Source organism: Azospirillum sp. TSH20 (genome assembly GCF_003115935.1).
GTDB lineage: Bacteria > Pseudomonadota > Alphaproteobacteria > Azospirillales > Azospirillaceae > Azospirillum.
This window is the reverse complement of sequence record NZ_LGQU01000115.1, coordinates 1-57,216: the sequence shown is the minus strand read 5'-3', so window position 1 is coordinate 57,216 and position 57,216 is coordinate 1. Positions and strand designations below refer to the sequence as shown.

47 protein-coding genes (1 of these 47 only partly in view) are annotated in these 57,216 nt (G+C 68.4%); 20 read left to right on the top strand and 27 right to left on the bottom strand.

Annotated features, from left to right (window positions below):
* Positions 1–104: the final stretch of an FAD-binding oxidoreductase gene (locus TSH20_RS27995; RefSeq protein ID WP_109155988.1), read on the top strand. It extends 1,177 nt beyond the left edge of the window; the window shows 104 of its 1,281 coding nt (coding positions 1,178–1,281); its start codon lies beyond the left edge, outside the window; it ends in the stop codon at positions 102–104.
* Between the two features lie 54 nt (positions 105–158).
* Entirely contained in the window at positions 159–1,193 is a 1,035-nt protein-coding gene (locus tag TSH20_RS27990; protein WP_109155987.1) for a hypothetical protein, read from the top strand.
* Between the two features lie 69 nt (positions 1,194–1,262).
* On the opposite strand, the gene TSH20_RS27985 is transcribed toward TSH20_RS27990, so the two are convergent.
* From TSH20_RS27985 to mtgA, 3 genes are all read right to left on the bottom strand, one after another.
* Positions 1,263–2,633, bottom strand: coding sequence for a DEAD/DEAH box helicase (locus TSH20_RS27985; RefSeq protein ID WP_109155986.1), 1,371 nt, complete (start codon positions 2,631–2,633; stop codon positions 1,263–1,265).
* Between the two features lie 293 nt (positions 2,634–2,926).
* Positions 2,927–3,451, bottom strand: a complete 525-nt coding sequence (locus TSH20_RS27980; protein WP_109155985.1) for a flagellar basal body-associated FliL family protein — start codon at positions 3,449–3,451, stop codon at positions 2,927–2,929.
* A gap of 224 nt (positions 3,452–3,675) precedes the next feature.
* Entirely contained in the window at positions 3,676–4,350 is a 675-nt protein-coding gene (gene mtgA / locus TSH20_RS27975; RefSeq protein WP_109155984.1) for a monofunctional biosynthetic peptidoglycan transglycosylase, read from the bottom strand.
* A gap of 111 nt (positions 4,351–4,461) precedes the next feature.
* On the opposite strand from mtgA, the gene TSH20_RS27970 reads away from it, so the two are divergent.
* Positions 4,462–7,227, top strand: coding sequence for an ATP-dependent DNA helicase (locus TSH20_RS27970; RefSeq protein ID WP_109155983.1), 2,766 nt, complete (start codon positions 4,462–4,464; stop codon positions 7,225–7,227).
* A gap of 10 nt (positions 7,228–7,237) precedes the next feature.
* Here TSH20_RS27970 and TSH20_RS27965 read toward each other — a convergent pair whose 3' ends face one another.
* Positions 7,238–7,534, bottom strand: coding sequence for a hypothetical protein (locus TSH20_RS27965; RefSeq protein ID WP_109151863.1), 297 nt, complete (start codon positions 7,532–7,534; stop codon positions 7,238–7,240).
* 81 nt (positions 7,535–7,615) lie between these two features.
* Positions 7,616–8,563, bottom strand: coding sequence for an AEC family transporter (locus TSH20_RS27960; protein ID WP_109155999.1), 948 nt, complete (start codon positions 8,561–8,563; stop codon positions 7,616–7,618).
* A gap of 174 nt (positions 8,564–8,737) precedes the next feature.
* Here TSH20_RS27960 and TSH20_RS27955 point away from each other — a divergent pair, with 174 nt between their 5' ends.
* From TSH20_RS27955 to TSH20_RS27940, 4 genes are all read left to right on the top strand, one after another.
* Entirely contained in the window at positions 8,738–9,163 is a 426-nt protein-coding gene (locus TSH20_RS27955; RefSeq protein WP_109151862.1) for a tellurite resistance TerB family protein, read from the top strand.
* A gap of 31 nt (positions 9,164–9,194) precedes the next feature.
* On the top strand, positions 9,195–10,082 hold the full coding sequence (locus TSH20_RS27950; protein ID WP_109155982.1) for an NAD(P)-dependent oxidoreductase: 888 nt from the start codon (positions 9,195–9,197) through the stop codon (positions 10,080–10,082).
* A gap of 174 nt (positions 10,083–10,256) precedes the next feature.
* Entirely contained in the window at positions 10,257–11,858 is a 1,602-nt protein-coding gene (cimA, locus tag TSH20_RS27945; RefSeq protein WP_109155981.1) for a citramalate synthase, read from the top strand.
* 164 nt (positions 11,859–12,022) lie between these two features.
* A complete protein-coding gene (locus TSH20_RS27940) occupies positions 12,023–12,490 on the top strand; it encodes a preQ0 transporter (RefSeq protein WP_109151859.1) in 468 nt (155 codons plus the stop codon).
* Positions 12,491–12,539: 49 nt separating this feature from the next.
* Here TSH20_RS27940 and smc read toward each other — a convergent pair whose 3' ends face one another.
* From smc to TSH20_RS27920, 3 genes are all read right to left on the bottom strand, one after another.
* Positions 12,540–16,001, bottom strand: a complete 3,462-nt coding sequence (smc, locus tag TSH20_RS27935) for a chromosome segregation protein SMC (protein WP_109155980.1) — start codon at positions 15,999–16,001, stop codon at positions 12,540–12,542.
* 191 nt (positions 16,002–16,192) lie between these two features.
* Positions 16,193–16,852 (bottom strand): DsbA family protein, encoded by a 660-nt coding sequence (locus TSH20_RS27925; RefSeq protein ID WP_109155979.1) that lies wholly within the window; start codon positions 16,850–16,852, stop codon positions 16,193–16,195.
* A gap of 66 nt (positions 16,853–16,918) precedes the next feature.
* Positions 16,919–17,392, bottom strand: a complete 474-nt coding sequence (locus TSH20_RS27920) for a DciA family protein (RefSeq protein ID WP_109155978.1) — start codon at positions 17,390–17,392, stop codon at positions 16,919–16,921.
* Between the two features lie 160 nt (positions 17,393–17,552).
* Between TSH20_RS27920 and mutY the strand changes: the two genes are divergently transcribed.
* The 6 genes from mutY (at position 17,553) to TSH20_RS27890 (ending at position 22,530) form a co-directional block, all read left to right on the top strand.
* Complete coding sequence (gene mutY / locus TSH20_RS27915; protein ID WP_109155977.1) at positions 17,553–18,611, top strand: A/G-specific adenine glycosylase; 1,059 nt, start codon at positions 17,553–17,555, stop codon at positions 18,609–18,611.
* A gap of 33 nt (positions 18,612–18,644) precedes the next feature.
* Complete coding sequence (locus tag TSH20_RS27910) at positions 18,645–19,364, top strand: DUF1194 domain-containing protein (protein ID WP_109155976.1); 720 nt, start codon at positions 18,645–18,647, stop codon at positions 19,362–19,364.
* Positions 19,365–19,395: 31 nt separating this feature from the next.
* Positions 19,396–20,535 (top strand): FAD-dependent oxidoreductase, encoded by a 1,140-nt coding sequence (locus TSH20_RS27905; RefSeq protein ID WP_109155975.1) that lies wholly within the window; start codon positions 19,396–19,398, stop codon positions 20,533–20,535.
* A 43-nt stretch (positions 20,536–20,578) separates the two neighbouring features.
* Positions 20,579–21,079, top strand: a complete 501-nt coding sequence (locus TSH20_RS27900; protein ID WP_247871213.1) for a hypothetical protein — start codon at positions 20,579–20,581, stop codon at positions 21,077–21,079.
* A 156-nt stretch (positions 21,080–21,235) separates the two neighbouring features.
* Positions 21,236–21,943, top strand: a complete 708-nt coding sequence (locus TSH20_RS27895) for an OmpW family outer membrane protein (RefSeq protein ID WP_247871212.1) — start codon at positions 21,236–21,238, stop codon at positions 21,941–21,943.
* Between the two features lie 152 nt (positions 21,944–22,095).
* A complete protein-coding gene (locus TSH20_RS27890; RefSeq protein ID WP_109155973.1) occupies positions 22,096–22,530 on the top strand; it encodes a CBS domain-containing protein in 435 nt (144 codons plus the stop codon).
* 82 nt (positions 22,531–22,612) lie between these two features.
* On the opposite strand, the gene TSH20_RS27885 is transcribed toward TSH20_RS27890, so the two are convergent.
* The 5 genes from TSH20_RS27885 to TSH20_RS27865 all read right to left on the bottom strand — a co-directional run bounded on the left by TSH20_RS27885 (position 22,613) and on the right by TSH20_RS27865 (position 29,429).
* A complete protein-coding gene (locus TSH20_RS27885) occupies positions 22,613–23,266 on the bottom strand; it encodes a response regulator transcription factor (RefSeq protein ID WP_109155972.1) in 654 nt (217 codons plus the stop codon).
* A 392-nt stretch (positions 23,267–23,658) separates the two neighbouring features.
* The gene (locus tag TSH20_RS27880) at positions 23,659–25,449 is read right to left on the bottom strand and encodes an acyl-CoA dehydrogenase C-terminal domain-containing protein (protein ID WP_109155971.1); all 1,791 of its coding nucleotides are present in this window, start codon (positions 25,447–25,449) and stop codon (positions 23,659–23,661) included.
* Positions 25,450–25,465: 16 nt separating this feature from the next.
* Entirely contained in the window at positions 25,466–27,805 is a 2,340-nt protein-coding gene (locus TSH20_RS27875) for a 3-hydroxyacyl-CoA dehydrogenase/enoyl-CoA hydratase family protein (RefSeq protein ID WP_109155970.1), read from the bottom strand.
* A 26-nt stretch (positions 27,806–27,831) separates the two neighbouring features.
* Positions 27,832–28,968 carry a thiolase family protein gene (locus TSH20_RS27870; RefSeq protein ID WP_109155969.1) on the bottom strand — a complete coding sequence of 379 codons (1,137 nt, stop codon included), beginning with the start codon at positions 28,966–28,968 and terminating at the stop codon, positions 27,832–27,834.
* The gene (locus TSH20_RS27865; protein ID WP_169054945.1) at positions 28,965–29,429 is read right to left on the bottom strand and encodes a MerR family DNA-binding transcriptional regulator; all 465 of its coding nucleotides are present in this window, start codon (positions 29,427–29,429) and stop codon (positions 28,965–28,967) included. The genes TSH20_RS27870 and TSH20_RS27865 overlap by 4 nt, the downstream gene beginning before the upstream one ends.
* Before the next feature lie 363 nt (positions 29,430–29,792).
* On the opposite strand from TSH20_RS27865, the gene TSH20_RS27860 reads away from it, so the two are divergent.
* Complete coding sequence (locus TSH20_RS27860; protein ID WP_109155967.1) at positions 29,793–29,981, top strand: hypothetical protein; 189 nt, start codon at positions 29,793–29,795, stop codon at positions 29,979–29,981.
* Between the two features lie 70 nt (positions 29,982–30,051).
* Here TSH20_RS27860 and TSH20_RS27855 read toward each other — a convergent pair whose 3' ends face one another.
* The 3 genes from TSH20_RS27855 to TSH20_RS27845 all read right to left on the bottom strand — a co-directional run bounded on the left by TSH20_RS27855 (position 30,052) and on the right by TSH20_RS27845 (position 38,009).
* Positions 30,052–34,851, bottom strand: coding sequence for an alpha-2-macroglobulin (locus tag TSH20_RS27855; protein WP_247871211.1), 4,800 nt, complete (start codon positions 34,849–34,851; stop codon positions 30,052–30,054).
* A 186-nt stretch (positions 34,852–35,037) separates the two neighbouring features.
* Positions 35,038–36,696: an ATP-binding protein gene (locus TSH20_RS27850; protein WP_109155966.1), complete on the bottom strand. Its 1,659-nt coding sequence runs from the start codon at positions 36,694–36,696 to the stop codon at positions 35,038–35,040.
* A gap of 149 nt (positions 36,697–36,845) precedes the next feature.
* Positions 36,846–38,009, bottom strand: coding sequence for an aminotransferase (locus tag TSH20_RS27845; protein WP_109155965.1), 1,164 nt, complete (start codon positions 38,007–38,009; stop codon positions 36,846–36,848).
* A 214-nt stretch (positions 38,010–38,223) separates the two neighbouring features.
* On the opposite strand from TSH20_RS27845, the gene TSH20_RS27840 reads away from it, so the two are divergent.
* A complete protein-coding gene (locus TSH20_RS27840) occupies positions 38,224–39,243 on the top strand; it encodes a purine nucleoside permease (RefSeq protein ID WP_109155964.1) in 1,020 nt (339 codons plus the stop codon).
* A 57-nt stretch (positions 39,244–39,300) separates the two neighbouring features.
* Here TSH20_RS27840 and TSH20_RS27835 read toward each other — a convergent pair whose 3' ends face one another.
* The 4 genes from TSH20_RS27835 to TSH20_RS27820 form a co-directional block, all read right to left on the bottom strand.
* Positions 39,301–39,591: a hypothetical protein gene (locus TSH20_RS27835; RefSeq protein WP_109155963.1), complete on the bottom strand. Its 291-nt coding sequence runs from the start codon at positions 39,589–39,591 to the stop codon at positions 39,301–39,303.
* A 124-nt stretch (positions 39,592–39,715) separates the two neighbouring features.
* Positions 39,716–40,180: a hypothetical protein gene (locus tag TSH20_RS27830; protein WP_109155962.1), complete on the bottom strand. Its 465-nt coding sequence runs from the start codon at positions 40,178–40,180 to the stop codon at positions 39,716–39,718.
* Between the two features lie 103 nt (positions 40,181–40,283).
* Complete coding sequence (locus TSH20_RS27825) at positions 40,284–42,044, bottom strand: SLC13 family permease (protein ID WP_348770461.1); 1,761 nt, start codon at positions 42,042–42,044, stop codon at positions 40,284–40,286.
* Between the two features lie 87 nt (positions 42,045–42,131).
* Entirely contained in the window at positions 42,132–44,156 is a 2,025-nt protein-coding gene (locus TSH20_RS27820; protein WP_109155960.1) for an AsmA family protein, read from the bottom strand.
* A 223-nt stretch (positions 44,157–44,379) separates the two neighbouring features.
* On the opposite strand from TSH20_RS27820, the gene TSH20_RS27815 reads away from it, so the two are divergent.
* The 3 genes from TSH20_RS27815 to TSH20_RS27805 are packed head-to-tail and all read left to right on the top strand — an operon-like array spanning position 44,380 to position 47,206.
* The gene (locus TSH20_RS27815; RefSeq protein WP_109155959.1) at positions 44,380–45,483 is read left to right on the top strand and encodes a hypothetical protein; all 1,104 of its coding nucleotides are present in this window, start codon (positions 44,380–44,382) and stop codon (positions 45,481–45,483) included.
* A gap of 2 nt (positions 45,484–45,485) precedes the next feature.
* Positions 45,486–46,796 (top strand): hypothetical protein, encoded by a 1,311-nt coding sequence (locus TSH20_RS27810; RefSeq protein ID WP_109155958.1) that lies wholly within the window; start codon positions 45,486–45,488, stop codon positions 46,794–46,796.
* Between the two features lie 35 nt (positions 46,797–46,831).
* Positions 46,832–47,206, top strand: a complete 375-nt coding sequence (locus TSH20_RS27805; RefSeq protein WP_109155957.1) for a hypothetical protein — start codon at positions 46,832–46,834, stop codon at positions 47,204–47,206.
* A gap of 9 nt (positions 47,207–47,215) precedes the next feature.
* Here TSH20_RS27805 and TSH20_RS27800 read toward each other — a convergent pair whose 3' ends face one another.
* Together TSH20_RS27800 and TSH20_RS27795 are read right to left on the bottom strand one after the other, a co-directional pair.
* Entirely contained in the window at positions 47,216–48,118 is a 903-nt protein-coding gene (locus TSH20_RS27800) for a DMT family transporter (RefSeq protein WP_109155956.1), read from the bottom strand.
* A 154-nt stretch (positions 48,119–48,272) separates the two neighbouring features.
* Positions 48,273–48,734: an Lrp/AsnC family transcriptional regulator gene (locus TSH20_RS27795; RefSeq protein ID WP_247874545.1), complete on the bottom strand. Its 462-nt coding sequence runs from the start codon at positions 48,732–48,734 to the stop codon at positions 48,273–48,275.
* 153 nt (positions 48,735–48,887) lie between these two features.
* On the opposite strand from TSH20_RS27795, the gene TSH20_RS27790 reads away from it, so the two are divergent.
* The gene (locus tag TSH20_RS27790; RefSeq protein WP_109155955.1) at positions 48,888–49,928 is read left to right on the top strand and encodes a zinc-dependent alcohol dehydrogenase family protein; all 1,041 of its coding nucleotides are present in this window, start codon (positions 48,888–48,890) and stop codon (positions 49,926–49,928) included.
* A 46-nt stretch (positions 49,929–49,974) separates the two neighbouring features.
* Here the strand turns inward: TSH20_RS27790 and TSH20_RS27785 are convergent, their stop codons facing one another.
* The 3 genes from TSH20_RS27785 to TSH20_RS27770 form a co-directional block, all read right to left on the bottom strand.
* Positions 49,975–51,177 carry a CaiB/BaiF CoA-transferase family protein gene (locus tag TSH20_RS27785; RefSeq protein ID WP_109155954.1) on the bottom strand — a complete coding sequence of 401 codons (1,203 nt, stop codon included), beginning with the start codon at positions 51,175–51,177 and terminating at the stop codon, positions 49,975–49,977.
* 182 nt (positions 51,178–51,359) lie between these two features.
* The gene (gene gabT, locus TSH20_RS27775) at positions 51,360–52,649 is read right to left on the bottom strand and encodes a 4-aminobutyrate--2-oxoglutarate transaminase (RefSeq protein ID WP_109155953.1); all 1,290 of its coding nucleotides are present in this window, start codon (positions 52,647–52,649) and stop codon (positions 51,360–51,362) included.
* A 23-nt stretch (positions 52,650–52,672) separates the two neighbouring features.
* Positions 52,673–54,133, bottom strand: coding sequence for an NAD-dependent succinate-semialdehyde dehydrogenase (locus tag TSH20_RS27770; RefSeq protein WP_199231920.1), 1,461 nt, complete (start codon positions 54,131–54,133; stop codon positions 52,673–52,675).
* Between the two features lie 217 nt (positions 54,134–54,350).
* Between TSH20_RS27770 and TSH20_RS27765 the strand changes: the two genes are divergently transcribed.
* A complete protein-coding gene (locus TSH20_RS27765; protein ID WP_109151829.1) occupies positions 54,351–54,917 on the top strand; it encodes a cupin domain-containing protein in 567 nt (188 codons plus the stop codon).
* Positions 54,918–55,060: 143 nt separating this feature from the next.
* On the opposite strand, the gene TSH20_RS27760 is transcribed toward TSH20_RS27765, so the two are convergent.
* Positions 55,061–55,891: an ABC transporter permease gene (locus TSH20_RS27760; protein WP_169054926.1), complete on the bottom strand. Its 831-nt coding sequence runs from the start codon at positions 55,889–55,891 to the stop codon at positions 55,061–55,063.
* Complete coding sequence (locus TSH20_RS27755; protein WP_109155952.1) at positions 55,888–57,138, bottom strand: ABC transporter permease; 1,251 nt, start codon at positions 57,136–57,138, stop codon at positions 55,888–55,890. The genes TSH20_RS27760 and TSH20_RS27755 overlap by 4 nt, the downstream gene beginning before the upstream one ends.
* Between the last annotated feature and the right edge of the window lie 78 nt (positions 57,139–57,216).

Here is a 57,216-nt window from a genome sequence, read left to right as displayed (position 1 = left end):
TGTTCGCCCGCATCCCGCACATGCCGTTCCCCGGCGGGAGGCGATTCCGCACGCCGGCGCTGGTCCTCGCAATGATGTGGTTCCGTCTGCGCGATCTGCTGTAGGCTGCGCAAGCAATCGACAGCCCCCTCCTCCGGCCTTGAGTCCCCTCCCCGCCCATGACCGATACCCCCAGCAGCGACGAGACCACCCCCTCCCCGGACGGCGCCACGGACTCCGGCATCGCCGAAAAGGCCGCGCAGGAGAATGTTCTGGTCCAGCCGATGCGGGACACGCATTTCGATTTCCAGCACAAGGTCTTCAGCCTGCCCGGCGCCTTCTTCTGCCAGGAGCCGAACAGCAAGGAAGCGGTGCTGAACATCCTGCTGGGCGACCTGAAGGCGGCGCTCGCCTTTCCCACCCTGATGGAGTCCTTCCAGATCGAGGAGGGCAGCCATGACGCCCGCCTGCTGGAGATCATCGAACAGGGGCTGGCCTTCGTGAAGCAGATCCGGCCGGGCGAGGAAATTCCGGGCGAACTGCTGGACGGCCGCGCCTCCTGGTCTGTGGAGGACAAGCACCGCATCATCGCCAAGGGCCGGTTGACCGTTCAGATCGTCTCGTCCTTCACCGGCAATGAGATCATCGTTTCCGACCAGTCGGAACTGGAACAGCTGGTCGAGGATCCGCAGACCAAGGAGAAGATGAAGGCCGCCTTCGCCAAGATCGCTGAGCGGCTGAAGCTGACCACCAACGCCGAACAATATCTGACCGACCGCATCGATGACCTTGCGCAGGAACTGTCCTACATCGAGGCGCTGCGCGATCGCTTCAGGCACATCCGCCGCATCGATCAGGCGATGGCGAAGCTGGCCACCATCTATCGCACCGACCGCACCTTCTGCAGCGAGCTGAACCGCATGCAGGGGCTGATCCGCAAGCCGGTGCGCGAATACGACATGATCTTCGATCAGGCCGACGCCCAGACCGGCGACATCGTCGGCGCATTGCGCAACTTCCACCCCACCATCCAGTTCATCCGCAAGATCCGCGACGACCTGCGCGCCAAGCTGCTGGAATGGGAGGAACTGCTGCAGGGCTGGGACGAGGTCACGATGGAACGCTCGCCGAAGGTGGAGGCGTTGCAGAAGCAGACCTACCGGTTCCTGGCAAGCCGCTACATCGAAACGACGGTATGGAAGCGGGGCGGATAAACGAAAGGGGCGCCGCCAGCCGGCGACGCCCCCTCGGTCACTTCAAGAACAAGATTTACCAGCTATCTTTTACCAGCTCTTGGCACGGGCCGCCGGCTTGCCGTTGCCGTGGGCTTCACGACGGGCATGGCCATGGTCCGGACGGGCGTCGCCGCGGTGGTTGTCGTTGCGGCCATAGTCCGGACGCGGGCCGCGCGGGGCATGCGGACCCTTGGACTCGCCGTTGCGGTGCCACGGCTTGCCGGCGCCGCCACCCGGACGGCCGTTGCGACCGGCCGGACGGCCGGCACCACCGGTGCTGAAGGGGCGCGTCGGCTCCAGGCCGGGCACCACATGCACCTCGAGCGTCGCCTTCGTGTAACGCTCGATGCGAACCAGCGTCTCGCGGTCGGCGCGGGCGGCGAAGGAGATCGCAACGCCCGAGGCGCCGGCGCGGCCAGTGCGGCCGATGCGGTGGACATAGTCCTCCGCCGAACGCGGCAGGTCGAAGTTGATGACGTGGGTGATGTCGCGCACGTCGATGCCGCGGGCGGCGACGTCGGTGGCGACCAGCAGGCGGACCTGACCGGACCGCAGGCGCTGGAGCGTGCGGTTGCGCTTGGTCTGGTCCATGTCGCCGTGCAGGGCGGCGGCGGCATGGCCGGCGGCGCTCAGCTCCTCGGCCAGCGTGTCGGCATCACGCTTGGTGGCGGCGAAGATGATCGCCTTGCCGACCTCTTCCTGGGCGGCGAAATGCTGCAGCAGGCGGCGTTTGTGGTCCAGATCGTCGGCATGGTGCAGACGCTGTTCCACGTTGATCGCGGTCGCCTGGCTCTCGACGGCCACGCGCTCCGGGTTGCGCAGCAGGTTGCCGGCCAGCTGCGCCATGCGGCGGTCCAGCGTGGCGGTGAACAGCAGGGTCTGGCGCGTCGGCGGGCAGCACTTGGCGATGGTCTCGACATCGTCGAGGAAGCCCATGTCCAGCATGCGGTCAGCCTCGTCGAGGATCAGCACCTCGACCTCGTCCAGCGCGATGCGGCGGCGGGCGACATGGTCCAGCAGGCGGCCCGGGGTGGCGACGAGAACGTCGACCGGGCGCGACAGCAGGCGCAGCTGCTCGCGGTAGGGCATGCCGCCGACCACGTCCACGATGTTCAGCTTCATGAACTTCGCGTACTTGCGGGCGGCGTCGGTGACCTGCTTGGCCAGCTCGCGGGTCGGAGCCAGAACCAGCACGCGCGGGGTGGCGGCGCCGTTCAGCGGCAGCTCGGCGGTGCGGGTCAGCGCCGGCAGCATGAAGGCGGCGGTCTTGCCGGTGCCGGTCTCGGCGGTGGCGAGGATGTCGCGGCCCTGGAGCGCCGGCGGAATGGCGGCGAGCTGGACCGGGGTGGGAACGGTGTATTCGAACGCCTCGAGGGCCTTCAGGACGAGCGGGTGCAGGCCGAGTTCGGAAAACGTCAAGTCGTAACAACCTTCTCAAAGCAACACGGCACGGCCCCGCGCGCCCCGATGGCGGGCGTGGGACATACCGGCGGACTCGCCGGGAGGAGGTCGATAGAGGGAGAGGCGTCTATCCGATGCAGCGGCCAGAGCGTCCCTAGAACCCTGGGACGTTTGCCCCCGAAGGAGCTGCCGTTGCGCAATCACAGCGCGTCTCGCTCAAGAGACGCGCGAGCCTCCAGCGATCAAGACGCCCTACATAAGCTATTGCGCCGCACAAGACAAGGGCCATCGCCGAACGAGCCCCGCGTGCGTCACTTGACGACCATGCGTTCGATGTAGATGTCGCGGATCAGGCCGGTCCCCGCCTCGCGGTTGACGGCGTCCCGAATGCGCGCCTTCAGGAAGGCGGCAGAGCCGGGGCCGGTCAGGATTTCGCTGTCGGTTTGGCCGACGGTCTGGAACAGGCGGTCGGCGATGCGGTCCTGGTAGCGCAGCACCCGGTCGGCGGTCACCTTCGGCGCCAGCACCAGCGAGACCTGCATCTCCACCGCCCGCGACCCGCCCAGCGGCAGTTCCATCGCCGGCAGCTGCGCAAGATGCGGTTTCGGCCCCATCCGCGCCTCGATCCGCCGCTGTTCGAGGATGCGGTCCACCGCGATGCCGCCGCCATAGGCCAGCCCGGCCAGGGTCAGCAGCGAGATCAGGACGATGATCAGCAGGCGGGTGGGATGGGCCGCTTCCGGCTCCGAGGCATGGTGCGGCACCAACTCCTCGCGCATCGGGGCGGGAGGCGGTGTCGGGTACGGCGTTCCGTGCAGCGTGCGACGCGTGGCCATGGTCGGCCTCCTCCGGAGCGGCGGGGGCATCATGGATGCTAACGCGGTGGGGGTTAAGATTCGGTGGAGGGTAGCAGCGCCGCTTTCGAGAAGTTAGACCCCCACCTAACCTCCCCCGCTGGGCGGGGGAGGGACTGCCGCTGCTTTTCCGATCAGGCGCCTGTCCCCTCCCCCGCCCAGCGGGGGAGGGTTAGGGTGGGGGCAAGTGTTTGCCGCCAAAATGCTCACCGCACGCAGTCCGCCAACCCGTCCCGCCGCACCACCGCCATCCGCCGCTCGATCACTCCCGCCCGGCGGGCGACGTAAGAGCCGGGCCGGGTGGGCGACCAGTTGCGCGGATTGGGCAGCACCACGGCCAGCAGCGCCGCCTCGCGCCGGGTCAGCGCCGCCGCGGATTTGTGGAAATGATGCCGCGCGGCGGCTTCGGCGCCATAGACGCCGTCGTCCCACTCCACGATGTTCAGATAGACCTCCAGGATGCGGCGCTTGCTCCACAGGCTTTCGATCAGCAGGGTGAACCAGGTCTCCGCCCCCTTGCGGGTCCAGCTGCGGTCGGGCCAGAGGAAAGCGTTCTTGGCGGTCTGCTGGCTGATGGTGCTGCCGCCGCGCAGGCGCTTGCCTTCTTCGTTGTCCTCGAAGGCGTCCTCGATGGCCGCCCAGTCGAATCCGCCATGGCCGCAGAAGCCGGTATCCTCCGACGCGATCACCGCCTCTGCCAGGGCCGGCGAAATGCGCTCCAGCGGCTCCCAGTCGCGCGACAGGCCGGAACCGCCCAGCGCCCGGATCAGCATCAGCGGCGTGGCCGGCGGCGGCACGATCCGGTAGAGCGCCGCCCATAGAATGGTGAAGGCCATCAGCCCCGCCGCCCCGATCAGCGCCCAGCGCAGCAGTTTCCGCATAAGGTCCCGTCTCCGCCTGGCTCCCCGGACTTCCCTCAATGGGGGTGAAGCGGCGGGCCGTCAACATCCGGCACTCGCTTTGCGGCATGCCGCCGCCATATAGTGCCGCCGATGGACCTGACCGCCGACCCCACCCCGCTCCACAGCCTTGACGATGCGCCCGCCATGGTGGCCGGCGCGCGCCGCGTCGTGTCGCTGACGCTCGACGGCGAGGTGGAGGAGCTGTCGCTGGCCGCCGCCGCATCGAAGGTGCGCCGTCTGCCGCCGCTGGTCTGCCATGCCCGCGCCTTTGCCCGCCGGCTGGGGATCGACGGCTTCCCGGCCTTCGACGTGCTGGAGCTGTTCGCCTTCGTCCACCCTGCCCGCTTCTGCGTCCCCACCCCGCGCGGCATCGCCGAGGCGCTCGACCTGCCCACCCCCGACGGCCACGAGGCGGAGGCGCTGGCCCTGCAACGCGCCGTGCGCCGCCTGCTGGGTGACCTGGGTGCCGCCGGGCGGGAGGAGTCCTCCGACCCCGTCGCCTTCGCCTGGGAGATGGGGCGTGCCGGGTGGCCCTGGGCGCCGGCTGTTCTGGCGGCGCTGGGCAAGCCCGACGGGCCGGAGAAGGGGGCCGCCCGCTCCGGCCTGCGCGTCTGGACCCGCATCAAGGAGTGGGAGGAAGGCGCACCCCCGCCGCCACCCGCTCAGAACCCGGTCGATCCGGAGGAGGCGCGCCGCCGCCTCGCCGCCATGCTGTCGGCCAATGTGCTGGGCAAGGTGGCGGAGCCGCGGCCCCAGCAGGCCGATTATTCCAGCGCGGTGTCGGCGGCCTTCGCGCCCCGCCAGTTGCCCGACACCCCGAATGTCGTGCTGGCGGAGGCCGGAACCGGCGTCGGCAAGACGCTGGGCTATCTGGCGCCGGCCACGGTGTGGGCGGAGAAGAATGGCGGGACGGTGTGGATTTCCACCTACACCCGCAACCTCCAGCACCAGATCGACGGGGAACTGGACCGGCTCTATGCCGACCCGGCGACCAAGGCGCGCAAGGTGGTTCTGCGCAAAGGGCGCGAGAATTACCTGTGCCTGCTGAACCTTGAAGACGCGGTGCGTGCCATGCCCTTCCAGCCGCACAACGCCATCGGCGTCGGGCTGATGGCGCGCTGGGCGGCGGCGACGCGCGACGGCGACATGACCGGAGGCGACTTCCCCGGCTGGCTGGTCGACATCGCCGGGCGCGGCCCGACCATGGGGCTGGCCGACCGCCGCGGCGAGTGCATCTATTCAGCCTGCGATCATTACGCCCGCTGCTACATCGAGAAGAGCGTCCGCCGCGCCCGCCGCGCCGACATCGTCATCGCCAACCACGCGCTGGTGATGGTGCAGGCGGCGCTCGGCGGCGGCGAGGAGCCGACGCTGCCCAGCCGCTATGTCTTCGACGAAGGACACCATGTCTTCGACGCCGCCGACAGCGCCTTCGCCGGCCATCTGACCTGCCGCGAGACACAGGAGCTGCGGCGTTGGCTGTTGGGTGCCGAGGAGACCGGCCGCAGCCGCGCCCGCGGGCTGAAGCGCCGGCTGGAGGACATCGTCGCCGGCGACGAGGAGGCTCTGCGCCATCTCGACGACATCCTGATGGGCGCCCGCGTGCTGCCCGGCGATGGCTGGTCGGCGCGTCTGGCCGCCGACAACCCGCAGGGGCCGACCGAGCGTTTCCTTCTGCTCGCCCGCCAGCAGGTCTATGCCCGCACCGCCGGCCAAGGCGGTCCCTACAGCCTGGAGGCCGACAAGGCCTATCCGGTGGATGGGTTGCTGGATGCCGCGGCGGAGCTGGAACAGGCGCTGGTCCGCCTGTCCGAACCGGTGGAGGCGCTGGCCCGCCGGCTGGCCCAGCGGCTTGAGGACGAGAGCGCCGAACTGGATTCCGACCAGCGCCGACGCATCGACGCCCTGTCACGCAGCCTGCACCGCCGCGGCACCCTGACGGTGGAGGCGTGGCGCGCCATGCTGCGCACCCTGCCGACCGAAACGCCGTCCCACTTCGTGGACTGGTTCGCGGTGGAGCGGATCGACGGCCGCGACGTCGATGTCGGGCTGTACCGCCACTGGGTCGATCCGACCGTTCCTTTCGCCGAGGCTCTGGCCGGTCCCGCCCATGGCTTGGTGGTGACCAGCGCCACGCTGACCGACGGCACCGGCGATGTCGGCCAGGACTGGCGCGCGGCGGAGGACCGCTGCGGGGCCAGCCACCTGCCGGCCCCGGCGATCCGGGCGCAGGTCCCCTCGCCCTTCGACTATCCGAACCGCACCCGCGTTTTCGTGGTCAACGACGTGCGCAAGGACGACCTCGGGCAGGTGTCGGCGGCCTACAAATCGCTGTTCCTGGCGGCCGGCGGCGGCGGGTTGGGCCTGTTCACCGCGATCAGCCGCCTGCGCGCGGTGCGCGACCGCATCGCCGAGCCGCTGGATCAGGTCGGCATCCCGCTCTATGCCCAGCATGTCGATCCGCTCGACGTGTCCACCCTGATCGACATCTTCCGCAACGAGGAGCACGCCTGCCTTCTCGGCACCGACGCGGTGCGCGACGGGGTGGACGTGCCGGGCCGCTCGCTTCGCCTGATCGTTTTCGACCGCGTGCCCTGGCCGCGTCCCGACATCCTGCACCGTGCCCGCCGCGAGGCCTTCGGCCGCCGGCGCTACGAGGACATGATCACCCGACTGCGCCTGAAACAGGCTTTCGGCCGTCTGGTCCGCCGCGCCGACGACACCGGCGTGTTCGTCCTGCTCGACCCGATGATGCCGAGCCGGCTGGCCGGCGCCTTCCCCGGGGGGGTGGAGATGCGGCGCGTCGGGCTGAAGCAGGCGGTGGAGGAGACGGCGGAGTTCCTGCGGGGGTGGTGAGGGCGTCCGCTCAGAACTGGTGGGCGATGAAGCGGCAGATCTGAAGGATGTCGGCAAACCGCTCTTTGCGGGGATCTTTAGTGCCTTGCAGATCAATGACCAGTGACTGCGCCCGCGCCGTCGAAACGATGTCGCCGCGGATCAGGTCCGGATGGTCGTTCGAAGTCCTGGAGAAAACGACGAAGCCCTTGCCGATGTGTATGTGGGGATAGGATGTGTCCGGAACGAACACGTCATTTCCCTGCCGGACCTTGTGCTCGAAAAAGTCATTCAACAGAACCCACTCTCGCACGCGGCTCGACGGCATGACATTTCTCCGCACTGGATGGCTGATACGAAAAATCGTGCAGAAGAAATCGGTCACGCGCAATGGGGGAAGCTGCGCTCCTCACCCCCCAGGCGCATAAACCGCCAGCAGCGCCGACAGCGTCACCACGCTCAGCACCGTCGAGACCAGGATGGCCGAGGAGGTGCGCTCGACATAGGTCTGGTACTGGCTCGCCACCACGAAGGTGAGCGCGCCGGTCGGCAAGGCCGCCAGGATCACCGCGCTGCCGGTCCAGAAGGGGTCCATCGGGAACAGCGTCTGCGTCAGCACCCAGGCCAGCGCCGGATGGACCAGTAGCTTCAGCGCGCTGATCCACCCCGCCTCCGCCAGCCCGGCGGTCAGCCGTTGCGAGGCCAGGAACAGGCCGATGGCGAACAGCGCGCAGGGGCCGGCGGGGGAGCCCATCAGTTCGCAGAAGGTGGCGATCGGCTTCGGCACCGCCACGCCGGGGAGCAGCGCCGACCAGGCGAGGCCGGCGGCGGTCGACAGGATCAGCGGGTTCTTCGCCAGCGCCCGGCCGACGTCGCGCAGGGCCTTGCCCAGCCCGCCGCCGTGGCTGTTGGCGAACTCCATCCAGATCACGGCGATGCCGACCATGATGGCGCTCATGATGACGGTCGCCAGGATGGTGGGGGCGAGATGGTCCGGGCCGAAGGCGGCCAGGAACAGCGGGATGCCCATGTAGCCGGTGTTGGAAAAGGCCGAGTTCAGGCCCTGCATGCATTGGATCTGCGTGCGCTCCCGCCGCAGAAGCCGCCCGATGATCGCGCCCAGCGCATAGACCATCAGCATCGACCCCAGGAAGGCGCCGATGAAGGGGCCGTTGAAGATTTCCGGGATCGACCGTCTCGCCGTTCCTAGGAACAGCACCGGCGGCAGCGCCATCCAATAGACGAACTTGTTCAGCGCCTCCGACGAGGCGGCGCCGAGCAGCTTCGACTTCCCGGACAGAAATCCGGCCAGAATGATGGCGAATACGGGAAATGCGACATTGAGGACGACGTTCATGGTGCGCGACAATAGGCAGACCCAACCGTCGCGTCGAGCGGCCGACCTCTCCGCGCCAAGCATGGCACCCTTGACGGCGCGAAAGCGGCGTCGGACGCCAAAGCTTGACGCCGCGCAGGCGGCGTTCGAGATTGCCGACCCGACTTGCGACCACTCCCCGGGGGAGACCGCCTCATGAGAAAGCCGACCGACGCCATGATCGACCACCACAGCGCGCTCATCTACATCATGGTCCTGGTGTCCGCCTGCGATGGCGACATGACCGACCCTGAGCTGGAAGCCATTGGCGAGAATGTGCGCTACCTGCCGATCTTCAAGGATTACAGCGGCGATCAGGTGATGGCCGCGACGCGCGAATGCACCGCCATGCTGTCCGACAACGACGGGCTGGACACGGTGCTGACCATCGTCGAGCAGGCGCTGCCGTCCAAGCTGCGCGAGACCGCCTATGCGGTGGCCTGCGACATCGCCGCCGCCGATCCCAAGGCCTCGCAGGAGGAACTGCGGATGCTCGAGCTGATCCGCCACCGGCTGGGGGTCGACCGGCTGTGCGCCGCCGCCATCGAACGCGGCGCCCGCGCCCGCCACATGCGCCTGTGACCGTCTTCCATTCTTTGCTGAAAGCTTTGACATGACCGAAGAGACCCTCCGCCCCGACCTCGCCGGCCAGCGCATCGGCTTCATCGGGCTTGGCCTGATGGGCAAGCCGATGGCCCGCGCGCTCGCCCGTGCCGGCGCGGAGTTGGTGGTTTCCAGCCGCAGCCCCGGCCCGGTCGCCGAGATGGCGGCGGAAGGCATGATCGCCGCCACCGGCCCCGCCGCCGTCGCCGGACAGGCCGGGACCATCATCCTGATGCTGACCGACACTGCGGCGGTGGAAACGGTGGCCGAGGCGCTGCTGCCGGTCCTGCGCCCCGGCCATCTGGTGATCGACATGGGCACCACCGCCGTTGCCGCCACCCGCGCGCTGGCGCAGCGTGTCGCCGCCGCCGGGGCGGAGTGGCTCGACGCGCCCGTCTCCGGCGGAACCGTGGCGGCGGAGGGGGCGATCCTGACCATCATGGCCGGCGGGTCGGAGACCGCCTTCGCCCGCGCCCTGCCGGTGCTGCAGGCGATGGGCCGCCGCATCACCCATGTCGGGGCCAGCGGCGCCGGCCAGATCGCCAAGTCGGCCAATCAGGTCATCGTCGCCCTGACCATCGGCGCGGTGGCGGAAGCGTTGGCGCTCGCCAAGGCGGCCGGCGCCGATCCGGCCAAGGTGCGCGACGCCATTCGCGGCGGCTTCGCCGAATCCCGCATCCTCGACCTGCATGGCGGCCGCATGGTCAGCGGCGACTTCACCCCCGGCGGCCGCGTCACCACCCAGGTCAAGGATCTGCGGCAGGCGGAGGAACTGGCCCAGCAGTCCGGCATCGACCTGCCGACGCTCGGCCTGTCGCTGGAGCTGTTCGAGATGCTGGTGGACCAGGGCGACGGCGGGCTGGATCATTCCGCCCTCTACCGCCTGTTCGCGCGCTGACCCCGGAAGACGGAGCGTATCGCTCCGCCATTCCCTTCCGTTGCGGCGAAAGCCTGCTTTCCGCAAGTTTCTTGTCAAAACGGTTGAGGATAAGCGTCGCATCGTCCATTCTCCCGGCTTTCCACAGGGCGGCAAAACTCTGCCGGTCCCCTTGTATTTACAGGTCAGGCGGCGATGACGGGCGAGCGCATCTTTCTCTACGACACCACGCTGCGCGACGGGGCGCAGACCCAGGATGTGGATTTCTCGGTCGCCGACAAGATTGCGATTGCCAAGGACCTGGACCGGCTGGGCATCGATTACATCGAAGGCGGCTGGCCGGGCGCCAATCCGACCGACGACCAGTTCTTCGCCGAGGCGCCGGAGCTGACCCGCGCCACCTTCACCGCCTTCGGCATGACCCGCCGCCCCGGCCGCAGCGCCGCCAACGACCCGCAGCTGACGGCGCTGGCGCAGTCGCGCGCCAAGGCGGTGTGCATGGTCGGCAAGACCTGGGACTTCCATGTCGACGTCGCGCTGAACATCCCGCGCGAGGAAAATCTCGACCTGATCCACGACAGCATCGCCGCGCTGCATGCCGCCAAGGGCGAGGCGCTGTTCGACGCGGAGCATTTCTTCGACGGCTACAAGCGCAATCCGGCCTATGCGGTGTCCTGCATCAAGGCTGCCCATGACGCCGGGGCGCGCTGGATCGTGCTGTGCGACACCAACGGCGGCACCCTGCCGCACGAGGTCGACGCCATCGTCCGCGAGGTGGTGGAGACGCACGGCATTCCCGGCGACCGTCTCGGCATCCACTGCCACAACGACACCGAGAACGCCGTCGCCAACTCGCTGGCGGCGGTGCGGGCCGGTGCCCGCATGATCCAGGGCACCATCAACGGTCTGGGCGAGCGCTGCGGCAACGCCAACCTCGTCTCGCTGATCCCGACGCTGATGCTGAAGCTGGGCTACGAGACCGGCATCCGGCGCGAGGATCTGCATCTCCTGACCCAGTTGAGCCGCGCCTTCGACGACCGGCTGAACCGCGCCCCCAACCGCCACGCCCCTTACGTCGGCGCCAGCGCCTTCGCCCATAAGGGCGGGCTGCATGTCTCGGCGGTGGAGAAGGACCCGTCCTCCTACGAGCATGTGGCGCCGGAGGCCATCGGCAACCGCCGCCAGATCGTCATGTCCGACCAGGCCGGCCGCTCCAACCTGATCGTGCGGCTGCGCGACATCGGCATGGCGGTGGATGCGAAGGACGAGCGTCTGGCCGGCCTGCTCGATCTGGTGAAGCAGCGCGACAGCGACGGCTATGCCTATGACACGGCGGAGGCCAGCTTCGAGCTGCTGGTCCGGCGCGAGCTGGGCGAGGTGCCGCGCTTCTTCGAATTGCTGCGCTTCCACGTCACCGACGAGCGCCGCTACAACGCGGTCGGCAAGCTGGTGGTGGAGTCGGAAGCGGTGGTGCGCGTGCGCGTCGGCGACACCGTGCGGCTGGAGGTGGCGGACGGCAACGGCCCGGTGCATGCGCTGGACGTCGCCATGCGCAAGGCGCTGGAGCCGGTCTATCCGGCACTGGCCAAGGTCAGCCTGTCCGACTACCGCGTCCGCATCCTGGCGGCCAAGGACGGCACCGGCGCCATGCCGCGCGTGCTGATCCGCAGCGCCCGCACCGACGGCAGCGAATGGTCGACGCTGGGCGTGTCCACCAACATCATCGAGGCGTCGATGGAAGCGCTGGTGGACAGCTACACCTACGCGCTGATGAAGAGCGACGCGACGCCGGTGTGAGGGAATTTGCCCTCTCCCGCCCCAGGAGAGGGAGCCTTACGGACTTCCCACCATGGCGATGTTCTGTTAGCTAAAGCGGTTTCGGGGCGCTCGCATTCACGCGGGGTCGGCTCCGGTCATCAGCGCCCGTATTGCCGCGGGTCCGCTCTCGGAGGAACATCGCCATGCTCTGGCTCGCCGCCTATATCGGCAGCATTCTTGCCATCAACTACGCCTTCAGCCTGTTTCCGCATCTGGATCTGGTCTGGTCCTGCTGGGCCGGCCTGATCTTCATCCTGCGCGACATGGTGCAGGTGCGCTTCGGCCATTGGGCGCTCGCCGCCATGCTGGGCGGCACCGTGCTGTCCTATCTGCTGACCGATCCGTTCGTCGCCACCGCCAGCGTCGTCGCCTTCGCGGTGTCGGAGATGATCGACTGGGCGGTCTTCACCATCACCCGCCGCCCCCTGCGCGACCGGCTATGGATCAGCGCCGCCCTGTCGGTGCCGGTCGACACCGCCATCTTCTTCGGCATGCTGGATGTCTGGGACCCCACCGTCTGGGCCGCCAGCTTCGCGTCGAAGCTGCTGGGCGTTTCGGTGGTCTGGCTGCTGATGCGCACGCGGGACGGCCGGATGCCGGTCACGGCGTAACCACCCCCGTCGCCCCCTTCCGCGTTCCATGGCGGGAGGGGGAGGGGCGTCACGCTACCCCGCGCAGCTCTTCGGCGCGGCTGAGATCGACGCTGACCAGCTGCGAGACGCCGCGCTCCACCATCGTCACGCCGAACAGGCGGTCCACCCGCGCCATGGTCAGGCGGTGGTGGGTGATGATGAGGAAGCGGGTGTCGCCCTGCCGCGCGATGTCCTCCACCAGATCGCAGAAGCGGCCGACATTCGCCTCGTCCAGCGGGGCGTCGACCTCGTCCAGCACGCAGATCGGCGCCGGGTTCGAGCGGAAGACGGCGAACAGCAGTGACAGCGCCGTCAGCGCCTGCTCGCCGCCCGACAACAGGGAGAGAACCTGTAGCTTCTTGCCCGGCGGGCTGGCGTAGATCTCCAGGCCGGCGTTCAGCGGATCCTCGGCGTTGACCAGTTCCAGATAGGCTTTGCCGCCGCCGAACAGGCGGGTGAACAGCTCCTGGAAGTCGCGGTTGACCACATCGAAGCTGGCGACCAGACGCTCGCGCGCCTCACGGTTCAGACTGGAGATTCCCTGGCGCAGGCGGGCGATGGCGGCGGTCAGGTCCTCGCGCTCGCCATGCAGGCCGGTGATCTGGGCCTCCAGCTCTTCCGCCTCGATCTCGGCGCGCAGGTTGACCGGCCCCATGTTCTCGCGCTCGCGGGTCAGCTTGTCGAGCCGGGCCTCCACCGCCGTCGCGTCGGGCATCGGTTCGGCGGGGTCGAGGTCGGCGGCGGCGCGGGTGTCCTCCGGCCGGCAGTCCAGCCGTTCGGCGATGCGCTCCGTCAGGGTGCGCTCCTGCTGCTGGGCGGCCGAAACCGCGGCCTCGGCACGGGCACGGGCTTCGCGGCCATCGGCCAACGCCGCTTCCGCATCGTGCAGGGCCTGTTCGGTCCCGGCCAGCCGCGATTCGGCCTCCGCCAGCGCGTCGGCGGCGCGTTTGCGGTCGCGCTCGGCCATGGCAATGCGGTCGAGAAGCTCCTGGCGTTCCGCCGCGATCGCGGCCGGGCGGCCGGACAGCGCGGCGATCTCGCCTTCCGCCTCTTGCGAGCGCTGGCGCAGTTCCGCCACACGTCCGCCGGCCCCGGCGGAGCGGGTGTCCCAGGAGGCGGTTTCGGACTGGATGGCGGCCAGACGCTGGCGCCGCGCCTGCGCCTCGCGGGTCAGGCGGTCCAACGCATTCTGCCGCTCGGCCAGAACCGCGCGGCGTTCGGCCAGGGCGGCACGCTGGTCATTCACCCGCTCCCGCCCTTCACGCGGGTCGGGCAGCGAGTCCAGCAGTTCCAGCGCCTCGTCCCGGCGGGCGGCGGCCTCGCGCTCGTCGGCGGCAAGCCGCTCCACCGCCTCCACCAGGGCGGCGAGGCGCGAGGATGCGGCGTCGGCCTCGCGCGCCAGCTTGGCATGGCGGTCGCGGGCGGCGTTCAGCGCGGCGAAGCCATCGCGCACGGCGTCGCGGGCACGGCGGTCGGCCTGGGCAGCCGCCTCCACCGCCAGCTTGGCGGCGTCGAGCGCCTCGCGCGCCAGCTCGACCTGCTCCTCAGCAAGCTCCAGTTCGCCGCGCAGTTCGGCCAAACGGTTGCGCTGCTTCAAGCGGATGGCGGCGGCAGTCGGGGCGCCGGCCTGCACGGTCAGCCCATCCCAACGCCACGCCCCGCCGTCGCGGCTGACCAGCACCTGCCCGGGCGCCAGGGTCGCGGCCAACGCCACCCCGGTCCCGGCATCGGCGACCACCCCGATATGGGCGAGCGCACGGGCGGCGGCCGGCGGCCCCTGCACATGGTTCGACAGCGGCTCAGCCCCGGCCGGCAGCGGCGCCACCGACTCATAGGCAGGCAGCATGCGCCAATGCACCGGTGCCGCCATGTCGAGCGGAGCGGTCAACGCATCGCCGAGCGCGGCGGCGAGCGCGCCCTCATAGCCGGGCGACACCGTCACCGCATCGACCAGCGGCGGAAACTGTCCACCCGCCCCGGCTTGCAGCAATTCGGCCAGCGCCCGTTCCTCGGCGCGCAGCTTGGCGCAGGCACTGTCGGCGGCGGACAGCGCCTCGCGAGCGCGGGACTGCGCCGGCTCGGCCTCCGCCTTCGCCTGTTCGGCGGCCTCGGCGGCGTCTCGAGCCTGTTCCAGCCGCTGTTCGGCCAGTTCGACCGCCAGCTCGGCCTCCGACAGGTCGGCGCGGGCGGCGATCTCCGCCTCCAGGGCGGCACGCTGGGCCTGCTGCTCGGCCAGACGCTTTGCGAGGCCGGCGGCACGGGTTTCCAGCTCGGCGGCCTGACGCTGGGTGGCGGCGCGGCGGGCCTCGTCGGTGGCGACGGCTTCGGTCAGGCGGGTCAATTCGCGGTCGAGCGCATCGACCTGCTCGCGCGCCTCGGCCAGAGCGTCGCCCGCAGCCTCCTCCAGCATTTCCTCGTCGGCCTGCGCCGCGATCAGCCGGTCGCGTTCGGCCACCAGCCGGGCCAGCGCCTCGCCGGCGTCGGCAGCCAGCGCCTCCTCGCGGCCGAGATCGCCGGCGATCTGGCGCAGCCGGGCTTCCAACGTGCGCTGCTGGTCGGCGACGCGCTTTTCCTCGGCGTCGAGCTGTTCGCGGGCGATCACCAGCCGTTGCAGGGCGGATGCTGCGCGCGCCTCGTCCTGGCGCTTGTCTGGCAGGCCGGCCGCGGCCTCGGTCCGGCGGGCGGTCAGCTGGGTGACGGCCAGCATGCGGTCGCGCACCTCGGCCTCGGCGGTGGCGAAGGCGGCGTGGGCGCGGGTGCGCTCCTCCTGCGCGGCGAGCCAGCGCAGGTGCCACAGCACGGCCTCCGCCTTGCGGATCTGGTCGGACAGGTTGCGGTAGCGGGCGGCCTGCCGCGCCTGCTTCTTCAAGCTCTGCAGCTGGGTGTCCATCGCCCCGATCACGTCGTCGAGGCGGGTCAGGTTGGTCTCCGCCGCCTTCAGCCGCAATTCGGCCTCGTGCCGGCGGGAATGCAGGCCGGTGATGCCGGCGGCCTCCTCCAGCAGGGCGCGGCGGTCCTGCGGCTTGGCGGAGATGATCTGCGCCACCTTGCCCTGGCTGACCAGCGCCGGGGAGCCGGCGCCCGACGCGTTGTCGGCAAACAGCAGCTGGACGTCGCGCGCCCGCACCAGCTTGCCGTTGATGCGGTAATCGGAGCCGGAGCCGCGCTCGATCCGCCGGGTGATCTCCAGCTCGTCATGCTCGTTGAAACCGGCCGGCGCGGTGCGCGATCGGTTGTCGACCGCCAGCGTCACCTCGCCCAGATTGCGCGCCGGCCGGCTGGAGGTGCCGCCGAAGATGACGTCGTCCATGTCGTCGCCGCGCATGCGCTTGGCCGACGTCTCGCCCATCACCCAGCGCAGCGCCTCCACCAGATTGGACTTGCCGCAGCCGTTGGGACCGACGATGCCGGTCATGCCGGGTTCGATGACCAGGTCCGTGGCATCGACGAAAGACTTGAAACCCGACAGGCGGAGACGCGTGAACTGCACTGGGAAAGAACCTTTGGTGTACTGGGCTTTGAGGAGGTGCGGGCTTCGAGTGGCGAAGTGTCGGCTTCGAATGCCCCCACCCTAACCCTCCCCCGCTGGGCGGGGGAGGGGACAAGTTTTTGTACGGGAGGGTGGCGGCAGTCCCTCCCCCGCCCAGCGGGGGAGGTTAGGTGGGGGCAATTTTCAGGCGCTTACTTCAGCAACTTGTCGATCGCCTTGGAGAACTCCTCGAACGACTGGGCGCCTTCGATGCGGGCCTTGCCATCATTGAGGATGAAGGTCGGGGTGGCTTCGACCTTGTACTGGTTCTGGCCGGTCAGGCGGCTGTTCAGGATGGCGTCGGCCAACTCCTTGTTGGCGAAGCAGGCGTCGATGGTCTCCTGGCTCATGCCGGCCAGCTTGCCATACTGGGCCAGCGCCTTGCTCGGGTCGGCGGCGCGGCTCCAAGTCGACTGGCTCTTGAACAGCACATCGGTCAACGGGTAGTAGCGCTCGGCCGGCGCACAGTGGGCCAGCATGCTGGCGCTGAGCGCCGCCTGATCGAAGGGGAAGTCGCGGAAGATCAGCTTGGCCTTGCCGGTGTCGATGTAGGCTTCCTTGATCTTCGGCAGGATGTCGGTGTGGAAATGGGCGCAGTGCGGGCAGGTCATCGACGAATAGTCGAGGATCGTCACCGGCGCCTTGGGATCGCCCATGACGCGGTCGGCCATCATCTCCGACACCGGCGGCAGGGTGGCGGCGGCGCGGGCGGCCGACGGAGCCGTCACGGCGGTGCCAATGGCGACGGTGAAGCCGATGGCCAGAAGGCCGGCCAGCCCGAAGTACCTGCGTCCCAAAATTTTGCGGTTCACTTTGCCCTCGTTCCTACCAGATGTTGACGTATAGACAATCAGGCCCCGGCGCGTCCAGCAGGCCGACTAGCGCACCGCCCGTTTCGGCCGCGCCATCAGCGAGCGGCCGAAGCGTTCCAGGGTGGCGCGCAGTTCCTCGTCCTCGATGGCCGCGGTGGTGGTCGTGATGCCGATCTCCTCGTCCATCGTCAGGGCGCGCGGGCGCACCACCGGAGACGGGGTGGACGGCAGGGCCGCGTGGATCAGCTTGATCTTCGCCACCGCGCGATAGCCGAAGAAGCTGTTGATGCGCTCGATGATCTGCGGCTCCAGATGCTGCAGCTCCAGCGCGATGGCGCCCATGGCGCGGATGTGCAGGGTCGCCTCCTCGCGCTTGCCGCGGGGGAAGCTGAGCTTGTCGGGGGCGGTGCGCAGCGACAGCTGGTGGCCGACGATGGACGGCCAGTCGGTGATCAGCGCGCCGAAGGCAAGCCCGCGCTTGCCCAGCACCTTGCCGGCGACCTCCGGAACGGATTGGCCGATGCGACGCGGTCCGGTCATGCTCTGCGATCACTCCTGTACGGCCCCGGTTCAGGCACCGGTTCCGGGTCATGTGGGATGCCGGCACCCTAGCGCAAGCGTGGGCCGATGCCCAGCTTCCGACCAGAGACCGGACCGGCTCCCTTCCCCAGACGCTCCGGACCCTCTATTTCTTCCCATCATGATTCCAGATTCCACCAAGGCCGCCCGGCGGCTGTTGTCCTGGTACGACCGCCACCGCCGCGACCTGCCCTGGCGCGCCAAGCCGGACGAGACCGCCGATCCCTACCGGGTCTGGCTGTCGGAGATCATGCTGCAGCAGACGACGGTCCCCGCCGCAGCGCCCTATTTCCGCAACTTCACCGAACGCTGGCCGACCGTGCGCGATCTGGCGGAATCGCCGCTGGACGATCTGCTGGTGGCCTGGGCCGGGCTCGGCTACTACGCGCGGGCGCGCAACCTGCACAAATGCGCCCGCGTGGTGGCGGACGTTCATGGCGGAATCTTTCCGGACAACGAGGCGGCGCTGCTGGAACTGCCGGGCATCGGCGCCTACACCGCCGCAGCCATCACCGCCATCGCCTTCGGCCGCAAGGCCACCGTGGTGGACGGCAATGTCGAGCGGGTGATCGCCCGCATCTTCGCGGTGGAGGAGCCTCTGCCCAATGCCAAGCCGACCCTGCGCCGGCTGGCCGCAACCCTGACGCCGGAGTTCCGTCCCGGCGACTATGCCCAGGCGATGATGGACCTCGGCGCCACCATCTGCACCCCACGCAAGCCGAAATGCATGCTGTGCCCGTGGGCGGAGTATTGCGAGGCGCGCGCCGCCGGCATCGCCGAAAGCCTGCCGCGCAAGGTGGCCAAGGCGGAGAAGCCGACCCGGCGCGGCGTCGCCTATTGGCTGCTGAACCCCGACGGCGCCGTCCTGCTGCGCCGCCGGGCGGAGGAAGGGCTCCTGGGCGGCATGGCGGAGGTGCCCTCGACCTCCTGGGGACCGGAGTTGCCCGGCGAGGCCGCGGTGGCGGCGCAGCAGCCCCTGCCCGCCCGCTGGCGCCGGCTGCCCGGTCTGGTCCGCCATACATTCACCCATTTTCACCTGGAGCTTGAGGTGGTCGCGGCGCAGGCCGGGACCGACTGGCGGCAGGCCGACGGAACCTGGGTGCCGGTCGACCGGCTGGGCGATCATGCCCTGCCGTCGGTGATGGTGAAGGTGGTGCGCCACGCCCTTTCCAACGTGTGAGAAGGGCTCGCGCAGGATGGAGTGCCGATAAGAATGCTGCGTGCCGTGATCGCCGTCCTGTTCGTCCTGCTGGCGCTGTGCGGCGAGGTGCTGGCCGCGCCGCCCGAGAAAACGGCGGAGAAGAAGGCGGGGGTGGCGCTGGTGCTGGCGCTCGACGGCTCCGCCTCCATCACCACCGGCGACCTGGAATTCCAGTTGCAGGGCCATGCCGCCGCCTTCCGCGATCCCGCGGTGGCCGATGCGCTGGCTTCGGCCGGGACGCGGGTGACGCTGGCCGCCTATTCCGGTCCGAACAGCCTGCGGGTGCTGATCCCCTGGACGACGCTGGACAAGCCGGAGGATGCCGGGCGCTTCGCCGACCGGATCGACGCCCTGCCCCGCGGCTTCCAGGGCGACTCGACGGCGATCGGCAGCGCGATCCTGGAGGCGGCGAAGCTGTTCGACCACGGCGGCAAGGCGCCGAGGCAGGTGATCGATCTGGTTTCCAACGGCTTTTCCAACAGCGGGATCGATCCGGCCGACGCCCGAGACCGGGTGACGAAGCGCGGAATCATCGTCAACGGCCTCGCCATCCTCGACGAATTCCCCTGGCTGGAGGAGTATTTCGACGAAAGCGTGATCGGCGGGCCGGGCAGCTTCGTGAAGAGCGCCATGGACAAGGACAGCTTCGTCGCCGCCCTGCGGCAGAAGCTGATCCTTGAAATGGTGGCTCTGCCGGATCAAATGCCAAGCCTAAGCGTCGCCACGCGATAGGCGGCCGATAACAAGTTGAGGAGCGGGACGAGTGGAGCGCGTCGATTTTCTGGTGGTCGGGGCCGGCATCGCCGGGGCGTCCGCCGCCTATGAGCTGGCCGCACAGGGCCGGGTGCTGGTGCTGGAGCGCGAGTCGCAGCCCGGCTATCACTCGACAGACCGGTCGGCGGCGCTCTACACCCAGACCTACGGTCCGGCACCCATCCGCGCCCTGACGGTGGCGAGCTGGGACTTCTACACCAGCCCGCCCGCCGGCTTCGCCGAGCACGACCTGCTGACGCCGCGCGGCGTCCTCATCATCGGCCGCGAGCATGAGATCGACCGGCTGGATGCCGAATTCGAGCAGGGCCGCCGCCTGACCCCGTCGGTTGAACGCTATGACCGCGAACAGGTTCTGGCCCGCGCGCCCTTCCTGCGCCCGGACTATGTCGCCGGCGGCGTTTGGGAGCCGGACGCCCGCGACATCGACGTGCATGCCCTGCACCAGGGCTATCTGCGCGGGCTGAAGGCGCGCGGCGGCCGGGTGGTGACGGATGCCGAGGTGCGGACGCTCACCCGGCAGGATGGGCTGTGGGTGGCCGAAACCAGCGCCGGCAGCTTTGCCGCGCCGGTGGTGGTGAATGCCGCCGGCGCCTGGGCGGACGAGCTGGCGAAGCTGGCCGGAGTCGCCACCGTCGGGCTGGTGCCGAAGCGGCGCACCGCCATCACCTTCGATCCGGTGTTCGAGGATCCGGCCGACAAGACCGGGCTGGACGGCTGGCCGATGGTGTCGGACGTGGCCGAGACCTTCTATGTGAAGCCGGATGCCGGCCGGCTGCTGGCCTCCCCCGCCGACCAGACGCCGATCGAGCCCTGCGACGTGCAGCCCGAGGACATCGACGTCGCCGTGACGGTGGACCGGCTGGAGCAGGCCTCGCGCTTCTCCGTTCGCAGATTGGCCCACCGGTGGGCAGGCTTGCGCAGTTTCGTCGCCGACAAGGTGCCGGTGGTGGGTTTCGCGCCGGATGCGGAGGGCTTCTTCTGGCTGGCGGCCCAGGGCGGTTACGGCATCCAGACCGCGCCGGCCATGGGTCGGGTGGCGGCGGGGCTCGTCACCGGCCGCGGCCTGCCGGAGGATGTGCGGGCATTGGGAGTAGCCGAGTCGGACCTGTCGCCGGCAAGGGCCCGATAAGGCAGGCTATGGTAGCCCGGCATCAGGACGGAGGAGGCGTGCGATGTCTGTGCGTCTGGTGGCGAAGGGACCTGTGGCACGGAGGGCGTTCGCCGTCCTGGCATTGGCTTCTGCCGGAGCGCTCGGCGGCTGTGCCAACCCTGCGGCGGACGAGGCGCTGGCGGCGCAGACCGCGCTGATCGGCATGTCCAAGGCGACGCTGCTGTCCTGCGCCGGGGTGCCGGAACGGCAGGCGACCGTCGGCAACCAGGAGTTCTTCACCTACCGCAGCTCCCGCATCGTCTCCTACCCCAGCACGCCGCCGATCGGCTATTATGGCGGCTGGGGATGGCCCTACTACGGTTACGGCTATGGCTGGCCGTCCTATGGTTATGAAGTCAACAGCTTCGACTGTGAAGCAACTTTCAGTTTGAGAAACGGTGTGGTCGAGCGCGTCGTATATGGCGGTGCCAGCGGCGGCTCCGCGCGACTTGGTCAATGCTATGCCATCGTTCAGAACTGCATGGCGCTGATCCCACAGCGGACAATCAAACCAAGCCCTTGATTTCCTTGTCCATGCGACAACTCGTCACTGTTGCATAGCTGCTGCAGAAGGAGAGGAAGGGTTGTAGCCCCCCTAGTACCCTTACACGGTGTCTGGTAATAGCTCCATCGGCTGATGCCACAGAACAGCAACAACGCATTGCCTGGAGCAGACCCCATGACCATCCTGTCGCGCGCCGCCGCCGCCCTGCTGGCGACCTCGGCCCTCGTCGCCATCGCTTCCCCGTCGCTCGCTCAGGACTTCAAGGGCAAGTCGGCCGGCGACATCGTCGTCCGTGCGCGCGGCCTGGCCGTGCTGCCGCAGGAAAAGGGCACGATCAACAGCCCGATCGGTGACATCGGCTCGGCCAAGGTCGGCAACGACTACATCCCCGAAGTCGACTTCTCCTACTTCTTCACCGACAACATCGCCGCCGAGCTGATCGCCGGCACCAGCCGTCACCGCGTGAAGGGCAACCTGATCGCCGGCGCCGGCGGCGTCACGGAAATCGGCAAGGTGTCGCTGCTGCCGCCGACTCTGACCGTGCAGTACCACTTCATGCCGAAGGAGCGCATCAGCCCGTATGTCGGCGCCGGCATCAACTACACCCTGTTCTACAACGAGGACGCGGCCAACAACCCGAACTCGGCCGGGGTGCGGATCACCGACACCAACTACAAGAACCGCTTCGGCTGGGCCCTGCAGGCCGGTGTCGACGTCGCCCTGACCGGCAACTGGTCGCTGAACCTCGACGTCAAGAAGGTCTTCCTGAAGACCGACGTGACCGCCAACGCCAACCTCCCCGGCGGCGGCGTCCTTCCGGTCTCCTCGAAGGTCACGCTGGACCCGTGGCTGGTCGGCGTCGGCGTCGGCTACCGCTTCTAAGACCAGTTTCCGGAATCAGTTCCGGACATCGGAAGGACGGCCTTCCCCATCCGGGGGAGGCCGTCTTTTTCTTTTTACCATCAGTCTTGCAGATTGTACGGTTATCCCCATGATTCCCCTACGGGGATCAACGGAAGGGAGGCCGTACCGCCATGCATGTTGCAGCCGTATTGAAGCGCAAGGGCAACCGGATCGTCTCCGCCGCGCCGGAAGACAGCGTTGCCGCCGTCACCCGCCTGCTGACCGAACACCGGATCGGCGCCGTGCTGGTGATCGATGAAGACGGGCAACCGGTCGGCATCCTGTCGGAACGCGACGTGGTGCGGGCCGTCGCCCGCGACGGTGCCGGCGCGCTGGACCGGCCGGCGGCAGACCTGATGACGCGGGAGCTGATCACCGGCACCCCCACCGACACCGTCGCCGACATGATGGCGGTGATGACCCAGCGGCGCATCCGCCATGTGCCCATCGTCGAGTCCGGCCGGGTCGTCGGCGTGATCAGCATCGGCGACGTGGTGAAGGCCCGCATCGACGATGCCGAGCTGGAGGTCGAGTCGCTGCGGGGCTATGTCGCCGGCATGGGGTGAGGCGTTCCACACCGCCTGAAACGCAAAACGACCCGCCGGAGCGCTCCGGCGGGTCGTTTCATTCTGTTCGGGAAGAGCGGCGTCAGGCCGAATGCGACTGCGGGAAGGCCATCGCCGCCTGAGTGCGGTTGCGAACGCCCAACGACTTGAAGATCGCCGTCATGTGGATCTTCACCGTCCCTTCGGACAGGCCCAGTTCATGGGCGATCTGCTTGTTCGACTTGCCTTCGCGCAGGCGGTCCAGAACCTCGCGCTGACGCTGGGTCAGAAGCTGCTCCAGCTGCGGATCGGTCGGCGGGATCACGCCACCGGCACCGCGGTGGTCGGGCTCGGTCCCCTCGCGCAGAACCGTCGCCGGCACATAGACGCCGCCGGAGAAGATCAGGTCGAGCGCGCTCAGCATGATCTTCACGCTGGACGATTTCGGGATATAGCCGGCGGCGCCGTTCTCCAGCGCCTCCCGCACGTCTGCCTGTGCCTCCGACGCCGACACGACCACGACCTTGGCGTTCGGCTGCCGCTCGCGCAGCATGCCGATGCCAGAGAAGCCGGGCCAGCCGGGCATGCGCAGGTCCGTCAGGACAAGGTCATAGGCCTCATCCTTCGACGCCGCCATATCCAGAAGCTCGTCGAAATTGCTGGCCTCCGCAAAGGTAGCATTATCGCGAAGCTGCTCAAGCAGACGGCGAAGACCTTCCCGGAACAGGACGTGATCATCACCGATCAGGATCTTCATCGCTCAAACTCCCGCACCATGCCTGCCCCTCCGAAAGACGCCCCAAGGGCTTGAGAAAAGGAGGGGGCTGTCGCCACCCGCATATTCCCTAAAATCCAAAGGATATAGCAGGCACCGGCCGAACGTAATCTCTATTGAGATGTAACACGCAGGGACGAGGACCGACAACCGGAAATTAACTTTTGTCACCGCTCCGATGGCCTAGCGGACGGAGGCAACACTTCCCGGGAGTGATATTTCTAAAGCGCTATGACAATTTTAGGTCAATATGCGAATGCGTCACTGGATCTTGAAATATCTAAAAAAATGCCGGCCGGCACCAATTTCTGGCACCGGACCGGCTTTGAAGTTGCGCGCCCCGGAGGACGATAGGACGCGGATCGACAGGTCTGTTAGAAAGCGGCCTCTTCCAGTTCCATCAGCGGCTTGGCGCCGGCGGCGATGGTGATGAACAGGCTGTTCGTCTGCGGCAGCAGCTTGGTCATATAGAAGCGGGCGGTCTTGATCTTGGCCTCATAGAAGGCGGCGTTGCCTTCCCCGGCCGCGAGCCTGGCCTGCGCCTTCTCCACCATGGTCAGCCAGCTCCAGCCCAGCGCCACCAGACCGAACAGGCGCAGGTAGTCGCTGGCGGCGGCACCCGCCTCCTCCGGATCCTTCAGGCCCTTCTGGGCGATCAGGGCGGTGGCCTGCTGCAGCTTGGCGAAGGCCTTGGCCAGCGGCATCACGAACTCGCCCAGCTCGTCCTTCTCCATCGCCGTCTCGATGTCGCGGCCGACGGGGTGGAAGAAGTGGCGCAGCAGGCGGCCGATGTCCTGCGGCAGCTTGCGGCCGACGAGGTCGAGCGCCTGGATGCCGTTGGTGCCCTCATAGATCTGGCAGATGCGGGCGTCGCGGACATACTGCTCGACGCCGGTCTCCCAGATGAAGCCGTGGCCGCCATGGACCTGCACGGCGATGTTGGCCGACTCGAAACCGATGTCGGTGAACAGCGCCTTGACGACCGGCGTCATCAGCTGGACGAACTCGTCGGCGTCGCGGCGGGTGCGGGCGTCGGCGTGCTTTTCCGCCACGTCGAGCTTGTAGGCCGTCAGGGCGCCCAGGGCGCGCGCACCCTCGGTGAAGGCGCGGGCGGTCAGCAGGTTCTTGCGCACGTCGGGGTGGACGATGATTGGATCGGCCGGCTTGTCCGGCGCCTTCACCCCCGACAGCGACCGGCCCTGGAGCCGCTCGCGGGCGTAGTTGACGGCGTTCTGGTACGACACCTCGGACAGGCCCAGCCCCTGGATGCCCACGGCCAGACGGGCCGCGTTCATCATCACGAACATGGCACGCATGCCCTTGTGCGGCTCGCCGACCAGCCAGCCGGTGGCGTCCTCGAAGTTCATGACGCAGGTCGACGACGCCTTGATGCCCATCTTGTGCTCGATGGAGCCACAGGCGACGCCGTTGCGCGCGCCCGGCGTACCGTCGGCATTCGGCATGAACTTCGGCACCAGGAACAGGCTGATGCCGCGGGTCCCGGCCGGGGCGTCCGGCAGGCGGGCCAGTACCAGATGCAGGATGTTCTCGGTCAGGTCATGCTCGCCGGCCGAGATGAAGATCTTGGTGCCGGTGATCTTGTAGCCGCCCCGTTCATCCGGCACCGCCTTGGTGCGGATGATGCCGAGGTCGGTGCCGCAATGCGGCTCGGTCAGGCACATGGTGCCGGACCAGGTGCCGTCGACCAGCTTGGGCAGGAAACGCTGCTTCAGCTCGTCCGAACCATACATCGCCAGCGCGTTGTAGGCGCCGAGCGACAGGCCGGGATACATGCCGAAGCTGAGGTTGGCGGAGCAGATGAACTCCTCCAGCATGATGTTGACCAGCTTCGGCAGCCCCTGCCCGCCATAGGCCGGGTCGCAGGCCAGCCCCTGCCAGCCGGCCTCGATATAGGTGGTGTACGCCTCCTTGAAGCCCTTGGGCGTACGGACCTCGCCATTCTCGAAATGGCAGCCCTCGCCATCGCCGGACTGGTTCAGCGGGAACAGCACCTCCTCGCACAGCTTGGCGCCTTCCTCCAGCACCTGTCCGACGAGTTCCGGCGTGGCGTCCTCGTAGCCCGGCAGGGCCGACAGCTTGTCCAGACCGATGATTTCGTCCAGGACGAAGCGCACATCCTCAAGCGGAGCCTTGTAGATCGGCATCTCTCGTTCCTCCCCCTCAGTTCCGCAGCGGCTTGCCGGTGAGCAGCATGTGCTCGATCCGGTCGATGGTGCCGCCGGTGCGCACCAGACCCATGAACGCCTCACGCTCCAGGCGCAGGACATGGTCCTCGCCGACCGGCTTGGAGACATCGGCCTCCTCGCCGCCGCTCAGCACCTCGGCCAGGGCGGCGCAGACCACCTTGTCGTGCGGCGTGACCTTGCCCTGCAGGGCGAAGCCCTCCACCGCCAGTTCCATCGCCGCCTTGGCGCTGGGGCCGGGCAGGACATAGGCCGTGGTCTTCTCCGGCGGGGTATAGTTGGCCGCCAGTTCCAGCGCCTTGGCCTTGGCGTCGGCCAGCAGGCGGTCGCGGTTCATGGTGATGCCGTCGGTGGCGCGGAAATACAGCAGTTCCTTGGCCTCGGCCGCCGACTTGGCGACGGTGGCGGTGCTGATGATCTCGAAAGCCTTGGCGATACCCGGCATGGGCCCTCGCGGCGCCTTTGGGTTGGCCTGATGGCGGGCCAGCATCTCGGTGCAGCCGCCCCAGGCCGGGATCAGGCCGACGCCGACCTCAACGAGGCCGACATAGGTCTCGGCATGGGCCTGGACATGGTCGGAATGCAGCAGGATTTCGCAGCCGCCGCCGAGCGCCATGCCGCTGGGCGCCGCCACCACCGGGAAGGGCGCGTATTTCAGCGCGCGGTAGGTGCGCTGGCCACCCTCCACCATCTCCTCGATCTGCGGCCACAGGCCGATGTTCAGCGCGAACAGGGCGAGGCCCAGATTGGCGCCGACCGAGAAATTGTCGGCCTCGTTGTGGATGACCAGCGCCTTCCAGTCGCCCTTTCCGTCGCCGATCAGGCGCATGGCCTTCTCGTAGGCGGCCATGATGTCGGCGTCGACCGCGTTCATCTTGCTGGTGAACTCGACGCACAGCACGCCGTCGCCGATGTCCCACAGGCTGGCGGAGCCGTTCTTCCACACCGGCTTGCCGGCGGCGCGCTTGATGTCCGACAGCAGCAGCACGCCGTCCGGACGCACAACAGTGTCGTAGACGCCGGCGGTGGTCAGGTGCTGGAGCTTGCCGCCCTCCACCCGGTAGAAGGGGCGGCCGGCGGCGGTCTCGACCAGCGCCGGGACCGGGATCCCTTCGGAGCGGCACAGCTCGGCGAACCACTCGGTGCCCAGCCGGTCGATCAGCTCGAACGGACCCTGCTTCCAGTTGTAGCCGAGCCGCATGCCCTCATCGACGGCGACGATGCTGTCGGCGATCTCCGGCACCAGGCTGGCGGCGTAGGCCAAGGTCTGCGCCAGGACGCGGCGGGCGAAACGGCCGCCCTTGTCCGGATGCTCGCACAGCTTGCGCAGGTCGCGGCCGGCGGCGGACACGCTGTCCAGCCGGGCCTTTTCCGACGGGGCGTATTCGCCGGTCTGGAGGTCGACCGACTCCTTCACCTTGCCGCCGCCGGCCTTGTTGATGCGGTAGAAGCCGCCCTTGCCCTTGCGGCCGGTATAGCCCTCCGCGATCATCTTGGTGATGACCGGGTGTTCGCGCATCTGGCCGCGATAGGCGTCATTGGCCGGCAGGGTGGCCGACATGCTCTTGGCGATGTGCGGCATCAGGTCGAGACCGACGAGGTCCATCAGGCCGAAGACGCCGGTCTTGGGGATGCCCATCGGACGGCCGCCGACGGCGTCCGCCTCCTCCACCGTCAGGCCCAGATCGACCGCGGCATTCACCGCCGCCTGGATCCAGAAGACGCCGATGCGGTTGGCGATGAAGCCCGGCGTGTCCTTGCAGTGAACGACGCCCTTGCCGAGCCGGCGGTCGCCGACGTCGGAGATGGCGGCCAGCGCATCGGCGCGCGTGTCGGCGCCGCCGACGATCTCCAGCAGCCGCATGTAGCGCGGCGGGTTGAAGAAGTGGGTGATGAGGAAGTCCTTGGCGAACTGCTCGCTCTGGCCTTCGGTCAGCACCGCCAGCGGGATGGTCGAGGTGTTGGACGACACCACCGAGCCTGCCTTGCGCACCGGATCGATGCGCTTGTACAGATCGGCCTTGATCGCCGGGTTCTCGACGATGGCCTCGACGATCCAGTCGACGTCGGCCAGCAGATTCAGGTCATCCTCAAGGTTGCCGGGCGTGATCAGCTTGGCATTCTTGGGATGCATGAAGGGGGCCGGATCGGTCTTCAGCATCTTCGCCACGGCGCCCTTGGCGATGGCGCTGCGGTCGGCACCTTCCTTCGCAGGGATGTCGAGCAGGACGCAGGGGATGCCGGCGTTGGCGAAATGGGCGGCGATGCCGGCGCCCATCACGCCCGCACCGATCACGGCGGCGCGTTCGATCTTCATGGTCGTTTCCTCCCCGATCCCGTTCGTCAGACCGCTTCCAGGATGGTGGCGATGCCCTGGCCGCCGCCGATGCACTGGGTGGCCAGCGCGAACTGCTTGCCTTCGCGCTTCAGCAGGGCCGCGGCCTTGCCGGTGATGCGGGCGCCGGTGGCCCCCAGCGGGTGGCCGAGCGCCAGCGCGCCGCCGTCCGGATTGATGCGGGACGGGTCGATGTCGAGGTCGCGCATGCAGGCGATGGCCTGGGACGAGAAGGCCTCGTTGATCTCGATGATGTCGATGTCGTTGATCGACAGGCCGGCGCGGGCCAGCGCCTTGCGGGTCGCCGGGACCGGACCCAGCCCCATCAGCTCCGGCGCGCAGCCGGCGACCGCGACCGAGCGGATCTTCGCCAGGATCGGCAGGCCGTTCGCGCGGGCATACTCCTCCGTCGTCACCAGAACGACCGAAGCGCCGTCGGTCAGCGGCGAGGAGGTGCCGGCGGTCACCGTGCCGTCGGCGATGAAGGCGGGCTTCAGGCCCGCCAGCCCTTCGGCGGTGGTGCCGGGACGGATGCAGCCGTCCTTGTCGACCAGACCGGCCGGAGTCTGGATGCCGACGATCTCGTCAGCCATGCGGCCGGCGGCCTGGGCTTCCGCCGCCTTGGCGTGGGACGCGACGGCCAGCGCCTCCTGCTCGGCGCGGGAGATCGCGTATTTGCGGGCGACATTCTCCGCCGTGATGCCCATGGAGCAGTAGGCTTCCGGATAGGAGGCCTTCAGCGCCGGGTTCGGCATCGGGTTGAAGCCCATGATCGGCACGCGGGTCATCGACTCGACGCCGCCACAGATGAACACCTCGCCGGCGCCCATCTGGATGGCGCCCGCCGCCTGATGGATCGACTGCATGGAGGAGCCGCAATAGCGGTTGACCGTGGTGGCCGCCGCGGTCTGCGGCAGCTTGGCCAGGAAGGAGATGCTGCGGGCGACGTTCAGCCCCTGCTCGCCCTCGGGGAAGGAGCAGCCGACGATGACATCCTCGATGTCGTCGGTCTTCAGGCCGGTGCGTTCCACCAGCGCCGCGATGACGCGGGCCAGCAGATCGTCGGGGCGGACCTTGGTCAGCTCGCCCTTGTGGGCGAAGGCGAAGGGCGAACGGGCATAACCGGCGATGACGACCGACTTCATGAGTGCTTCTCCTCCATGTCCTGCGTCTCCGTGATGCCGTTGCGGCGAAGATGCTCGGAGATCTGGGTGTCGATGGTGCACAGCTCCGACAGCGTCTGTTTGACGTCGGCAAGCTGCTGTTCAAGCGCGGAAATCCGGCGGCGCGCGATCGTGCGCATGTAGCGCATCTGTTCGATCTGGGCGTCGTCGGTGTCGTAGAGGTTCAGGAAATCCTTGATCTCGGCCAGACTGAAACCCAGCCGCTTGCCCCGGCAGATCAGCGCCAGCCGGGCGCGGTCGCGGTGGCCGTAGACACGGGCGCCTCCAGGGGCGCTGCCGATCCGCTCGGGCGACAGCAGCCCCTCATCCTCGTAATGGCGGATGGTGCGGTGGGTCAGACCGAACTCCCCGGCCAGTTCGCCGATGGCGAGGCGCGGGCCGGACATCAGGTCGTCGCCCGCATCCTCCACGCCGTCCATCATGCCCTTGCCGACCGAAAGCCGATCCACGCTGTCCGCTCCCTTCCCTGACGTTTACGTAAAGGTAAGGTCGATGCCCCTTGCTGTCAACAGACTTGTTGACCATGCAAACCAGTTTGCCGAACCGGCGGGGAAACTGGTTGGCCTGAACTGTTCAGTCACTAACGGGTGCGGCGCGCCCGCGCAGTGACAGGATGCCACGCCCCCGCATGGGTGGCGGCTGTGGCAGGCTTTGCGGTGAGCGGACGCATCCGCCCATCTCCCCGGTCGATATGGGGATGGGGTGCGGCGCCGGACAGACGGCCAGAAGGCCGCGACAAATTTCAAGGTTTCGGGCAGATCGGGACAGGGGACAGGAGACAACCCATGTCGGCGCGCGCCATCGTATCGTTGGGCGTCTGGATACTGGCCATGGTGCTGATCGGCACCATGACGGTCGGCCTTGCATTGGCCTTCTACCTGCTGCTGACGCTGTCCTTCGCGGTGGTGGTCGCGGCCCTGACCCTGCTCGCCCGCCGGCGGGAGCACCACCGGGGCGAGCAGAGCTATCTTTAGACTTTCAAGACTTTAGGCATTCGAGGCGGACGGTGGCGCCGTTGCCGGCCCCCCGTCCGCCTTGCCTGCGTCACTCCGGCAGCACGCGCAGCCGGGATGCGGCGGTGCGGGCGGACAGATGGGGGCGCTGCAGGTCCTGAACCTGGGCGCCGGGGACCGCGAAGTCGCCGGGGGTCACGGCACGGACCAGATAGACCAGCCGGAATCGGGGGGCCGCCTTCGGCAAGTCGACGGCGGCGAGGAAGCGGTCGTCGCGGAACTCGACATTGCGAACGGCCGACAGGTCGCCCAGCCAGGACAGCTTGCCGAGCTGGCCGCTGTTGGCGAGGCGGACATTCTCGATCTCGAAGCCGGCCGGTAGCGGGTCGCTGACCAGCACCGAATGGTCGAGCGGATCGCCGGCCTCGCCCTCCAGGGTCACCACCAGCAGGTCGTTGTGGCGGATGCCGGCCGGATCGACCGGACGGCCGGCCATGTCGAACAGGCGGCGGCGGATGGTCATCCCCTGCTCCTCCGCGCCGGCCGGCTGGTCGGGCACACCGGCGACGGACACCGTCTGCCGGACCTCGCCGCCGAGATTGCGGATGGCGGGCGGGGCGGCCGGGTCGACGGGCAGGATCTGCGGCTTGGCGTTCTCCACCGTCTGGTCGCCGATGGCGAGCTTCATCGGCGCCGCGCGGTCGATCAGCGCCTTGGACGCCAACAGCAGCCAGGCCTGCTCCTGCGGGTTGGTGGTGCGGACGGCGGCGAAGGTCTTGGCCACCCGGTCAGCCGCCTGGAAGATGCGGTCACGATCCACCGCCCCGCTTTCGGCCATCAGCACCACCACGCCGGCCTCGTCGCGCAGGGAGGAGCCCTGGTCGCGCAGGCTGGCGGTGACCATGCGCGCGCCGGTCAGCTTGGAGAAGGCCTCCGTCGCCCCCGGCTGGTCGCCCAGCACGGCGGTGGCGGCGGCGATCTGCGCCCGGCCGAAGTCCGTCTGCAGCCGGTCCCAGTAGTTCTCGCGGAAATAGCGCACGGCGCCGGCGTCGATCATCTTCGCCCGCGCCAGCACATAGAGCGCATAGGCGCGGCCCGGCAGGTCGGCGGTCTCGACCCAGGCGTTGTCAATGGCCTGCTTCAGCCAGTCCAGACCCTTGCGATAGGGCTGGTCGGGGACGCGGTAGCCCGCCGCCTTGGCCCGGCCCAGCACATCGACGGCGTAGGCGGTCAGCCAGGGATCGAGATCTCCCTTCGGCGACCATGCGGCGAAGGCGCCGTCGAGCCGCTGGAAGGTCAGCAGCCGGTCGACGCTGCGCTGGACACGGGCCTGGATGCGGTCCTCCGGCGCGATGCCGAGGCCGGCAGCGACGTCGCTCATCGACAGCAGCGGCAGGATGCGGCTGGCGGTCTGCTCCGCCCCGCCCGCTGCCGCACGGTCGAGCGCGAAAAGAAGACCCGCCACGTCGAGGTCCGGCAGGGGCGCGACGACCGCTCCGACCGACAGGGTTTCCGGCCGCAGGCCGGCAGTGAGGTCGGCGGGGATGGTCAGGCTCTTGTCGGTCGGCAGCGCAGCGGTGTTGCGGCGCGACACCGGCGGGGTGGCCGGGCGGACGGTCACGTCCCAGCGGCGGGTGACGCGGACGCCCTCCGGACCGGTGACGTCGAGCGTGACATGGCCCGACCCGACCCCGGTGGCGGTCAGCACCCGGCCGGCCGTCGCCCGCTTGCCGCGCGCCAGCTTTGGAACGGCCAGCTCATTGCCGGACTCCGACTGGGCTCCGGACTCAGACTGGACGATAGCGACGGCGCCCTCCGCAGTCAGGGTCATGGTGTAATCGCCGGACGGCCCATTCAGGTTGTCGAGCGACAGCAGGACCTGCGCCGAGTCGCCGGGGGCGAGGAAGCGCGGCAGCACGGCGTCGGCGACGACCGGATCCCGGACCAGCATCTGGCTCTCGGCATGGCCCATCCGCCCCTCGCTCCAGGCGACGGCCATCAGGCGCAGGCGGCCCTGGAAGTCGGGAAGATCGAAGGGGACGGAGATCTTGCCGCCGGCCCCGATGGTCTGGATGCCGGAATAGAGCGAGACCACCCGTTCCGACTTGGGCGGCACCAGCCCGGCGATCTGGCGCAGGCGCGGCGTCGGCTGGGCCGGCGGACGGGCGGCGTCCAGGCTGGCCGGATCGATCAGGCGGCCATAGGAGTCGCGCAGCTCCACCCTGAGCGGACGCTTGCGCAGATAATGGCGGGCCGGATCGGGCGAGGGCTGGTCGGTCAGCTGCATCACCGATTCGTCGACGGCGGCGACCGTGACGAAGGCCTGCTTGCCCTCGGCGACGCCGTCCACCGTGATGTCGGCGGTCATGGCGCGGCGCGGCTCCGTCTCCGCCGGGGCGGAGAGGCGGACGTCGAGGGTCCGCGGCGCCTTGTCCATCGCCAGCCAGGCGAGGCCGACGGCACGGCGCGGAGGCTTCTTCGACTGCGGGTCGGAGGTGGCGAAGGCGGTTGCCAGCACATGGGCTCCGCTGGTCCAGCCCTGCCCGACCGGGATTTCCAGGAACGCGCCCTGGGTGCCGATGGCGCGGGTGACGGCATAGGAGACGCCGCGGTCGGCCACGGCAACCAGAACCTGACTGTCATAGGGCGGCTTGACGAAGACCCAGGCACTTTCCCCGGCACGATAGGCCGGCATCATCACCGAGACGTCGACGGAGTCCGGCCGCTCGCCGGCGGTCGGGGTCATCCACCAGCCGGCGGCGAAGCGGAAGCTGCTGGCGACGCCGGTCTTGGGATCGAACACCTCCAGCCGGTAGCGCCCGGCGGTCACCGGGGTTTCGACCGGGACGGGCGCGCCGGCCTGGGCCGATAGCGAACCGCCGGTCACCCGCTGGTCCTTCACCGTGACCTTGTAGTCCCAGCGGCCGTTGGCCTCGTACCAGGAGTAATCATACTCCTCCTCGAACAGCTCGTAGGAGAGGTCGGCGTGGTCGGTCGGCTTGCCGTCCGGGCCGACGGTGATGACGTCGAAGCCGGCGGTCGCCCCCTCCGGCACGCCGTCGCCTTCGAAGCGCGGCTTGATGCCGATGGCGAAGGACTGGTGGCGCACCGGCAGCACGAAGTCACGGCCGACCGGACGGCCGCCGAGGTCGAACAGGGTGGCGCGCACCACCGCCTCCAGCGGGCGGGTGCTGTCGGGCGGGCGCGGCAGCTTGACCTTCAGGCGGGCCGAGCCGTTGGAATCGGTGATGAAGCCCGGCAGATCGGCGCGGGCCGGCTTCACGTCCTCCTGAACCAGACCGAAATGATAGCCCGGCAGGTTGGGATAGGGGTTGGCGGCGGCACGCAGCGTTACCGTCAGCTCGCCCGGCAGGCCGGAAGCCGGCGCGCCGTAGAGATAGTGGCTGTCGAGCGCGATGTCGGCCTCGCCGTCGGACGCCAGCACCGTCGTCGGGGAGGCGAGCGCCACGTCGAGCCGCGGCGGCACGAAATCCTCCAGCAGGAACTCGGCCTTGCCGATGGCCGGGCCGTCCGGCTCGGCATGGGCGGTGACGATCCAGTTGCCGGGATAGGCGTTCATCGGCAGGTCGATGCGGGTGGCATAGCCGCCGGCCCCGCTGTCGGTCAGGCCGCGCCGCTCCACCTCGAAGCCGTCGGGGCGCAGGACGCGGATGGTCAGCTGCTTGCCGGCGGGCGGCGGATTCAGGTCGGCGTCGCGCAGCAGTGCGGTCAGCTGCACCGTCTCGCCCGGCCGGTAGATGCCGCGCTCGGTGTAGAGATAGGCGTCGAGGCCATTGGCCGCCGGGCGGACGACGGTGGCGGGCTTGTCCGGCGTGTCGGCCGGCGGAGCGCCGCCGGCGGTCAGGTCGAGAACGGCGAAGTCGCCATCGCCGCGCGCGGCGAACAGCGCCTGCACCGGCTCCGTCCCGGCGGCGCGCAGGGCCGCGAGGTCGAAGCGGCCCAGCCCATCCTCGCCGGTCTGGACGCGGCCCAGCTCCGTGCCGTTGCGGGCGACCAGACGCAGTTCCACCCCGGCGGCCGGCGCGGCGCTCTGGACCGAGCGGGCGAAGACCACCAGCGAATCCTCGCCGAGGATGGTGTTGAGGCCGAGGTCGGAGACGACGAACCACTGGGTCGCCTTGCGGTCCCAGCCGCCCGGCTTGATCTCGTCCGCGCCGGCGACGGCGACATAGACGCCGGGCTCCAGCTTGCCCAGCACGGCGTCGATCGGGAAGGCGGTGGTGACGGTGCGGTTCGGCTGGTCGCCGATGCCGATCTCGCCGCGCCACACCTCCTGGCCCGACTTGTCCAGGATCTCGCCGATGTCGTAGTCGGTCATCTGCTGGGTGATGCGGCCGAAATAGATCTTCTCGACCAGCGCGCGGTCGGCGATGCGCAGCACCTGCAGCTTCGCCCGGTCCAGGTTGATCGAGCGCAGCGGCAGGCCGTCCGACCCCACGCGCGGCAGGATGTAGCCGGCGCCGCGGAAGGCGAGCGAGGGCTTGCGGTTGGGCACCTGCACCTCGCGGGTGTCGGCGGCCGGCAGCCGCTTGCCGTCGGCGCCGGGAAGCCCGTCCTTCAGCGTGACGCGGTAGGTCTCGCCATGGTGCAGCCCCTCGACGCAGAGCGTGCGGTCGCGGGCGATGGCGGCGCCGTCCACCGCCGGCTCCACCGCGACATAGTCGCGGTAGTTGACGGCGCGCGAGCGCTCCAGCCGGTCGGTGAAGGTGAAGCAGGCCTGCGGCGTATCGCGCTCCGCCACCACCTCGACGCTGGAGACGCCGAAGGGCACCGGCTCGGCCGGGGGATCGGCGGCGAGGGTCTGGGATGCGGTGAACGTGCCGGAGCACGCGACAAGAACGGCACAGACACGCGCCAGCGCACGCAACATTCTGGACAGGCCCCAATTCCGCGGGTGGGTCCGGAAGCACACGGCCGGGGACAGCCCTGGCGTCGGCTCGGACCTGGACAAAACCGGCGCGGAGTATGCCCAAGCGGCGGGGGTTTCGCCATGGCTTTGCGGCACCGCCGCGAAGATCGCCCAGGTTGCGGGCCGGATCGGCAACGGACCTGTGGATCAGGCCGCGAATTCCAGGGTGATCTGGCTGCCCTGGCCGGGGCGGCTGTCGATGCGGAGGCTGCCGCCATGCGCCTCGATCAGCGACTTGACGATGGGCAGGCCGAGACCGGTGCCGCGGCCGGGATGGGTGGTGAGGGCGGAGGTCTGGCCGAAGGGGATGGAGGCCTGGCGCAGTTCCTCCGCCGTCATGCCGATGCCGTTGTCGGTGACGCGGACGATACAGCGGCCATGGACACCGCGCCCGATGCTGACCAGCACGCGTCCGTTCTCCGGGGTGAATTTCAGGGCGTTGCCCAGCAGGTTCAGCAGCATCTGCTTCAGCGCCCGCTCGTCCGCCCGCACCAGGGTCAGGGCCGGCGGGCGGTTGATCTCCAGCCGGATCGACTTCTGCTCCGCCTGGGGGGTGACGATGCGGATGGCCCATTCGGCGGCTGCGACGGGGTCGACATCCTCCATCAGCAGGGCGAATTTCCCGGCCTGCAACCGCGACAGATCGAGGATGTCGTCGATCAGCGTCAGCAGATGCCGGCCGGAGGCATGGATGTCGCCGGCATAGTCGGCATAGCGGTCGCCGGCATCGGGCCCGAACATCCGGTCCTTGATGATCTCGGAAAAGCCGATGATGGCGTTCAGCGGCGTCCGCAGTTCGTGGCTGACGCGGGCCAGGAAATCGCGGTTGACCGCCAGCGCCTCCGCCAGCCGTTCGGCATTGCGGTGCTGGACCAGCAGCAGGGCGGCGACCAGCAGGACCGAGACGCTGAGCAGGGCTGCGATGATCCGCATCTGTCCGCGGAAGCCGGCGACCGCGGCTTCGAGGTCGGTCACGGCGATGCCGACGCTGAGGATCAGCGGATAGCCTTCCACCGGGCGATAGGCGTAGGCGCGTCGAAAGCCGTCGGCGATGCTGTCCTGCCAGTAGATGCCGGTCGGCGACCGCCGCGCCGCCCCCCACAGGGCCGAGCCGGAAATGGACAGCCCGATGGCGTCCTGCCCGTCCTTGGAGCCGCGGGCGCGGATGATCCGGTCCAGCCCGACCAGGGTCACCACCCCGTTCCGGCCGACATCGGCCTGCCGGTAGAAGCCCGAGAGATGGCTGGGATCGACGTTGGCGACCACCACCCCGGCGAAGCCGCCGGCCGCATCGTCCAGGCGGCGGGACAGGCGCAGCAGCGGCCGGCCGGCCGCCGATCCGGTGGAGGGCGGACCGACCGTCATCCGGTCCCGCCCCTCCATCCGGTGATAGGCGAGCAGGGCCTCGTCCTCCAGCTTTTCGGGGGGACCGCTTCCCTGACTGCGGAAGAGTTGGACGCCTCCGGGGCCGAAGACCGAGACGTGATGGATCAGGGCGGTGTCATAGAGCCCGTCGTCGACGATGCGGCGGGCACGGGCCAGCCCGCCATCGGCATAACGCTCGGCGAAGGAGCGGAGCGTGGTGTCGACATCGTGCAGGGTGCGGCTGGTGCTGCTTTCATAGGCGCGCGCCGTCGCCTCGGCATTCGCCAACGCGTCCCGCGTCTGGGTTTCCAGCATGGAGGCGGCCATCACGACGTAGCCGACCCACACACCGGCAATGGCCAGGGCGGCGGCCGTCAGGACGCAGGTCCGGAAGGACGGCGTCCTGATCGCCGGGAACCAAAAGGTCGGGAGACGTGGCATGACCTGCGCTCCGCCGTTCCACCGCTTCCCCGCCGGCTCACTGCAGCGGGCGACGGCCGGCCGTGGAATGACCAATCATCGCACCGACAGGTTAAAACTTGCCGAACATCCTGATAATCAGCGCAGGCAACTTTACTGCACGCAACGCATTATTCGCTTACGAAGCGTTTCCGCAGCCGGTCGATGGCCTCGTCGAGCACTTCATCGCGCTTGGAGAAACAGAATCGCACGACGTTGGTCGGCGCATTCTCCACGAAGAAGGCGCTGACGGGAATGGCGGCCACCTTCGCCTCGGCCACCAGCCAGCGGCAGAAGGCCTGATCGTCGCCGTCGAAGCCGAAGCGGGAAATGTCGGCGGCGACGAAATAGGTGCCGGCGCTGGGCAGCACGTCGAAGCCGACCGAGGCGAGACCGGCCGACAGCCGGTCGCGCTTCGCCTGCAGCCCGGCGGCGAGCCCGGTGAAATAGCCCTCCTCCTTGCCCAGCCCGAAGGCGACGGCGGCCTGGAGGTTCGGCGGGGTGGTGAAGGTCAGGAACTGGTGGGCCTTCGCCACCGGCTGCAGCAGGTGCGGGGCGGCGGTGACATAGCCGACCTTCCAGCCGGTCAGCGAGAAGGTCTTGCCGGCCGAGCCGATCTTCAGGCAGCGGTCGCGCATGCCCGGCAGGGTCATCAGCGGGATGTGGCGGCGGCCGTCGAAGACGATGTGCTCGTAAACCTCGTCGCAGACGGCCAGCGCGTCATGGCGCTGAACGAACTCGGCGATCAGTTCCAGTTCCGCCCGGTCGAACACCTTGGCGGCGGGGTTCAGCGGGTCGTTGATCAGCACCAGCTTGGTGCGGGGGGAGAAGGCGGCCTCCAAGTCGGCGCGGCTGAAGCTCCAGTCCGGCGCCTTGAGCGAGACGAAGCGCGGCACGCCGCCGGCCAGCCGGACGATCGGCAGGTAGCTGTCATACATCGGCTGGAACAGCACCACCTCGTCGCCCGGATTGATCAGGCCGAGCAGGCAGGCGGTCAGCGCCTCGGTCGCGCCGGAGGTGACCATCGTCTCGGTCTTCCAGTCGATTTCGAGGCCGTAGAAGCGGCCGGCATGGGCCGCCAGCGCCTGACGCAGGTCGGGGGTGCCCATCATCGACGGGTACTGGTTCCACCCGTTGAGCAGCGCGTCGGCTGCGGTCTGCAGCACGTCGGCCGGCCCGCGGTCGTCGGGGAACCCCTGGCCCAGGTTGATCGCGCCATGCTCCTCCGACAGGCGGGACATGACCTCGAAAATGGTGGTGCCATAGCTGGACAGGAGCGCGTTGCCCGACTTCACCGGAAGACCTCCTCATGCGAACGGACGCACAAGATGGCTGCTGCGGGGCGACGCTGTCCAGTGCCCGCTTCCGCAGGGCAGACCGCGGGCGGGCGGCAGGGTGACCGGTGAGGGGCCAACGAATCCTACAGAGCCGTATGAAGCGACGGAGACGGCCATGGTATGGCCGTTGCATACTCGGGTGCGTCTTTTCGTCCCAAGGAGTGAAGGTCCGATGTCATTGTTCTCCCGCTGCCGCGGCGCCGCCCTGTCGGCTCTGCTCCTGTTCGGGCTGACTGGTTCCCTGCAGGCCGCGGAGCCGATCAAGGTCAAGGTGTTCGTCGGCTCGATGTTCGAGATCGGCAAGAACACCGGCGACCGCGCCGGCGAGTTCCAGCACTGGTACGAACGCTACTGGCAAACGGCCGAACCCATCACGGTGCGGGGCGCGCTGAATCCGGTCTACTGCAACGCCGACGGCGTGTGCGGGTCGGTGCTGGGCATGGGCAAGGTCAGTTCCTCCGCCTCGATGCAGGCGATCCTGCTGAATCCGCAGCTCGACCTGTCGCAAGCCTATTTTCTGGTCACCGGCGTGGCCGGCACCCCGCCGTCACGCGGCACCATCGGCGAAGTGAACTGGGCGACCTGGGTGGTCGACTATGATCTGGGCCACCGCTGGGCACCGGAGGAAGGCAAGCCGGGCGAGCCGACCTTCATGCCGCGCAAGGGCTATGAGGCGGTCCGGCTGTTCCCGATGAACCCGGCGCTGGTGTCCTGGGCCATGCGCCTGACCGCCGACACGCCGCTGAAGGACAGCGACTCCGCCCGTGCCTACCGCAAGCGCTATCCGCAGGAAACCGCGCAACGTGCTCCTTTTGTAGGCACCGGAACGCACATGACCGGCGACACCTTCTTCCACGGTCCCGGCATGTCGGCCCAGGCGCAGTACATCGCCAAGCTCTACGGTGCGGACGACTACGTCATCACCGAGATGGAGGCGGCGGCAATCACGCTGGTCATCAAGCGGCTGCAAGGCTCCGACCGGGTGATGAGCCTGCGCGGGGCCGTCAATTTTGACCAGGGCAACCCGAACGAGACCACGCTCCAGCACCTGGACCCGAAACCCGGCGAGACCGCCGGCGGCTTCGCCGAAACGGTAGAGAATGTGGAACTCGTCGGGTCTCGCATGGTCGACCACATCGTCGGCCACTGGGACCAGTGGAAGGACGGCGTTCCGGCCCTGCCGGAACCGTAATAAGGGGGCGCCGTAAGCATCGTCCGGCAGTCCGCCCGCCCGACAAGCGCGGGCGGATCAGCCGCCGTGCATCTTGCGCAGGCGGCGGGCGCGCAGCTTGTTGCGGATGCGCTCGACCGGGCTGAACATGCGGGGATAACGGCGCTTGGACCGCACGAACAGGCGGCGGGCATCGGCGGAGTTGCGCAGCACCAGCACGCCACCCAGCAGCATCACCGGCAGCCCGCCCGGACCGGGCAAGGGGGCGAGCAGAATGCCGAGCAGGATGATGGTGCATCCGGCGCCGATCAGGGCCAGCTGACGCACGCGCGCGAAAGACAGCGTCTGGGCGGTATCGGGAGGACTCATCTGCGGTTCGCCAGGCTCCATGCTTTGCGTACGCCTGCATATGGGTCGGGAGAGGCGGGTCGAAAAGGGGCCCCACTCCTTTGCGGGAACCGGCTCCCTTTCCCGGGGCCGGAATGGGCGATCCTCAATGCAGCGTGCGCGCCGGTTCCGATGGGGCGCCGCGCAGGCGGGCGGGATCCAGGCGGCTGAGGGCGGCGTCGCGTTCCGCCGGTTTCGGCTCCCAGCCGAATTCGCGGATCAGCTGGTCACGGGCGGCGACGGCGCGGCGGGACAACTGGGCGCAGTCCTGGCGCGGCGGGCGGCAGCGGCTGTCGGCGCAGCTTTCCAGCATCAGGCGGATCATCCGCTCGCGCTTGGCGGCGTCGACATAGCCCATCTGGTCGAAATAGAGCTTGGTGAAGGCCAGTTCGGTGACGCGGGCGTGGGTCTTGCGGTCGCCGACGATCACCGCCGCCACCATTTCCACGCAGCGGCCGGCGAAATGCGGCAGCGGCGCCGTGCCGTCGTCGGCCCGGTCGAGCAGGCTGCTCGGCAGATCGACCAGCCGGCCGGTCACGTCCTTTACCAGATAGCGGCGCCAAACCGACATCTCCGCCTCCTGTCAGGCTCTAGCCCTGGGGAGAAGCCTACACCAGACGGAGGGAAGACGGAACTGCCCGTAGGTTACACAATGTCGTGAACGGACCTGATTTTCAGCGCGGCACCAGCGGCCAGAACAGGGCGATGGCGGCAGTGCCGATCACCACCACCATGATCGACAGCGGCAGGCCGAGCCGCCAGTAATCGCCGAAGCGGTAGCCGCCGGGACCCATCACCAGCGTGTTGCACTGGTGCCCGATGGGGGTGAGGAAGTCACAGCCCGCCCCGATCGCCACCGCCATCAGGAAGGCGTCGGGCCTGAGCCCCAGATGGGTGGCGAGGCTGGCGCCGATCGGCGCCATCACCAGCACGGTCGCGGCATTGTTCAGGAAGGGCGTCACCGCCATCGCCGCCACCATCATCATGGCGAGCGAGCCGATGGGCGGCAGCCCCTGCGACGCCTCCGACAGGAAGCCGGCGATCAGCTCGGTCCCGCCGGTGGTGCGCAAGGTCTCGCTGACCGGGATCAGCGATCCCAGCAGGACCAGGATCGGCCATTCGATGGCCTCATACGCCTCGCGCAGGCTGACCACCTTCAGCGCGGTCATCGCCACCGCCGCCCCGAAGAAGCCGATGGCGACGGGCACCAGCCCGCTGGCGACCAGGATGATGGTCAGGCCCAGAACCGCCACCGCCGCCGCCCGTTTCGGCGTGCGGCCGATGGCGAGGTTGCGTTCGGCCAGCGGCAGGCAGCCCAGTTCGGCCAGCGTGTCGGCCACGGCGGCCTGGCGGCATTGCAGCACCACCAGATCGCCCGACTGCAGGCGGACACGGCGCAGGCGCTGGCGGATCGGACGGCCGCGCCGGCTGATCGCCAGCAGGTTGGCGCCGAAGCGCTCGCGCAGGTTCACCTCCTCGATGCTGTGGCCGATCATGGCGGAGCGCTGCTCCACCACCGCCTCGACCACGGCGATGTCGTCCTCGTGCTCGACCCCCTCCTGGTCCTTGTCGTGCATCATGCGCAGGCCGGCGCGCTTGACCAGTTCGGCCAGCGCCGTGGTGTCGCCCTCCAGAACCAGGATGTCGCCGGCGAACAGCACCCAATGGGCGGACGGCACGTAGCGGCGGTAGTTCTCGCGCACGATGGCGGCGATGGTCACCTCGCCCTCGCCGAAATGCTCCAGCTCCGCCACGGTGCGGCCGACGAACTGCGACCCGGGGGGCAGCCGCGCCTCCGCCGTATAGTCGTCGATGTTGAAGGCCGGGCCTGCCCCCGCCGCCCTGCCCTTCGGCAGCAGCCGGTAGCCGATCGACAGGAAGGCGACGCCGAACACCGCGATCACCAGCCCGACCGGCGTGAAATCGAACATGTGGAAGGGCTGGCCCGTCATCTCCGCCCGGACGCGCGAGACGATGATGTTGGGCGAGGTGCCGACCAGCGTCATCAGACCGCCCAGCAGCGAGCCGAAGGCCATCGGCATCAGCAGCATCGACACCGGCGTGCCGGTGCGCCGCGCCACCTGCAGCGCTATGGGCATGAAGATGGCCAGCGCGCCGATGTTCTTGACGATGGCCGACAGCATGGTCACCGCGCCGGCCAGCACCGCCACCTGGGTCCAGACGCTGGTCATGCGCGTGGTCAGCGGGCGCATCGCCGCCTCCACCACGCCCGACCGGCCGACGGCGGCGCTGACCACCAGGGCAGAGCCGACGATGACGACGATGTCGTCGGAGAAGCCCTGGAAGGCCTCCTTTGCCGGCACGATGCCAGCCGTGACCGAAGCCAGCAGCGCCAGCATGCCGACGAGGTCGTAGCGCAGACGGTCCCAGATCAGCAGCGCGATCACCGCGCCGATGATTCCGAAAGATAACATCTGGTCGATGGTCATTGGCAGGGACAGCGTCCTTCCAGGCCTACACGATGGCCGGATCGGACAGGATGGATGCGGATCGGCGTCCGGTCAGCGCGCCGATCCCGACGCCTTCCCTTCCCCGCGGCCATTGCCCGACTTGCCGGATGCCTGCCCCCCCTTTTCGGGAGAGCGGGCATCCCGCACCAGCCGGCCACACTGTGGCTGCTCATCACTGCCTGGGTCAAGGAAGGGAAGCACGCTGGCCAGCGGCGTCAGCAGCACGCCCAGCGCCACCGCCGCCGCACCGCGCGCCGCCGACTCGGTGGGATCGACGCCGATGTCGGGGTTGCCCAGCGTCCCGCCGACCAGCACCGGGACATGGGTGGCGAAGACCTGCGGCGATTTGGCGTCGCCGACGATGCGCAGGTCCAGCGCCTCGTTGCGCAGGCTGATCCGCCCCTTGCCGGTGACCAGGGTTTCCGGCGTGTCGAGCACCAGCGCCTGGACCTGGGCGATGCCGTTCTCCACCGCCATGTTGCCGACCAGGCAGTTGAAGGGCATCGGCTTCGACCCGGAAATGGCGACTCCCAGCGTTTCCAGGATGTTGGTCTTCAGCCCCTTGACCGCGAGGCTGGTGATCCGGCCGCCGTCCACCGCGACGCCGATCTTGCCGTCGGAGGTCGCCAGCAGGTCGGCCACCGTCTTGCCGGTGCCGGCAAGCTGGATGCGCCCAGCCACCGTGCCGCCGATCTGCCCGGCCAGCGCGGTCTCGCTGAAGAAGGTCGACAGCTTCATGGCGCGGATGTCCAGGTTGGTGCGCATCGCCGGCACCTTGGGGCGGCCGTCCACCTGCACCGCGCCGGCGATCCGGCCGCCGCCGATTCCCAGCGACAGCGGGTCGAAATGCAGATCGCCGGCGTTCAGCCGGACCCTCATGTCGAGATCGTCGAGCGGCGCGAAGGGCGCCTCTACCCGCTTGCCGCGCAGGCGGACGTCCATGTCGGTGTTGCGCAGCTTTTCCACCGGAATCGGCGTCGCCGGGATGACCCGGTCCTTGCCGCGGGTCGGATAATCGTCGCTGCCGCGCGGGGAGGCGCCGACAAGGCCTGCAAGATCCTGCGCCGCCAGCCGTTTGGAGGTGAGGTCGGCCTTCACCAGCGGCCGTTCGCCGCCGGTCTTGACCGACAGATCGCCGGACAAATCGCTTTCGCCGACCTTGCCCGTCATGTCGCGGAAGGCCCAGAGGTCGCCCTCGCGCGACAGACGGCCGTCGATGGAATAGGGCCGGGTCTTCGGCGTCGGAATGCCGACGATGGGGAAGATCTCCGCCATGTCGGGACCGCTGAGCGCAACCGACAGATCGACGCCCTCCATCTTCACCGGTTCGGCGATGGAGCCCTCGATGTGGCCCTTGGTCTTGCCGACCGCGGCGTCGATCTTCAGCGGATAGGGCTTCGGGTCGTCGCGCAGGTACAACAGCGAGCCGCCGGCCGCCGCCAGGGTGAAGGGCTTGCCGGCGAAGCTGCCCTTGCCCTTCAGCTCCACCGTGTCGTCGTCGTTGCCGCCGGTCGCGGTGTTGATGGTGTTGTCGATGTCGATGTCGCTGGTGGGGTCGCGATAGCGGATGGTGCCGTCGGCGATCACCAGCCGCTCGATCACCGGGATGTCGCCCCGGTTGTCGGGGGTCGCGGTCTGCTTCGCCACCTCCTTCTCCGCATTCGGCGGGCCGAAGTTCCAGTTGGCCTCGCCCTTCTCGTTCTTTTCCAGGATCAGCTTCGGTCCCTGGAATTTCAGTTCCGGCAGTTCCCAGTCGCCGCGCAGCAGCGGCCAGGGGCGCAGCGTGGCGTCGAGAACCTTGATCTCCGCCATGGTCTTGTCCTGCGCCCAGTCGGCATTGGCGACGCGCAGCCCTTCCAGATGGATGCGGATCGGGTTGCCGAGATGGACGCGCAAGTCGCCGTCGATGGCGACCTCGCGGTTCAGCGCGGATGATGCATGGCGGGCGACGAAGCCGCGGGCATCGTTCCAGTCGAACAGCAGCAGCACCGCGCCGACCGCGACGACGACGAGACCGACGAGGCCGAGCAGCCCGTAGCCGATCCATTTGAACACCGATCCCGCCCCCGCTGCCATGCCGCCGTCCCTCCGCGCACCGTCCTTCTTCGACAACGGACGAACGGACGGAACAGTGAAGGCCACAGGCGGGGGGTACCGCGAGAGATCCGGGCGTACTGTCCAAAGGTGATATATTTCCGTTGGCGCTTATATTGGATTTAACGCAAAATTCAGCATCGCGGCGCCGTAATCACCCGATCATCCGGTTCCACCATTTCCAGCAGCCACGGCCGCAGACACGATGCGTTCCCTTACCAATTTCGCCCCGTCCACCTTCGAGGAACGCGGTGCCGCGGTGGCCTTCACCACGCCGGTGCTGGCCCAGACCCGCGTGCGCAAGGACAGCCGCGACCAGTTGGAGGTGCTGGTGCCCAACCTGTCGGAAGGGCGCGGCGTCTATGTGGTGCCGTGGAAGTCGCTGCCGCTGGCCTTCCCGATGACGGTGCACGACCGGATGCTGCACGAGTTGATCGCCAAGGCCGAGGGCTGTTCGCCCGACGACATCCGCAAGGCGGTGCTGGAGGCGGCGCGCTGCGGGCTAGCCGGCGGCGGGGCGGTGGCGGCGGCCGAAGCGGCGCTGGACGACGACGAGGAGCAGCGGCTTCTCATCAACTATCAGCTGATCGTCGAAGCGCTGAAGGCGGTCGGGCTGGAATCGACGGAGATCCTGCGGGTCGGCCTGACCTCCGCCGAGGGGCAGAAGCTGACGCGCGACCTGATGATGAAGGCGGCGCAACGTCTGGCGCTGGAGCCGACCGAGTTGTATGGCCGCATCGCCGAGTTGGCGGTGCTGATGGAGTCGATCGGGCTGGCAAGCTCGCCCAAGCCGGCGCGGCTGCGGCGGCTGATGCGCGACCTGCAGGGCTTCCGCGACAGCATGACCGACTGGGCGACCGACAACGTGTCGGAAGCGGCGCCTATCGGCGGATTCTGCGCCGAGGTGGCGGAACACACGGTCAACCATGCCCGCAACGTCATCGGCCAGCTCGATCAGGCGATGGCGTCGTTCGAGACCCTGCTGCGCCAGTGGGAGACCAAGCGGGCGCTGATCCGCAAGGCGTCGAGCCGGCTGTCCTGGCTGCTCGACGGCTGGGAATACCTGATCCTGCTGTGGACCGACGCGCAGACCCAGGACCGCCACAGCCAGGACATGGCCGTCCACGACATCTTCCGCGTCATCCCCCTGCTGCCGAAGGACGAGGGCCGTGCCGACCAGTCGATGATGGCGGACAAGCTGATCTCCAGCCACAAGCGGTCGGTGCGCGCCTATGTCGACTGGCGCAGCGGCCAGCTGGACGTCGATCTGGTCATGCGGATCGAGACGATCAAAGGGAAGGCGGCCTGACCATGGAGATGAGGGATCTGGTCGCGCTGGGCGACAAGCTGATGGACATCGACGAGGCCAAGTTCCGCCAGGTCGTCGGCCTGCTGGAACAGATGAACGACCATCCCGACATCCAGCGCACCATCGCCGTCATCCGCCCGCGGCTGGTCGAGCTGCGGCTGAGCCGCCGGCCGACCCTGAAGCGCCTGTTCTGCGACCCGTTCGAGGATTTGTTCGAAGCACTCGGCAAGGCCGACCCGGTGCCGCTGAGCGTGATCGAGCGGTCGCTGATGAACGGCCTGTGGCCGCTGGTCGAGGCGGAGATCGGCAAGGACCGGCTGCGCGCCTACCGCCCCGCCCTGGAGGAGGGGGCGGAGCATAAGGCGCTGCGCGAGACGTTCTGGACGGAATGCGCGGCGGCGGTGGCGAAGATCGCCGAGGGAGCGGTGGCCGGACATTTCAGCGAGCCGCTGGACCTGCGGATGAACCCCAACCGGACGCGGGCACTGGCCGACATCGCCGTCATCCTGTCCATCGCGTCCGAGGTGGCGGAGCTGAAGGCGGCGCTGTCGCCAAAGCCGGTGCCGAAGCTGCACGCCGACCATATCGAGGCGATCCAGGCCATCGGCCGGCGGCTGTCCCGCGTCCGGCCGGACGCGCTGAAGATCTTCGTGCTGCTGGCCGCGTCGCGGCTGACCAACCCGTCGGCGCTGCTGAGCGGACTGTGGGACATGGATCTGGGGCAGAAATCGGCCGACCGCGCCGCGCTTTTCATGTCGCTGAGCGGCACGGTCGTCGCCCAGATCGAGGACCGCTCGCGGGCGGGACAGAGCGCCGGGAATGCGGATCGCATGGCGGTGGCCGATCTGGCGCTCGACCTCGTCGCCACCCTGGACGCCACCCGCGCGGCGATGGAGCAGAGCCGCAACAAGGAGTTCGACCAGCGGCTGAAACAGGTCCGCAGCTCCGTCCACTCCATGGTGAAGACCCAGGTGCTGCAGGATGCCGACGCCGGCATCGTCTCGGCCATCGGCGCGCTGGATGACGGCGGCGACGTCCGCGAGGGACGGGCGCAGCTTGCCCAGGCGGAGAACCACGCGCGGGCGCTGCGCAAATGCGCGACCATCGCCGATTCGCTGGGGCTGCGCGGCGAGTTGCGCGAGATGACGCAGAAGACCACCGCCTCGCTGACGGAACGGGCGCAAAAGGAACTGGCCGGCCCCGCCGGCAACGCCCGCACCGGCTATACCGCCATCCGCATGATTGAGCTGATTGCCGGGCCGGCGGAAGCGAATAAGATCATGGACGGGATCATGAAAGGCGGCCGGCGGTGAGTGTGCCGGCGCCTTTCGGCTTAGGGGAAGCGGTGATGGGATCGGGATACACCGGGTGGGAACTGCCGGCCGACGAGCGCGGCCGCCTGCTGGCCCAGGTCCCGCCGCGCTATGAACGGCTGGTCGCCGACCATGTCACGCTGCAGTTCGGCGCCGGCCCGCAGGACCCGCTACCCACCGCCACGCTGGCCGAGGTGATCGGCTGCGCCGACGACGGCGAGGGGGTACAGGCGCTGGTCGTCGCCATCGACGGCACCAGCGACCGGCCGGACGGATCGACCTACCACATCACATGGTCGCTGGCCGATGGCCGACGGCCAGTGGAGGCCAACGACGTCATCGGCGACTATGGCTGGCGCCCGCTGGATCCGCTGACGGTCAGGCTGGTGCCGCGCTTCTTCGGGGGATGAGGGACCGCCTCACGGCACCTCCGTCACCCCTTCGGCCACCACGCCGCGCTTCACGCGCTGCTCGCGATAGACGATGAACAGGCCGCTGCCGATGATCAGCGCCGCCCCCACCCCCATGCGGGCGGTCGGCGCGGTGCCCCAGACGGCGAGGTCGAGCACAACCGCCCACAGGATCGACACATACTGGAACGGCACCACCACCGCGGCAGGGCTGAGTTGCAGCGAGCGGTTCATCATGGCGTGGCCGCCCAGTGCCGAGACGCCCAGCAGCCCCAGCAGGAAGAAGCCTAGCCAGCCCGGCGCCTGCCACGACCAGGGCAGCGCCGCCCCGCCGATCAGGATGCCGCCGACCATCTGGTTGCCGACCAGCGTCAGGCTGGAGGAGGAGCGCAGGACGCGGGTTGAGATGACGCCGCTGGAGAAGATGAAGGCGCCGACCAACGCCACCAGCGACGGCAGCAGGTCGAAGCGGCCGGTTGGATTCAACACGATGACGACGCCGACGAATCCGACCAGAACCGCCACCCAGCGGCGCCAGCCGACGCTTTCCCGCAGGACCAGCACCGACAGAGCGGTGACGATCAGCGGCGCCGACATGTAGATGGTCATCACGTCGGCCAAGGGCAGATAGCCGACCGCCCAATAGAAACAGGCGACGTCCACCGTCATCAGGACCACGCGCAGGATGTGCAGCGGCAGCCGGTCGACGGCGAAGACCGCGGCGAAGCCGTCGCGCCAGATCATCGGCGCCAGAACCGCCAGCCCGAACAGGCTGCGCACCGCGATCAGCATGGCGACCGGATGGTCGGCCACCAGCCATTTGCCGAGCGCGTCGTTCAGCGTGAACAGCGTCATGCCGCCCAGCATCATCAGGATGCCGAGGCGGGTGTCGGTCGCGGGGGCCGCGGTCATGGACGGGATCCGGGGATGGTTTGAGGGCGTGATCCGCAGGAGCAGGCCGGAGGCCTGGGCGGGCAGCGATTTTGCTGGATTGGCGGACGAACGCAACCCCCGCCCGGCGGGCAGGAGCGATGCGAAAATTCCATCGGCTGCGAGAGCCGGACCGTCAGCGGAAGGGCTCCGCCAGAACGGGCAGCCGGTTCGTCGCCTTCATCTCCCGCAGGGAGAGGTTGGACCGGATGCTGGCGACGCCCGGAAGCTTTCGCAGCACCGTGTCGACGAACCTGCTGTAATCGTCGAGATCGCGGGCGACGACGATCAGCAGAAAATCCGCCTCTCCGGTGGTGTTGTGGCAACCCAGCACATAGGGGCAGGCCTGGATGACCGCCTCGAACGCCGCGGTCACCTCCTCGCCATGCTGCGTGCAGACGATCTGCACGAAGGCCATCACGCCGAAACCCAGCTTCCGGCGGTCGAGCACCGCCTGATAGCCCTTGATGACCCCGCTGTCCTCCAATCGTTTCTGACGGCGCCAGCAGGATGCCTCGCTCAGCGCCAGCTGCTCGGCAAGCTTGGCGTTGGACAGCCGGCCATCCTGCTGCAGCCGGTCCACGATCGTGGCATCCATTTTATCGAGCGCGTCCATACCGGCGAATTCCTTCAAGAAAGCCGATTTTCCCGAAAAACCCTTTCATATCTCGGGAACGCCCTGTCTTCAATTGAAAGGCAATTTCAGCGGCTTCGCCGTAGAATGCCGGGAAAATCCAGCAGGAGAATCCCGATGAAAGCGGTGGTCTACGAGGCGTTTTCCGCACCGCCCCAAATCATGACCGTGCCCGATCCGACGCCGGAGCCGCATGGCGTCGTCGTCAAGGTGATGGCAACCGGGGTTTGCCGCAGCGACTGGCATGGCTGGGTCGGCCATGACACCGACATCCGGCTTCCCCATGTGCCCGGTCATGAGCTGGCCGGCATCGTCGAGGCGGTCGGCAAGGATGTGACGAAATGGAAGGTCGGCGACCGGGTGACGGTCCCGTTCGTCGGCGGCTGCGGCGCCTGTCCCGAATGCCATTCCGGCAATCATCAGGTCTGCGACCGGCAGTTCCAACCCGGCTTCACCCACTGGGGGTCCTTCGCGCAATATGTCGGCCTGCATCAGGCGGACATCAATCTGGTGCGGTTGCCGGAGACGATGGACTTCACCACGGCCGCCAGCCTCGGCTGCCGCTTCGTGACCTCCTTCCGCGCCGTCGTCGATCAGGGCAAGACATCCGCCGGACAGTGGGTGGCGGTTCACGGCTGCGGCGGCGTCGGCCTGTCGGCAATCATGATCGCCAACGCGGTGGGCGCCAATGTCATCGCCATCGACATTTCGGAAGACAAGCTCGACATGGCCCGAGCACTCGGCGCGGCCGCCACGGTGAACGCGTCGGAGGTCGGTGAGGTCGCCGAGACGATCCTCGAGATCACGCGCGGCGGCGCCCATGTCTCGCTCGATGCGTTGGGACACCCCACCACCTGCTTCAATTCGATCAGCAACCTGCGCAAGCGGGGCAAGCATGTGCAGGTCGGCCTGATGCTGGCGGAAAACAGCACGCCGGCCATCCCGATGAGCCGCGTCATCGCCCAGGAGTTGGAAATCCTCGGCAGCCACGGCATGCAGGCTTACCGCTACGACGCCATGCTGGAGATGATGCGCTCCGGCAAGCTGGCACCGGAGAAGCTGATCGGCAGAACGATCACGCTGGAGCAGTCCATCAACGCCCTGATGGCCATGGACAGGTTCGAGGGCGCCGGCGTGACCGTGGTGACAGAGTTCTGATCGGGCAGCCGGAAAGTCGGCGCTTTCCGGCTCCCCACTCCTGCGATCAGATCACGCCCTTCTCGCGCAAGGCCGCGATGTCGGCCTCGCTTAGGCCGAGGGATTCCGCCAGCACCGTGTCGGTGTGCTGGCCCAGCGTCGGCGGGGCGGTGTCGTGCACCAACGGGGTGCCGCTGTAACGGATCGGGCTCGCCACCGTCGGCACGCTGCCCTGGGTCGGGTGCGGCAGATCCTGGTGGATGTTGCGGGCCTTCACCTGCGGGTCCTCGAAGACCGCGGTCAGGTCGTTGATCGGGCCGCAGGGCACGCCGACCCCTTCCAGTGCGGCCAGCCAGTCGTGGCTGTCGCGGGTGCGGATCAGCTCCTCCAGCAAGGCCACCAGCTCCTTGCGATTGGCGACGCGGGCCGGGTTGGTGGAATAACGCTCGTCCTTCGCCAGATCGGGACGGCCGGCGACCGTGCAGAACTTGGCGAACTGGCCGTCGTTGCCGACCGCCAGGATGATGTAGCCGTCGCGGGTGGCGAAGGCCTGATAGGGCACGATGTTCGGGTGGGCGTTGCCGAGCCGCTGCGGCGCCTTGCCGCCGACCAGACAGTTCATCGCCTGATTGGCCAGCACCGCCACCTGCACGTCAAGCAGGGCGAGGTCGACCTGCTGCCCCTCGCCGGTGCGGTCGCGGTGGGCGAGCGCGCCCATGATGCCGATGGTGGCATAGAGGCCGGTGAAGATGTCGGTCACCGCGACGCCGACCTTGACCGGGCCGCCGCCCGGCTCGCCGTCGGGCTGGCCGGTGATGCTCATCAGCCCGCCCATGCCCTGGATCATGAAGTCGTAGCCGGCGCGGTTGCGGTACGGCCCGGTCTGGCCGAAGCCGGTGATCGAGCAATAGACCAGCCGCGGGTTGACCGCCTTCAGGCTGTCATAGTCGAGGCCGTACTTGACCAACCCGCCGACCTTGAAATTCTCGATGACGACATCGGCCTGGGCGGCGAGCTTGCGGACAAGCTCCTGCCCTTCCGGACGCTCGAAGTCGATGGTGATGGAGCGCTTGCCGCGGTTGGTCGACAGGAAATAGGCCGACTGGTCGCCGGCCCAGGGCGGACCCCAGGCACGGGTGTCATCGCCCGCACCCGGCCGTTCCACCTTGATCACGTCGGCGCCGAGATCGGCCAGCGTCTGCGCCGACCACGGCCCGGCCAGCACGCGCGACAGCTCCAGCACCCGGATGTGCGACAAGGGTCCGGCCAAGGTCTTCCTCCTGTTGGTTTTTTATCGCCCTCTCCCGTCCCGGGAGAGGGAGGGCCCCGCCGAAGGCGGGAGGGTGAGGGGTGATCCAAGGAACCGGAAGCGCATGGTTCCTTGCACTACCCCTCACCCTTCCCAAGCTTCGCTTGGGCCCCTTCCCTCTCCCGGGACGGGAGAGGGAGCAATTACGCCGACACCAGTTCTTCCAGCGAACGCTCGATGATGTCCAGGCCTTCATCGACCAGGGCATCCGAGGCGGTCAGCGGGACCAGGATGCGGATGACGTTGGCGTAGGTACCGCAGGACAGCAGGATCAGGCCCTTTTCCGCCGCCTTGGCGACCAGCGCCTTGGTCAGGTCGGCCGCCGGCTCCTTGGTCTCGCGGTCGGTCACCAGTTCCATGGCGACCATGGCGCCCAGGTTGCGGACGTCGCCGATCACCGACAGGCTGTTGCGCTGGGCCATGGTGCGGAAGCGGCCGGCGATGCGCTCACCGAGCTTTTCGGCGCGCTCGATCAGCTTCTCTTCCTCGATGACGTCGATGACGGCCAGCGCGGCGGTGGTCGCCAGCGGGCTGCCGGCATAGGTGCCGCCCAGGCCGCCGGGGATCGGCGCGTCCATCAGCGCCGCCTTGCCGGTCAGCGCCGACAGCGGGAAGCCGCCGGCCAGGCTCTTGGCCATCGTGATCAGGTCCGGCTCGATCCCGGCATGCTCGACGGCGAACATCTTGCCGGTGCGGGCGAAACCGGTCTGGATTTCGTCGACGATCATGACGATGCCGTGCTTGTCGCAGACCGCGCGGATCGCCTGCAGGAAGGACGGGCTGGCGATGTTGAAGCCGCCCTCGCCCTGCACCGGCTCGATGATGATCGCGGCGACGCGGGCCGGATCGACGTCGGACTTGAACAGATTGTCCAGCGCCTTCAGGCTCTCCGCCTCGCTGATGCCGCGGTAGGCGTTGGGGAACGGCACGTGGAAGATCTCGGCCGGGAAGGGACCGAAGCCGACCTTGTAGGGCACGACCTTGCCGGTCAGGCCCATGGTCAGCAGCGTGCGGCCGTGGAAGCCGCCGGAGAAGGCGACGACGCCGGGACGGCCGGTGGCGGCGCGGGCGACCTTGACGGCGTTCTCGACCGCCTCGGCGCCGGTGGTGAAGAAGGCGGTCTTCTTCGGGGTCGGGCCGGGGACCAGCGCGTTCAGCTTCTCCGCCAGCTCGACGAAGCTGTCATAGGGCGTGACCATCGCGCAGGTGTGGGTGAAGCGCTCCAGCTGCGCCTTCACCGCCTCCATCACCTTCGGGTGGCGGTGGCCGGTGTTCAGCACGGCGATGCCGCCTGCGAAGTCGATGAAGCGCTTGCCCTCAATGTCCCACATCTCGGCGTTTTCAGCGCGGTCGATGTAGAAGGGCATGCCGGCGGAAATGCCACGGGAGACGGCGGCCTCGCGACGGGCGACGAAGGACTGGTTGGTGCTCATGGTCTTCTTTCCTTTGACGACGGTCAGGCGCCGAGGCCGACGCAGAGATATTTGACTTCCATGAAATCATCGAGGCCGTACTTGGAGCCTTCGCGGCCGATGCCGGACTCCTTGACGCCGCCGAAGGGGGCCACCTCGGTCGAGATGATGCCTTCGTTGATGCCGACGATGCCGTATTCCAGCTGTTCCGCCACGCGCCAGACGCGGCCGATGTCGCGGCTGTAGAAATAGGCGGCGAGTCCGAACTCGGTGTCGTTCGCCATGCGGATGGCGTCCTCTTCCGTCTCGAACTTGAACAGCGGGGCGACCGGGCCGAAGATCTCCTCGCGGGCGACGCGCATCTCGGTGGTGATGCCGGTCAGGATCGTCGGCTCGAAGAAGGTGCCGCCCAGCGCGTGGCGCTTGCCGCCGAGAGCGACCTTGGCGCCCTTCTCCAGCGCATCGCCCATCAGCTCTTCCACCTTGGCGACGGCGTCGGCGTTGATCAGCGGACCCTGGGTGACGCCCGGCTCGGCGCCGTTGCCGACCTTCAGCGCCTTCACGGCTTCGGCCAGCTTGGCGGCGAAGGCGTCATAGACGCCGGCCTGGACCAGCAGGCGGTTGGCGCAGACGCAGGTCTGGCCGGCGTTGCGGTACTTTGACGCCATGGCGCCCTTGACCGCCTCGTCCAGATCGGCGTCGTCGAAGACGATGAAGGGGGCGTTGCCGCCCAGCTCCAGCGACACCTTCTTGACCGTGCTGGCGGCCTGCCGCATCAGCAGCTTGCCGACCTCGGTCGAGCCGGTGAAGCTGACCTTGCGGACGATCGGGCTGTGGGTCAGCTCATGGCCGATGGCGACCGGATCGCGGCCCATGACGATGTTGAAGACACCGGCCGGGAAACCGGCGCGCTCCGCCAGTTCGGCCAGCGCCAGCGCCGACAGCGGGGTGTCCTCGGCCGGCTTGACCACCACGGTGCAGCCGGCGGCCAGCGCCGGAGCCACCTTGCGGGTGATCATGGCGTTCGGGAAGTTCCACGGCGTGATCGCCGCGACGACGCCGATGGCCTCCTTCAGGACAACGATACGCTTGTTGGCGGCGAAGCTGGGGATGACGTCGCCATAGGCGCGCTTGCCCTCCTCCGCGAACCACTCGATGAAGGAGGCGCCATAGACGACCTCGCCGCGCGATTCCGTCAGCGGCTTGCCCTGCTCTGCGGTCATCAGCTGGGCCAGATCCTCCTGGGCGGCGAGGATCAGGTCGTACCAGCGGCGCAGGATGGCCGCGCGCTCCTTGGCGGTCTTGGCCTTCCACGCCGGCAGGGCGGCGTTTGCGGCGTCGATCGCCTCGCGCGTCTCGGCAGCGCCCATGTCGGACACTTCGGCGATGACGGCGCCGGTGGCGGGGTTGGTGACCGGGAAGCTCTTCCCGGAATCGGCCGCGCGCCACGCACCGTTCACGTAGCCCTTGGTTCGGAGAAGGCCCTGGTCGTTCAGCGACAGCATGTTCGATCCGCCCTGCATGAAGATTGTGGAACCGTCCGGCCGCGCCCGGTGGAAATGTCCTTGCCAATCAAGGATTTCCGTCACGGGGGCCTGGACCTTGGACAGAAGCCTACCATGTTTAATAAATTAAACAACCCCTGTTTAGCTGTTCATATTCTGATGACGGGGTTGCACGAATGGGCTATTGCGTTAACGGATGTGGAGCAGGAGTCCCGTGATGGAATTCGACGTCGGCGCAAGGTTGAAGCAGATCCGCGAACAGCATGGACTGTCGCAGCGGGCGCTCGCCCAGCGGGCCGGAGTGACCAACGGCACGATCTCCCTGATCGAGCAGAACCGCAGCAGCCCATCGGTATCGTCGCTGCGCAAGGTGCTTCAGGGCATCCCGATGACTCTTGCCGAATTCTTCTCCTCCGACGATCTGCCGCCGCCCGAGCAGATTTTCTTCAAGGGCGACGAACTGATCGAACTGGCTGATGAGTTGAAGGGCACCGTCGGCCGGATTTCCTTCCGGCAGGTCGGCGACCTGCGCAGCCGCAACCTGCAAATCCTCCACGAACGCTACGCTCCCGGCGCCGACACCGGCCGCACCATGCTGCAGCACGAGGGCGAGGAGGGCGGCATCGTCATCAAGGGTCAGATCGAGCTGACCGTGGGCGACCGCAAGCAGTTGCTCGGTCCCGGCGATGCCTATTTCTTCGACAGCCGCGTGACGCACAGGTTCCGCAACATCGGCGAGGAAGAGTGCGAGCTGATCAGCGCCTGCACGCCGCCGTATTTGTGAGGGGCGGATTCTTGGCAGGTTAGACCCCCACCTAGCCTCCCCCGCTGAGCGGGGGAGGGACTGCCGCCGCTCTCCCGCTTCAGCACTTGCCCCCTCCCCCGCCCAGCGGGGGAGGGTTGGGGTGGGGGTCATGAGCGACCACTTCAGCCCACATTCCCCTTCAGCCGCTCGTTGCGCCGGCGCAGGATTTCCAGCGTCGACAGCATGAAGACCGAGATCACCGTCAGCACCACCGCCACCGCGGTGATGGTCGGGCTGATGTTCTCGCGGATGCCGCTGAACATCTCACGCGGCAAGGTGCGCTGCTCAGGTCCCGCAAGGAACAGCACCGTCACCACCTCGTCGAAGCTGGTGGCGAAGGCGAACAGCGCGCCCGACGCCAGACCCGGCAGGATCAGCGGCAGGATCACCTTGCGGAAGGTCAGCAGCGGCGGCGCCCCCAGCGAGGCGGCGGCGCGGGCCAGCGTCATGTCGAAGCTCTGCAGCGTCGCCGACACGGTGATGACGACGAAGGGCGTCGCCAGCGCGGTGTGGACCAGGATCAGGCCCAGATAGTTGCCGGTCAACCCCAGCGGCGCGAAGAAGAAATAGACGCCGACCGCGGTGATGACCACCGGAACCACCATCGGCGACAGCACGACGGCCAGGATCAGCGGCTTCCACTTGCTCTTCCACTGGGCCAGCCCCAGCGAGGCCAGCGTGCCCAGCGCCATCGACAGCATGGCCGACGACACGCCGATGATGAAGCTGTTCTTCAGCGAATTCATCCAGCGCGCCGAATTGAGGAATTCCTCGTACCAGCGCAGCGACAGGCCGGGCAACGGGTAGGTCAGGTAGGTGCTGGAGCTGAAGGACAGCGGCACGATCGCCAGGATCGGCGCCATCAGGAAGATGAACACCAGCGTGGAGGCGACGATCGTGGCGATCCAGGCGATGCGCTGGCTGGCGGTTTGGGGGGAATGGTTCGCGCTCAATTCTTCAGACCTCCCGTCGTCTGGCGGCCGAGCGCCAGCTTGCCGTAGACCAGCGCCAGCACCAGCGTGGAGAGCAGCAGCACCGCACCCAGCGCCGAGGCGAGGCCCCAGTTGACCGTTTCCGTGGTGTAGAAGGCGATGAAGGACGAAATCATCTGGTCGGCGGCCCCACCGACCAGCGCCGGCGTGATGTAGTAGCCGATGGCCAGGATGAAGACGAGCAGGCAGCCGGCGCCGATCCCCGGAATGGTCTGCGGCAGGTAGATGCGCAGGAAGGCGGTCATCGGCGGCGCGCCGAGCGAGGCGGCGGCCCGCATGTAGGCCGGCGAGATGCCGCGCATGACGCTGTAGAGCGGCAGGATCATGAAGGGCAGCAGCACATGGGTCATCGCCATGTAGACGCCGAACCGGTTGTAGATCAGCCGCATCGGCTCGTCGATGACGCCCAGCCATTGCAGGGAGCCGTTGACGATGCCCTCGCTCTGCAGGATCACGATCCAGGCGCAGGTGCGCACCAGCAGCGAGGTCCAGAAGGGCAGCAGCACGAAGATCATCAGCAGGTTCGACCGGCCGGTCGGCAGGTTCGCCAGCAGATAGGCCACCGGGAAGCCCAGGATCAGGCAGAGCGCCGTGACGCCGAAGCCGATGGTGAAGGTGCGGACGAAGACCTCGCGGTAGATCGACTGGTCCGCCGGGGCCTGGACGATGGCGCCGTCGGCGTTGCGGGTCAGGTCGACCGCGGCCAGCAGGTAATAGCTGGTGACCGGGCCGCTGGCGCTCTTGATCGCGGTCCAGCTCTCGCGTTCGCCCCAGGCCGGGTTGATGCCGATCAGCGTCTCCTTGGCGGTGCCGGGTGCCGGCTGCTCCTTCAGCTTGCGACCGGTGGAGAGCAGCGTGGTGCGATAGCCGTTGACGATGTAGTTCAGCCGCTTGGCGGCGACGGCCAGCGTGCCGGCGTCATACGCGGTGCGGAGGTCGGCGGCGAGCGCGGCGAAGGCGGCCTCGTCGGGCAGCCCCTGGCCGTTCCAATGCTCCAGCGCCGCCACGGTCTGCGGCATCGCCTGCGGCACCTCCCAATCGTCCACCGACTTCCAGATCATGCCGGCGAGCGGCACGACGAAGGTGAACAGCAGGAAGGCCAGCAGCGGCAGCACCAGGCCCAGCGCACGGAACTGCCGGGCCCGCTCGGCCCGTTTCAATCGACGCTTCAACGGCACGTCGGCGCCGGCAACGAAGGCGGCTGTCATCGGCATTGTCCTGTTGAGAAGACGCAGTGGGTGCTTACGCACTTGCGCACCATCCCCTCTCCCCCCCCCCCCGGGGGG

Coding starts and splice junctions, on each gene's coding strand:
- TSH20_RS27990 (WP_109155987.1), top strand. CDS start 159: ATGACCGATACCCCCAGCAGCGACGAGACCACCCCCTCCCCGGACGGC.
- TSH20_RS27980 (WP_109155985.1), bottom strand. CDS start 3,451: ATGGCCACGCGTCGCACGCTGCACGGAACGCCGTACCCGACACCGCCT.
- mtgA (WP_109155984.1), bottom strand. CDS start 4,350: ATGCGGAAACTGCTGCGCTGGGCGCTGATCGGGGCGGCGGGGCTGATG.
- TSH20_RS27970 (WP_109155983.1), top strand. CDS start 4,462: ATGGACCTGACCGCCGACCCCACCCCGCTCCACAGCCTTGACGATGCG.
- TSH20_RS27965 (WP_109151863.1), bottom strand. CDS start 7,534: ATGCCGTCGAGCCGCGTGCGAGAGTGGGTTCTGTTGAATGACTTTTTC.
- TSH20_RS27960 (WP_109155999.1), bottom strand. CDS start 8,563: ATGAACGTCGTCCTCAATGTCGCATTTCCCGTATTCGCCATCATTCTG.
- TSH20_RS27955 (WP_109151862.1), top strand. CDS start 8,738: ATGAGAAAGCCGACCGACGCCATGATCGACCACCACAGCGCGCTCATC.
- TSH20_RS27950 (WP_109155982.1), top strand. CDS start 9,195: ATGACCGAAGAGACCCTCCGCCCCGACCTCGCCGGCCAGCGCATCGGC.
- cimA (WP_109155981.1), top strand. CDS start 10,257: ATGACGGGCGAGCGCATCTTTCTCTACGACACCACGCTGCGCGACGGG.
- TSH20_RS27940 (WP_109151859.1), top strand. CDS start 12,023: ATGCTCTGGCTCGCCGCCTATATCGGCAGCATTCTTGCCATCAACTAC.
- TSH20_RS27920 (WP_109155978.1), bottom strand. CDS start 17,392: ATGACCGGACCGCGTCGCATCGGCCAATCCGTTCCGGAGGTCGCCGGC.
- mutY (WP_109155977.1), top strand. CDS start 17,553: ATGATTCCAGATTCCACCAAGGCCGCCCGGCGGCTGTTGTCCTGGTAC.
- TSH20_RS27910 (WP_109155976.1), top strand. CDS start 18,645: ATGCTGCGTGCCGTGATCGCCGTCCTGTTCGTCCTGCTGGCGCTGTGC.
- TSH20_RS27900 (WP_247871213.1), top strand. CDS start 20,579: ATGTCTGTGCGTCTGGTGGCGAAGGGACCTGTGGCACGGAGGGCGTTC.
- TSH20_RS27895 (WP_247871212.1), top strand. CDS start 21,236: ATGACCATCCTGTCGCGCGCCGCCGCCGCCCTGCTGGCGACCTCGGCC.
- TSH20_RS27890 (WP_109155973.1), top strand. CDS start 22,096: ATGCATGTTGCAGCCGTATTGAAGCGCAAGGGCAACCGGATCGTCTCC.
- TSH20_RS27885 (WP_109155972.1), bottom strand. CDS start 23,266: ATGAAGATCCTGATCGGTGATGATCACGTCCTGTTCCGGGAAGGTCTT.
- TSH20_RS27880 (WP_109155971.1), bottom strand. CDS start 25,449: ATGCCGATCTACAAGGCTCCGCTTGAGGATGTGCGCTTCGTCCTGGAC.
- TSH20_RS27875 (WP_109155970.1), bottom strand. CDS start 27,805: ATGAAGATCGAACGCGCCGCCGTGATCGGTGCGGGCGTGATGGGCGCC.
- TSH20_RS27870 (WP_109155969.1), bottom strand. CDS start 28,968: ATGAAGTCGGTCGTCATCGCCGGTTATGCCCGTTCGCCCTTCGCCTTC.
- TSH20_RS27865 (WP_169054945.1), bottom strand. CDS start 29,429: ATGATGGACGGCGTGGAGGATGCGGGCGACGACCTGATGTCCGGCCCG.
- TSH20_RS27860 (WP_109155967.1), top strand. CDS start 29,793: ATGTCGGCGCGCGCCATCGTATCGTTGGGCGTCTGGATACTGGCCATG.
- TSH20_RS27855 (WP_247871211.1), bottom strand. CDS start 34,851: ATGTTGCGTGCGCTGGCGCGTGTCTGTGCCGTTCTTGTCGCGTGCTCC.
- TSH20_RS27850 (WP_109155966.1), bottom strand. CDS start 36,696: ATGCCACGTCTCCCGACCTTTTGGTTCCCGGCGATCAGGACGCCGTCC.
- TSH20_RS27840 (WP_109155964.1), top strand. CDS start 38,224: ATGTCATTGTTCTCCCGCTGCCGCGGCGCCGCCCTGTCGGCTCTGCTC.
- TSH20_RS27835 (WP_109155963.1), bottom strand. CDS start 39,591: ATGAGTCCTCCCGATACCGCCCAGACGCTGTCTTTCGCGCGCGTGCGT.
- TSH20_RS27830 (WP_109155962.1), bottom strand. CDS start 40,180: ATGTCGGTTTGGCGCCGCTATCTGGTAAAGGACGTGACCGGCCGGCTG.
- TSH20_RS27825 (WP_348770461.1), bottom strand. CDS start 42,044: ATGTTATCTTTCGGAATCATCGGCGCGGTGATCGCGCTGCTGATCTGG.
- TSH20_RS27820 (WP_109155960.1), bottom strand. CDS start 44,156: ATGGCAGCGGGGGCGGGATCGGTGTTCAAATGGATCGGCTACGGGCTG.
- TSH20_RS27815 (WP_109155959.1), top strand. CDS start 44,380: ATGCGTTCCCTTACCAATTTCGCCCCGTCCACCTTCGAGGAACGCGGT.
- TSH20_RS27810 (WP_109155958.1), top strand. CDS start 45,486: ATGGAGATGAGGGATCTGGTCGCGCTGGGCGACAAGCTGATGGACATC.
- TSH20_RS27805 (WP_109155957.1), top strand. CDS start 46,832: ATGGGATCGGGATACACCGGGTGGGAACTGCCGGCCGACGAGCGCGGC.
- TSH20_RS27800 (WP_109155956.1), bottom strand. CDS start 48,118: ATGACCGCGGCCCCCGCGACCGACACCCGCCTCGGCATCCTGATGATG.
- TSH20_RS27795 (WP_247874545.1), bottom strand. CDS start 48,734: ATGGATGCCACGATCGTGGACCGGCTGCAGCAGGATGGCCGGCTGTCC.
- TSH20_RS27790 (WP_109155955.1), top strand. CDS start 48,888: ATGAAAGCGGTGGTCTACGAGGCGTTTTCCGCACCGCCCCAAATCATG.
- gabT (WP_109155953.1), bottom strand. CDS start 52,649: ATGAGCACCAACCAGTCCTTCGTCGCCCGTCGCGAGGCCGCCGTCTCC.
- TSH20_RS27770 (WP_199231920.1), bottom strand. CDS start 54,133: ATGCTGTCGCTGAACGACCAGGGCCTTCTCCGAACCAAGGGCTACGTG.
- TSH20_RS27765 (WP_109151829.1), top strand. CDS start 54,351: ATGGAATTCGACGTCGGCGCAAGGTTGAAGCAGATCCGCGAACAGCAT.
- TSH20_RS27755 (WP_109155952.1), bottom strand. CDS start 57,138: ATGACAGCCGCCTTCGTTGCCGGCGCCGACGTGCCGTTGAAGCGTCGA.